The sequence below is a fragment of the Bacillus sp. FG16 genome (genome assembly GCF_057809515.1).
Genome location: NZ_JBMDKC010000004.1, coordinates 57,672 through 104,353, shown reverse-complemented (window position 1 = coordinate 104,353; position 46,682 = coordinate 57,672). Strand labels below are relative to the sequence as shown.

The window sequence follows — 46,682 nt, the reverse complement described above, 5'->3', positions numbered from 1 at the left end:
AAATCAAAATGATTCCAGAATGTTGGGAACCCCTAAAGGGTTTCCCAACACTCTGAGAAGCCTAAAAAGGCTTCTCTTTTTTATTTTTTTATAATTGCTTTTTCGTTTTGTAAAAATAGTTCATCAAATTGCTTTGCAAGCTCAAAATCTAGTTTCGTTAAACCTTTTGCATTCCAAGATGACAAAGTAATAATAACTGCTTTATACTGGATAAGGATAAATGGATGGTGATTATGTTCTTCTGATAGTTTGGCGGCTACAGAGACAAATTCGACTCCTTTTAAGTAGTCGGAAAACATATATTTTCGTTCAATCCATTTCTCATCTTTTACCATCCATTTATCTACCTTCAATAATTCCTCGTGAACTTCTTCTTCAGTTAATCGTAGCATCATTTTTCACAGCCTTTACTGGAAGTAACGCAAGACCATTGTTAATAAGGCGTGTTACAGCTTCGTCAGTTGTGAAAGTAGAAAGTTGATGTAGTAATGCTGCCGATGTTTCATGCCCTTTGTTATGCTCTAAAAGTAACTCTAATACTTCAAGGCGCAGCAACCATTCTTTCGCATAAAATTTATTTAATACTTCTTGAATTGCTACTAATTGATCGATATGCGCGTCGTGTAAAATCCCCTCATTTCGAATATCTCGAACTGTTTGATACATACGTTCAAGTTCATTCAGTACAAGTGGAGCAGGAATTTCTTGAACTTCTTCATCCATTGGGAAAAATGCTGCGGCATCTGCGGCACCTGGGAATACTGAAGTGATTTGTGAGCCAACAGCCATATCAAATGCGCCCCATGAAGCATCAAATAAAACGCGGGCGTTATAAGTAACTGTGCAATCGATAAAGGAAATAAGAGCAATTTTCTTATCGTTTTTTACAATATCTGTTACTGTTCCTTTTACATGAATACCACTTGCAAAAGTAAGCGCAGCGATATTTCCAATTGTAATTCCTAATGATTGTAGTTGTTCGTCTGTACAATTTTCTAATGCAATATTTTCAGTGAGTAATCCAATCGGTGTTCCAAATCCGTCACTGTGTACAGAAGTAGAATGATTCGCTAGCTGTTTATTATGAAGCGCTAATGCCGTTGGCGAATTTGTGCGCATGTAAATTAATTCACCTGTATCGTTTTCAATTGTCTCGCTAAATGTACCTGTAATTTGTAATCCACTATTTAGCTCAGCAGTTGCATAGTTCTCAGAGCGAATTGCTTTTTCTAAACCTTCTTTTCCACCTGTTTTAAAGGCCATTGTTTTAGAAAATGTTTCAAGCGCATCTGTTAATTCTTCAAAGGATTCACAAACAAATAGTTGTGGTTGCATTTTTGTTACGTCATAAGTTGTCCCTGTACATGCTTCGATAGAAAATGGAACCTTTTCTACAGCGTCTGTTAAGCAATGTTTGCTTTCGCCAACAGAAGAAAGGAGACCAGCACCATATATCTTTGGATCATCTATATTTCCGATCAATCCATATTCTACTGTCCACCAGAAAAGACGTGAAATTTGTTCAGCTTCTGATAAACCAGAAACTAAGTTTTGTTTTTCAATTACAGCATTTTCAGCAGCCTTAACTTCATCAGGAGTAGAAGTAGGGCTTTCTTTTACTATCGTTAATGTACGAACAGCTTCAAATGCATCATGTTCTTCTTTTGTAGAGAAAGCTTTTGCACCAATTTGCCCAAAACGTTTCACATATTTTGCATATGTAGAATCAAGTAAAATCGGTGCGTGTCCTGCGGCTTCGTGTACGATATCTGGAGCTGGTGTGTACTCGATATTTTCTACTTTCCGAATATCTGTTGCAATCGGTAGTAATCCATGTCCTTGAAAATCGAAGAATGCTACGCCGGGAATAAGTCCGTCAATCGTTACAGCGCCCCAGCCACTTGGAGCCAAACACTCATTCATTTCTTCTACTTTTGGAATTGCATCTATATTAATACCAGATGATTGTAGTCCGTTCACATAGGCTGGATGAGCAACGTCTTTTAAGAAACTATGATTTTGTCTCATAATATAACGCCACACAGCGTGATTCACCGGTGTGTATTGATCATAATGTTGTGTGGATACGAATGGTTTTAAATGCGATGGAATTTCTGTTTTCTTTGTCATTAAGACATCCTCCTTTTTTTCAATAAAATTGAATATCGATTTCGTATAGCTTGTATCACCTCCTTTCATTTTTGTAAGCGCTTATAAAATTTTATCATAAGATTCGGAATTATTTAACATCTGTTTCTGTGAGAAATAGAAAAAGCCCCTATCGGAAAATCCGATAGGGGCGAAAGAATCGCGGTACCACCCTATTTGTAAGTGAAAATATACTTACATCTCAATTAATGATAACGGAAAAATTCCGTCTTTTCCTTCATGCATAAAAGCACTACGAAAAAGAAGCTCCAGAATTGTAATTCATACTTATATATGTGCTAATTTCCACCGACCATTAGCTCTCTGTAACAGGGATATAAGATACTACTGCGATTCTTTCAACGCGTATATATGAAATTGTATAAGGGGATGGACGCAAAAAAGTCCCTATCGGAAAATCCGATAGGGACGATAAAAATCGCGGTACCACCCTATTTGTAAACAAGTAATTGTTTACCACTCACTTTACGATAACGGAAAGATCCGTCTTTCTCTTCATGCATAAAAAGCATTACGGGAAAGAAGCTCCAGAATTGTAATTCACGCTTGTATATGTACTGATTCGCACCAACCATCAGTTCTCTGAGACAGTGATATAAGTCGCTACTAGTATTCCTTCAAAGCCGATATATAATTCGTTCAACTAAACTATGTTTTGTATTATAAAACTATATTAAAAAAATTGTCAACAAAAATTTTTTATCCCGTGTTAATGAGCAGTAAAATTCTTACCTAAAAATTCGGTGGGAGTAAAGAAGTGAGATGGAGACTAACTGCCCGTAACCCCCGATTGGTGAAGGCTAATAATCAGTGGGGATGAACAAAATCTCCACTGATTAAAGTTTCACTTTATTTCACTTCTAAATTAACATTTAAATTAGAGGTATTGCCAGCTGCATCAGTTGCTACAATGTGAATAGTATTTTTTCCTTCTTGTAATTGAGTACGATCGAAATAAATGTCATAGCTTTTCTCCCAAGGGTTCAGGAATGCCTGGTCCCATACACCATTTCCGTTAATTTCATATTGCATTCTCACTGGAATCCCAGGTGCTATCCAACCAGATTCTGACATCCAATCCAGTAGAATATCATCAACTTTTCCTCTAATTACGAGATTTTCTTGGTCAACTTCGTATGTTAACTTAGGTGCAGTTCGATCAAGAAATACAGCAGCTGTTTGTTTTGTTTCTCCGCCAGAATTAGAAGCAACTGCTTCGATTTGATATAGCCCGTCAGCTAAAGGAGTGCCATCTGCTTTTGTACCATTCCATTTGAAAGGTTTGTATCCAGGAGTTGCATTTTTAGCTTGATGGATAATCCCTTGATACGTTACACGTTCTTTCGAAACTAAATTTGCATGCAATGTTACATCATCCACAGGCGCAACTAAATAGTAGTTGATGAGATTATCATCTAGTACGTGGTCGCCATTTGGGCTAAAAGTAGAATTAATAATTTCAAGTCCATCGATACGTTTATAATCTTTAGGATCGATACTAAATGTGAATGGAATTCGAATTTCTTCTTTTGCCCCTTGTTCTTTTACATATACATTTCCAGTATACACACCTTGTGGTAGTGAGCTATCCACAGTGATAGTAAATGGTTTTTCGGTACTACTATTCGGTTGTATGCTAATCGATGAAGGGACAGAAGCTCTTACTTTTGTTTTTGTGTTTGCATCTAGTAATTCCACACGAGTTGAAAAACTTTTCTTTTTACTAGAAAGGTTTTGTAATGTAACATTTTGCGTCAGTTTTACTTTTCCGCTATTTGGCTTAATAAGACCAAAGCTGACATTGTTAGGTTTTACTAATACATTTGTTTGAGCTGCTTTCGGAATGTTAATTAAACCAGATCCTTGTGCCATAACAGGGTATGTATTTTCATTGACATCATGTAATGTTTTTGCATTGTTAGCAAGAGCCGCTTTCAATTGTTCTGTCGTCCAATCAGGATGCATTTGACGCAAGAGGGCAACCGCTCCAGCTACTTGCGGAGCAGCCATACTTGTTCCGTTATGCGATTCATAGCCGCCTCGCGGTACTGTACTAGTAATTTGTACTCCAGGTGCAACAACATCAGGCTTTATTAGCCAACTTCCTTGTGATGGTCCTCTTGAACTAAAGTTACCGATAAGTTCTGTTTGCTTTGGTTGTCCAATTTTTATATTTTTCTTTCGTTTTGCAATTAAAGTTTTTAATTCTTCCCCATTTGTATTTGATAATTGCATTACTGGGACAGCAAGATTTTCACGTGAAAAATATTCCGGCATCATATTAATTTCTTTTTCGCTAGAGATTAATAATACACCAAGTGCCCCAGCTTGCTTCGCTTGTTCTGCTTTTACTAATGTACTAGAAGTACCTTGTAAAATAAGTACGAATTTCCCTTTCACATCTTGTTTTGCATAATCACTTGGATTGCCATAACCAACGTATACAAGAGGGGAATCATTCCCTATTGGGAAATCGGATTTTGATAACGGTAATCCTTGATATGTTTTGCTGGAACCAGCTACTTGGAATGTTGGAAACGGGATAGAAACCGTAGATGCTCCAACAGAAATGACACTACTTGCGTTACCGGGAGCATCAACAGACCAAGGTTTTGGTCCGTCATTTCCATTTGAAACGACAGCAGTAACACCAAGTTTCGCTGCTCGTTCTAACGTTAATGTTACAGGCTGATCAGGTACATTTAAATCCTGCCCAAGGGAGAGGTTTAACACATCCGCACCATCTTGAATGGCTCGCTCAATCCCTTGGATAATATCATCTGTTGTACCAGTTCCACCGTCATTCATTACACGATAGGCTAGAATAGAAGCGTTTGGAGCAACGCCTTTAATTTTTCCGTTACCCGCAATAATTCCAGCTACATGAGTACCATGTACGTTACCATCCATTGGATCGTTATCTTCATCAACCGTGTCATAACCACCGATATAATTTGCCTTTAAGTCAGGGTGTGTATAGTCTACGCCAGAGTCGATAATGGCTACTTTCATGCCTTTTCCATCAAGCGGTTTGCCAGATGGATCTTTTAAATTCCACGCTTCAGGTGCACCAATTGTCGGTCCACCGATATTTGGTGCTTCTTCGTTAGTAGTACTTTTTGATGTTTCATGCAATTTATATGTTAAGTTCGGATAGACTGCTTTTACTTCAGGTAAAGAGGCAAGAGAGGTAATTTGATCTCCAGGAACTGAAATAGAGAATCCGGAAAATAACGTATTATACACTTCTTTAATTTTTGCACCAGGTGCTTTTTCTTTTATTTTCTTAGTCGTATCTTCTTGTGCTTTTTTTAGCTCAGCATGATAAGACTGCGCATTACTATTTTGTAAATCTGGAGCATGCTGAATATTACTTTGAGCAGCGAGAGGTGCATGTTGCAATTCTACAATTACTGATATTTCTTTTGTTGTTTTCGTTTCAATATTTTGAGCAATTTTATGTTCTCCCCACTGTTCAATCGTTGTTTTTAATTGTGGACTAAATTGCTTCTCCTTTTGTAGTGATTCAGCATGAGCGCTTAAAGCTCCAAAACTAGAAAAGACAAGCGCCATGCTTAATAGTGTAGATGTAGTTTTTTTCATTGATACTCCCCCTAATAAAAAGTGCTAATATTCAGAAATAAAATCTTGCATTTTAGTTGGAAATTATAAATATAAATGTTGGCTAAACTATACTTTCGACATAATTCATACCAATCCTCTATGGATTGAAAATTTCTTGGGGAATTTTTTCTGATTATGTCGAATCGATATTTTTCACATATTGTAGGGAGAAAGTGAGGAATGCTATGAGGGAAATGGAGTGATGGTATGAAGAGGCTAATAGTAAGTGGTAGTGTAGTGTTGTTTATGTTTTTATGTTCTATCACTATCACGAGCGCAGAAAATAATAATGTGAAAGTTGCTTTTATTCGTCATCATAATCTTTGGATAAAAGTTGATGGAAAAGAAATACAAATTACAAAAGGAGAGTACATAACAGGGCCGAAGTGGTCATATGATGGAGAGTGGCTGGCATATGTAAAAGGAAAGAAACAAAGTATGCTTGAGTTATATCGGCTGAAAGACGGAAAGAAAGTTACGCCGTTTCACTCAGAAGCATCGAATTATCAATGGTCACCAACAGAAAATATAATTGCATTTATATTTACAGGTACATTAAATACATTTGATGTAGAAAAAAAGAATGCAGATTTTGAAAATGTATCGGCTGGTGTAGGGGATTATGCATGGTACCCCGATGGAAAGAACTTTCTTGTATCCTCAGAAGCGCACTTACTTCCAACAGGATGGACAGGGGCTCAGCTATATGAAGTGCAAAAAGATGCACATATGAATCCTCACAAAATGAAGCATTTGTATGCATTGCCAAATGAACATGATGATTTTCTAGCGCTAGTAGCAAGTGGCTTTAAGTGGTCACCAGATCAAAAGTGGATTTCATTTTTAGCGGTACCGACAGCTTCATGGTCAGCTGATAGTAATACGCTTTGCTTAGTTCGAGCAGACGGCAGTCGGTTTGAAATAGTAGATCAAATGCTATTAAATACAGAATGGTTCAAATGGGCGCCATCCAAAAATATATTGGCTTATATTGAAGGAAGCGGGAGAGTTGCATTAGAGAATAAACATTTAAAAATAAAAGAACTGCCAGCACTCCAGCAGCAAACATTTACGCCGAAAGGATATGTGGATTGGGATTTTACATGGAAGAACGATAATGTAATTATCGTTTCACGAGCAAAAGAGGGAGGGTTTGAAACTCTGCCAGAAAAAAGGCCATTCCCATCTTTATATGAGATAAATAGCACAAGCGATAAACAATATCAAATTACAAAGTCATCTAATAAGCAAGGCGATTATCATCCAATTTTCATGAAGAAGAGCAATCAATTAATATGGATACGTTCAGATCGTAAGAAAGCTGATATATGGATAGCTCATAGTGATGGAAAACATGAAAAGAAGTGGATTGAAAATGTAGATGTACCAGAGTGGTATTATGAGAAATGGAATTGGGAAAATGTTATCTCGGTGAAATAACAGTAAAAAACTGCCTAAAATATCGTTTTAGGCAGTTTTTTACTGTTATTTATGTGTTTTATTTGGCTTTTTTTTCGCTGGATTTCCGTTCCCTTGGCGCTTTCTATTTTGTTCATCTTTTGCTTGTTTTTCATGTAAAGTATCTAAAAAGTCATTTGAGTTACTCATTTTTATATCTCTCCTTTTTTCATTGTGTCCTAGTTACTATAACCATTTAGGAGGATAATCATGAGATGAAAATTAAGCGCTTAGCTTTCGTCGGTAGTATACGTAAAATAGTCCATACGTAATGAATAACATAAGTAAAACTTGTACCTCTACATTTTTTTTTAAAATAGTTGCGACAGGGTCTGGTAAGTAAGGTGATGTATTGCTCGTTCCTACACCTAACCATTTGTTTAAGAGGTTAATGATACAAAACATGAAAACACCAGACCAGCTTGCAATAATGGCCTTCTGTTTAATTTTTGTTTCACGTTCATCATCTGTAATCCAGGGATTAGTAGTTTTATCACTACTAAAGAAGCCGTTTATATATCCCCATATAATCATTCCAATTAAGATGATTATCCATTTCATATTTGTGATTCCCCTCTCCCTTGTAAAAAGTATTTTACATAAATGATTGTAATGTTTTCCAATTGCGTATGTCAAATATTTTTTACATATAGGTTTTTCATATAGCAGGAATAAAGTATGAGATAGGGAAGAAATATGTAAGAGGATTTCATAATGAGAGGAGGAAGGGGATGAAAATTGTCTTTGTTCGGCACGGGGAAGGGGAACATACAAGGGATTTGCCATCAAGTTTACAAGTGCTTCATCCGCCATTGACGGATGAAGGAAGGAATCAGGCTAATTTAATTCAATGCGATGTACCATTGCAGGAAACGGACATATTAATTGTTAGTCCTACACTTAGAACTTTACAAACGGCGACAATATGGAGTGCGAAAGTAGCTTGTCAAAAAATCGTCCATCCATATGTATCTCCGCGTATTTTTCCTTATCGAGAAGAAGCGAGAACATTACCGTGCGATTATATAGTAGAGCAGGGAATGATAACAAAGTTATTTCCGCATTTTTCGATAGAGAAAAGCTCAAATAATCAGTTATGGAAGGAAGGTATAAACACTATTTCAGAGAATAGTTTTCAGCAAATAGTAGATGAATTTCTTCTTTGGTGTTATGAACTGGGTGCGGAAAGAATTTGCATTGTATCTCACGATGGAACAATTACAGCATATAGGCAATATTTACAGAAAGTCGTTTTAACTAGATCAGATTTTTTGAAAGAAACAGGTATATATGAAATGGATTTATCCCATAAAAGTCTGATTGATAAGGGCTGATTATAGGATGGAGGTTGTTTGTTGAATATTGCATTAGTAGTTGGTTTTAATTCGGATTTAGAGGCGCAATCAATACGAGCATCTCTTGAGTATTTTGGTGCAAGAGTTGTGACATATTGGATTGGTAGACCGAAAGATTTTGTGGAAGTTCTTTCTGGAAAGAACTTATTTAACGATATTAGTTATATTATTTTTTGCTTTCATGGTGAAGAAGGGAAGTTTGTCATGGAAGAGTTAAGCGAAGAAGTATATGAACAAGATGAACCGAGAGGGTATTTTGGTACAGCAGAAATTTATAAATATGCAAAATTGCATAATACACATATTGTAAATAGCGGGTGCACATTAGGGGAGCAAAATCTTGCAAAATCTTTTTTACATAGTGGTGCGAAATCATATATTGGATCGATTGATTATGTAGATGGAAATGCAGCACTTATGTTTACTATACGCTTATTTTATGGGGTTATTAACCATGGGAAAACGTTAGAAGAAGCGTTTCAAGAAGCGAGTTTAATTGATGAGGAGACACATACATTTCGATTCTATAATTAGTGTGAAACACGTTTATTCTATATTCGAATAAACGTGTTTCACATTTAACTCACAATTTTTTTACATTTTTTTCAATGAAAATGATTATCACCTGTGGTATGATATGTTCAAGTTTTTACAGGTAATAAAAGTTACTATATAAACGTTAGTTTTTAATGTTTCATACACATGTCATGAATTATTCATAAATAACGTTTGAAAAATAAGTAACTAATGTTATTATATTAACTGTAACTAACTTAATTACAACTTTAGGAGGAAGATATGGTTATTCAATTTTTAAGAGAAAACAAAGCAGTTTCTTTTGTATTAGCAGTAATTCGAGTATATCTTGGTTACACATGGTTAATGGCTGGAATCGGTAAACTACAAGGAAAAGGATTCGATGCAACAGGTTATTTGCAAGGCGCAATTGAAAAATCTAAAGGCGCACAACCGGCTGTTCAATCTTGGTGGGCATCATTCTTACAAGAATTTGCAATTCCAAATGTAGATTTGTTTAATACACTTGTAACATGGGGAGAAATTTTAGTCGGAATTGGTTTAATTGTAGGCTGTTTAACAAAAACAGCGGTCTTTTTTGGTCTTGTAATGAACTTTTCCTATATGTTTAGTGGGTCAATTGGTGTGAACCCTGAGATGGTTATCTTATCTATGTTTGTTCTTGTTGCCGGTATGAACGCTGGGAAATTTGGAATGGATGGCTTCGTTATCCCGAAAGTATTAGGATCAAAAACGCCAAAACGCCAAAACGCCAAAAGCAAGCTGCTTAATATATGAAAACGGGTATCTCAAAATGAGATACCCGTTTATGTTATTTTTCAACTTTAATCGGATTGTTCTTAAAGAAGTCTTGTACATACCCGACAAATTCTCGTGGTTCTTGGCGAAATGGTGCATGATATCCTTTTTCAATAATATGTAAAGTGCTATTTTTTAAGAATTGATGATACGTTTCTCCTTCTTTCCAAGAAACGCTACTATCATTTCTGCCCCATATAATTAAAGTTGGCTGTTTCATTTCATTTGCATTAATTTTAAGACGTCTAGGCCATAGTTTCATTTTGTTATAATGCTCTTCATCGTTACGTTTGAATTTCACTTTGCTCTCATCATAATCAGTAATAGAAGAAACGGCATTTAAATCAGTCGGCAATTGTGGTTTTGGTGAGCCTTGTTTATTAACAAATGTATGAGGGCCACCTGTAGCATCAGTTAAAATAAGGTGAGTAACTGCTTCAGGATATAAATATGTTAAATTTAGAGAAATTTCTCCCCCCATGGAATGCCCCAGTATTGCGAATGAATCATACCCTAGTTTTTTCATTAATTTATAATACAAATTTGCATGAGTTGGAAAAGAATAATAAAAATCCATTGGCTTAGATGAGCGCCCGAATCCTAAAGCATCTACAGAAATAATTGTATGATCTTTTGCTAAATCGGAGTAAATCTTTTGAAAACCATCTGATGATCCTCCAAAGCCATGAATCATAAGTAAAGGTGGTTTTTCATTACCAATCTTTTTAAAGTAAATGGTTTGACCATCTATTTCTACCATTTTTTCCTCGGTAGCTAGTTTCGCTGTAATTGTATTTTTAACTTGCTTTACTTGTTCTACTGGCTTTTCTGCTGCACTACATCCTACTAATAGTGTAAGAGTAAGACAACCTACCATAACATAGCTAAATCGCTTCAATTAGGTGTCTCCTTTCTAACATAACGCTGTATCTATCATAGCAAATAGCATATTACGATTTCCAGGAAGTTGGCTACCATTTTTTATCATAAGAGGTGAAAGGAGCGTTTCTTGGAAATTTTCTGTTTGAAGAAATTTACGAAATGTAAATTGTGAGTGTGGGACATCAATTCGTACTATACCATTCCAACATTCACATATCTTTTTTAATAATTGAATAGCATCTTCTTCTTGCTTGGCGATAAGTGGATTGATACATAATATATTGCCCTTTTGTATGCATAATGAAAAAGCTTCTATACGGTTATTTCTTTCAATTTTAAAAGAGTGTATGGCCCTTGGTAATAGCAAAGAGTAAAGTAGAGAACGATTCACACCAGTTGCAATTTGATCGAGAGAAGTAAGAGATATAAGGTCTTCTTCTCGTACTTGTTGCAAGTGAGAAGGGTACGTCTTAATAGTTTGCTTTTCAAAACGATGAATCGTTGTTGCTGTTTGAAATCCACATGATATGTATAGAGGTTCGCCAGCTTTTGTCGCAATAAGTGCAATTGGTTGTTTTGGATGAATTTGTTCCAAGCAATGATTTAGCAACATGCGCCCTATTCCTCGTCCTTGAAAATTAGGGTGAACGATTAACATACCAATGGAAGCGAAGTTACTCGTAAAGGGAAATACTCCTCCAGTCGCAATGAGTTTGTTTTCATGAATATAACCTACAAGTGTGCCGATAGAAAGATACATTTCGAATTGTTTTTTCATAAAAATTTCATCGTGTAACCATCCAACAGATTTGCAAAGATTAAGTAATTCAAAAATAAAAGACTCATTTAGCTTTACTATTTTCATAAAGGCTCACCGCATTTCTATTTAATTTCATAAAAATAGAGTCAAAATGTAAAAAAAGAGATTTACGTTAAATGAAATCCAACTTGTTTATATTTAAATTGTAAAGGGCGGGATGGTTGATACGAAAAGACAAAGTTATACAAATTATAACTGATATTTACATAAGTTAACAAAAAATTTACATACAGCTAATTTTCTCTTAATAGTCTTCCATTAAATTTGATAGTGGGAAATGAATAACCTAATTAGGGGGACAAGACAGTGAAAAAGTTTGTGAAAAAAGCATGGCCATTTGCAGTTGTGGCATCATTAGCAGTTACTTCGGTAGCAACATGGAATTTTACTCGTTCTAGTGAGGTTAATGCAGATGAGAACGGAAGCAATGCAAAGATTAAAAATGTTATCGTATTAATTGGGGATGGTATGGGCCCTTCATATATGACGGCTCACCGTTATATGAAAGATAATCCAAAAACCTTTGAAATGGAATCTACAGAATTTGATAAGCATCTTGTAGGAACACAAAAAACATATCCAGAAGATGAACATGAAAATATTACAGACTCTGCATCGGCAGCAACAGCTATGTCAGCAGGGATTAAAACATATAATGCTGCAATTGCAGTTGATAATGATAAAGCGGAAGTGAAAACAGTTCTTGAGCAAGCGAAAGAAAAAGGGAAATCAACGGGACTCGTTGCAACTTCTGAAATTACACATGCAACACCAGCTGCTTTCGGTGCGCATGACATTAGCCGTAAAAATATGGACGCAATTGCCAATGATTATTTTGATGAGAAAATTAAAGGGAAGCATAAAGTAGATGTTATGCTTGGCGGCGGCGTAAAGAACTTTGTTAGAAAAGATCGTAATCTTACAGAAGAGTTTAAGAAATCTGGTTATAGCTATGTAACGGATCGAGATCAATTGTTAAATGATAAAAATGATCAAATTCTTGGTTTATTTGCACCAGGTGGATTAGATAAAATGATTGACCGTAATGAGAAAACACCTTCATTAGAAGAAATGACTAATGCAGCAATTGAGCGTTTGAACAAAAATAAAAATGGTTTCTTCTTAATGGTGGAAGGAAGTCAAATCGACTGGGCTGGACATGATAATGATATTGTTGGTGCAATGAGTGAAATGGAAGACTTCGAAAAAGCTTTCAAAGCAGCGATTGAGTTTGCGAAAAAAGATAAAAATACGTTAGTTGTTGCAACGGCAGACCACGCTACAGGTGGATTATCTTTAGGTGCAAATGGTGAGTATAACTTTAAAGTAGATCCAATTAAAGCTGCAAAACGCACACCAGACTTTATGGCAAATGAGATTGCAAAAGGTGCAAATGTAGAAGAAACATTGAAAAAGTATATTGATTTACAATTAACTCCAGAAGAAATTCAAGCTGTAAATGATATAGCTCCGTCAAAAGATGTAACAAAGATTGATAATGCAATTGAAGATATTTTCAATAAGCGCTCGGTTACAGGCTGGACAACTGGTGGACATACGGGGGAAGATGTGAATGTGTATGCATTTGGTCCAGGTAAATACTTATTCTCAGGCGTTCAAGAGAATACAAATATAGCGAAACGTGTCTTTGATATTGTTGGCGGCGGCGATCCGAATAAAGGAAGACGTTAATTAAGAGTGAAAGTGAGGCAAATGCCTCACTTTTCTTTTTAGGAGTTGGAAATATGAAAAAATTATTTAGGAAATTAAGATTCCTTCTAGTATTTGTAGTATTACTAGTTGGATGTCAACAAGAAGAGAATAATGTAGAACAAAAATCTACTACTAAAAAAACTGAGGAAAAGGCACAAATAACAAAAGCAGAAGAGCAATCTATTCAAGATGTTATTAATACATTTGTGCGAACGACGAATGAAAAAAATCTTGCAGAACATATGGAGTTATTTTCAAAGAAGATGCCTAGTGCTGAAGACTTAAAAACACAAAAAGAAGCCGCATTTCAAAAGGGAAATAAGAAGATTGAATTGGAACATATAGATATGAAAGCTAGTAAAGTAGGGTATGTTATTGTTGAAACGAAAGAAAAGGAAGTAGACGATAGTGTCACTCTTCAAAAGAAAGTACAGTATGCTCTTGGGAAAGAAGATGAGAAATGGAAGATTGAAGAGGTTCGCACGATAGAGAAAAAATGACGTGAAACTTTAATAAGTGTGGGAGTCGTACTTCCCAAAAATGGTATAAAAAAAGGTTCTCATTGGCGAGAACCTTTTTTTATAGTGGTAGCATAATTTGATTTGAGCATGCCTCAATATCATCAATATCTTGACGAATTGTGGCCATTTTGTTATCAAGATCTTCAGCTTTCATTGCTGCATCATGTAGTTCATCTTTTAAATACTCCGGTATTTTCCCTTCATATTTATAATAAAGTTTGTGCTCTAAACTTGCCCAAAAGTCCATCGCCAGTGTACGTAACTGAATTTCTGCAAATACATCTTTTGTACCAGAATTTAGTGATAAAGGGTATTTAATAATCATGTGTAAACTTTTATAGCCGTTTCCCTTTGGGTTAGCGATATAATCTTTTACTTCTATGACTTCCATATCTTCGCGTTTTTGAATGACTTCTTTCAAATGATAGATATCTTCTACGAAGCAACATGTAATACGAATACCAATAATATCTTGTAAATGTGTTTGAGCGTTTTCAACTGTTGGTAACAAGCTTTTGCGCTCTAGTTTTTTAATAATACTTTCAGGTTGTTTTAGTCTTGTTTTTATATGTTCAAACGGGTTGTAATCCTCTAGAAATTGAGCTTCCCGGTTCATAATTTCAAATTTAGTTTTTAACTCTTCTAAAGCAAATGTATATGGTAATACAAAAGCTTTCCAGTAGTTAACTGTTGATTGATTATATTCCATTTATATACACACCTTTTCCTATTTACAAGTGAGGTTGTTATTATACTAAATACCAAATCATATAAGCACAAGCAGCAAATGATGAGATCATAAAGCGATATTTAGTTTTCATACTTTCAACTCCTTTCGAGTAAGATTCTATATAAATAAACTTGATTGTTAATAAGTTCACTATGTACAGTTTCTATAGTAATAGATTCGTGTGAATTTCGTATGAACTAATTGTTTCAGCTTTTTGTCTTTTTTGCTGTTAATCATAATTATTATTCGGATTTAAAGTGTTTTCATTTGATTTATCTATTTGTATAAATTAATGTATATTTAAATTTATAGTTATTAAGGAGGATATATGGTGAACTTTGAAGAATTAGCAATTGCTAGACGTTCTGCAATGAAATTTATACAAGGTATAGAAATCCCTAATGAGGATTTTAAAAAAATATTTGAGTTAACTAAGCTTTCTCCATCTTGCTATAATTTGCAGCACACACATTATGTTGTAATTCGTGATCAAGAGCGAAAAGAAAGATTAAAAGAATTAGCTTTTGGTCAATATAAAGTATCGAGTGCATCAGCGGTAGTGCTCGTTTGTGGTGATAAAAAAGCATACCAAAATGTTGAAAATATTTACTTCGGTATGAAAGTTTTAAAGATGATTGATGAATGCGAATATGAAGATACAATTAGGCAAACGAAAGGGTTATATGAAGGAAAAGGAGAGCGTTTCATGGAGGATGAAGCGATTAGAAATGCTTCGTTAAGCGCGATGACTTTTATGTACGCAGCTAAATATTATGGCTATGATACATGTCCAATGATTGGTTTCGATGAAAAAGCAGTACAAAGTGAATTAAATATGCCCGAGCATATAGTACCTGTTTTAATGATTACGATAGGAAAAAGTGATAAGACTCAAACTCGCCCACGAGGGTATCGAAAGCCGATTAGTGAGTTTGTTACATACGAATCGTTTTAATAAAATTTATTTAACTATAAAAACAAGGGGATTCTAAATGGAATCTTCTTGTTTTGCAATTGACAAATAGAATGAAGTTTTATAATATATAAATCGTAATCATTACGTTTTAGTTTGCGATCTTTGAAAGAAAGGAGAATTACCTATGCGTGTAAATATTACATTAGCTTGTACGGAGTGCGGTGATCGTAATTATATTTCTAAAAAAAATAAACGAAACAATCCAGAACGCATCGAACTAAAAAAATATTGTCCACGATTAAAGCGAGTAACGTTACATCGTGAGACGAAGTAGAAGACTAGAGATATCTCTAGTCTTTTTTTGTTAATAAGTTTTGGTTTTCTTTGTTATAATTACCTTAAATTGTAACAAAGGAGAGAGCATGGTGAATCAAAAATATAAAGAAAGAAAAGAGCACGTAGCTCATATTATTGAAATTCCAGATGAATATAGGCTTGTTGTAGATGATCAAGAAGGGGTTGATGACCCGTATCATCTATTATGGTGGGGACATAAAGATGATGAGGAGAAACAGATACAAATTACATTAAATAGACATACTGGTAATTTAATTGAATTTAGGATAGATGATGGAAATTCTTTTTCGAGTGATAAGGGAGCGATAGAGGAGAATAAAGCAAGAGAGGTTGCAAATACATTCTTAAAAAAATATACAAAAGAAGGGTATGAATTCTATACATATGTAACGGTTAAGGACGACAGGCGCGGTTGGAAAGAAGTAAATTATATGCAAGCGGTGAATAGCTATCCTTTTCCGAATACAGGGTGTGTTGTGCGAGTGCACCCTTCAGGTAATGTTGTGCATTTTCATTACAATGGACAAAAAGCCATAGAGAAAAAACCGTTATGGCCAAGTGAAATTGTTGGGGAGAATATCGTTTTAGAAAATTTGAAAGCTAGACAAAATATGAGACTTGTATTTGTAGATTTAACATACTCTTCATGTGAGTATGAAAACGGTGGAGAAGTAACAGGGTACCATCTTGTATATGAACCAGAGCCTAGTCATGCGTTTATTGATGCCAGTACAGGTAAAGATTTATATGGGCCAGAACACTATAAATTACCTTCTACAGTACTTGTTGATAAACCGCTAAAGAGTAGTCAAAAAAAAGATGTGTTTGATTTATTTGATTGGGACAAGGGGAAGTTTGTCAAAATAGATGAAAAAGTAGATGAGGATGAAGTCCGGATAAAATTTGTATTAAAAGAAGAATTACAAAAAGAAATAGAAGAGAAGGATTCATATTCAATGGATGAGTTTTATAAAAAACATTTTCCAATGTTGAAGCATGATGAATTCGTTGTAATTACTCTAGATAAAGAAACAAATCAATTGCTTTCTTTTTTTATGTGGAAGGATGAGAAAAAAAGGAAAACAATCTTATCAAGAGAGCAATGTTTAAGCAAAGCACTTCAATTTTTAGAGCATACTATCCCAGATGAGACAAAGTATGTTCAACTTTGGGATAATTATGAGGAGGAAGAGGGGATAGAGCGGTTTTTCTTTTCAATGTATGTAAATGACATTCATGTAGAGCGGAAATATATTATGATCAACATCAATGCAGAAAATGGTGCTGTTATGCACTACTCGGGGGAATCTAGCGACTTTATAAAAGAAGTACTTACATATGAAACAACACCAAAAGTAATAAAAGAAAAAGCGTTAGAAATATACAGAGAGGCTATCCGAGTTAAATTAGAATGGTTTTTAGATCATGATGCAGAGGAAACGAAATACAAACTACTGTACAAACAAACGACAGATGAAAAACATAAAGAACCTTTTGATTGTAGTCGGGAAATTTGTTATATTGATGCCCAAACTGAGAGAAAGATTTGGAGTAAGTAAAATAAAAAGAGTTATTTTTCAAAGAATATAAAAATAACTCTTTTTATTATTATAATTTGCCTGTTCGTTTTTCAAAAGTAAATGTGATAGGAAGATGGGAAGAAGAACTATCACTTTTAAATATTACTTTCCATTCTTTAGTATGGGATTTAATTTCAAAATTAAGAAGATTCATCGCTCTACGTTTATCTATTTCTAAAAACATATTATGAATTTCTGGTTCTTGCTGTAAATTAAGAGCCTTTAGTGTGACTGTTAATGTGAAAAAATTTTGCCCTTCATATACTATTTTTGATATTTTTGTTTTTTGTGTATTTAACAGTATATAAAAACGGTCTGATGGAGTTAATTGTACAGAGTCATCAGTAATTTCATTCTCGCTATTATAAAGTTCGACTAAGAAAGATGTACTATGGGAAGAATCTTTTTTGCTTGTAATCTGTAATTCAGTAGGAATCATCGGTATTTCATAAAAATCATTCCTTATTATGTTATTGTAATCCTTTGAAAATTTGTGGACTTCTTTTGGAAAAGAGTCTTCTTGTGTACTTAAAAAAGTTTTAAGTTGCTTTGGAGTTTTTTTACTAAAATTTAATGTTTCTTTAAAGTAATAATTGGATCCAGTTAAAAATAAAAAACTACAAATTAATAAAAAAATTCGATAGGGATTTTGAAAGTGAAAGAACAGTAGTATACATGTAATAAATCCAATTACATAGAAAATAAAGATAAGTAGTTCTAGTTTTGAATGAAAGGAGAAACCATAATTATGAAAAAATTTCATTCCAATTATAATTTGAGCTCCAAAAAACAAAGAAATTCCAAATTGAAAAAATAATAAATCAGGCCCTCTCTTAATAACAAAAGTAATGAACGAAATGAAAAGTAAAAATACCCCTAAATAAATTGTTACATTTAATAATCGATCTAATGTAAGCATGAATAGTGTCCCCTTTAATAGCATATTCATATATAAATAACAATTTTATATAATTATAATATAACAATAAAATATTTTAAATGTTGGAAGTGTTGGGTTTTATAAATAAACTGTACAGACACAAACAACCTCACGCCCACATACACATAATAAAGACCACTATTTTGGCGGAGGTGAAAGGTTTGAGTCTATTCGCCGCAATTGGATATATGGTTCGAGAAGTGTTTGTCTTTGTTTCTTATGTGAAGAACAATGCGTTCCCGCAGCCGTTATCATCAGATGATGAGAGAAAGTACTTAGAGTTAATGGAGCAAGGTGATGCTCAAGCGAGAAATCTTTTAATTGAACATAATTTACGGCTTGTAGCTCATATCGTTAAAAAATTTGAGAACACAGGAGAAGATGCAGAAGATTTAATTTCAATTGGTACGATCGGGCTTATTAAAGCGATCGAGAGCTATTCCGCAGGAAAGGGAACAAAGCTTGCGACGTATGCAGCACGCTGTATTGAAAATGAAATTTTGATGCATTTACGTGTACTAAAGAAAACGAAAAAAGATGTTTCACTTCATGATCCGATTGGGCAAGATAAAGAGGGGAATGAAATATCGCTTATTGATATATTAAAATCAGAGTCTGAAGATGTAATTGATATGATTCAGCTTAGTATGGAGTTAGAAAAAATTAAAGAGTATATCGATATTTTAGACGAAAGAGAAAAAGAAGTGATTGTGAAACGTTTTGGACTTGGGCTTGATAAAGAGAAAACACAGCGGGAAATCGCTAAGGCGCTTGGCATTTCTAGAAGCTACGTATCACGAATTGAAAAGCGTGCCTTAATGAAAATGTTCCACGAGTTTGTAAGGGCAGAGAAAGAGAAAAAAGCGAAAGAATAAAGTGTATTAGAAGCAGCCGTATTTTAAAATAGGCTGCTTTTTTTTTGTAAATAAGAAAAGAAAACGCGTTATGCTAAGAAGAAATACATGTTCACTGTTGAAAATGGCGGATTCTATCTGTAATATTAGAAGGTGCTAAATAATTTAAGAATAATACCATACTTAGTTTTCTGCATGTATAATAAGGCTGCTTTATATGATATGTGGGAATAAGAACCAATTTTACATATGATATAGAAAGAAAAGAAGGGAAAACTAAAGTTATAGACTGATTAGGAGGTTTCGCAATTTGCGACGTACATTATATCGACTTATGATAGAACTTACAAATGGTCGCTTTACTTCTTATATATTACGTAAATTTGCACAATCTCGTTTGAGCTCTATCATTATTCCATCGTATGCGAAAGTTTTTCAAATTAATCAAGATGAGATGGAAAAGGGCTTGAAGGAATATAGAACATTGCATGATTTATTTACGCGTAAGCTAAAAGAAGGAATGCGTAGTATTGATACAGATGCATCGAGTATCGTTAGTCCTGTTGATGGTGTTTTTGCAGATCATGGTCCTATTGAGGACACAAAGACATTTGATATTAAAGGTAAGCGTTATTCAATTGTGGATATGCTAGGTAATGAAGAACGTGCAACGCGATATGCAGGCGGTACATATATGGTAATTTATTTGAGTCCAAGTCATTATCATCGCATTCATAGTCCGCTTTCTGGTTCTGTGACTGAAAGATTTGTACTCGGTAGAAAATCATATCCGGTAAATGCAGCTGGTATGGAATACGGGAAAGAACCGTTGTCAAAAAATTATCGTTCTGTTACAGAAGTAAGCAGTGATGGCGAGCATATGGCTCTTGTAAAAGTAGGTGCTATGTTTGTTAATAGTATTGAGCTTTTGCATGAAAGAGATACTGTTCAAAAAGGTGAAGAAATGGCATACTTTACATTTGGTTCAACAGTTGTGTTATTGTTTGAAAAAGATATGATAGAAGTAGTGCAGGAATTGAAGAGTGGACAAGAGCTTCGTCTGGGTGAAAAAATTGCTACTCGATTAACTCACAAATAAAGAAAAGTTTTTATAACCGTAAGTAAGAGTTATGGGCAAAGATACTTAATGATGAAATCCCCTAGATGGGAGTACTTGTTTATTCGAGAGCCATCGTAGGATGGCTCTTTTTACAGGTCATCCAATCATTTATCCCGTAACTGTTTGATTGGTACGGGATGATTAAAGTTTCGCTTTATATGTAATCAAGAAGATTTGACAAGCTTGTCCTCTAATGAGCGTCTAATAATTTCTTGTTTTATAAGTAAAATGAAGTCGGGATTTAATTTTAGTTCTTTTGCTTTATAATAAGACTCAGTGAGTAACTCAGTAGATAACTGTTCCATATGTTTTGTTTTCAAGGTGAGTCACCTCCTAATAATATAAGGATTGATTCGTTGATGCATTTAATGTACCAAAAAAATATGACAGTCACAAACGAGTGGTTATCCACATACCTAGGTGGATAAGGTGTGTATAGAATGTTAGTAAATTCCAAATTAACTGAAAAATTAATGTGGAAAATGTGTACAATTTTATCCACAGGTTATATATCGAAAAATGTTGTCGAAAAATTTTATGAAAAATCCTCAAAGAGGTGAAAGAAATTGAAGCTATTTTTACCGAATGAATATGTGAAAAATATATATCATGTTCAACCAGAAGATTTGAAAAAACGTGGAATTAAAGGCGTTATTACTGATTTAGATAACACTTTAATTGAATGGGATCGTCCAAATGCAACGCCGCAACTTGAAGAATGGTTCTTAAAAATGAAAGAGCAAGGCATCCAAGTAACGGTCGTTTCAAATAATAATGAGCAACGTGTAAAAGATTTTGCTGATCCATTAGGTATTCCATTTATTCATAGTGCACGTAAACCATTTGTCCGAGCGTTTAAGCGTGCGATACAAGAGATGCATCTGCAGGCAGAGGAAGTTGTAGTAATTGGAGATCAGTTACTGACTGACGTGCTTGGTGGAAATCGAGTAGGACTTCATACAATTTTAGTTGTACCGGTAGCACAAACGGACGGATTAGTGACGCGCTTTAATCGGAAAATTGAACGAAGAATCATGAAAAATATGAAGAAAAAAGGTTTAATTAACTGGGAGGAATAAAGTTTGACTGAAACAATTAAATGTATTGGTTGCGGTGTAGAAATTCAAACAGAAAATAAAAACGAAGTGGGGTATGCTCCTACCTCATCTTTAGAGAAAGAACAAATCATTTGTCAACGTTGTTTTCGCTTGAAGCATTACAATGAAATTCAAGATGTATCGTTAACAGATGATGACTTCCTACGCATTTTAAATGGAATTGGAAAATCAGATGCATTAGTAGTCAAAATTGTAGATATTTTTGATTTTAATGGTAGCTGGTTACCTGGCTTACATCGTTTCGTAGGAAATAATAAAGTATTACTTGTTGGAAATAAAGCTGATTTAATTCCAAAGTCAGTAAAACATGATAAAGTAAAGCATTGGATGCGCTATAGTGCAAAGCAGCTAGGATTAAAACCAGAAGATGTCTTTTTAATTAGTGCAGCGAAGGGACAAGGAATTGCTGAACTAGCAGATGCTATTGAGTATTATCGCGGCGGCAAAGATGTTTACGTTGTTGGATGTACGAATGTAGGGAAATCGACATTTATTAATCGTATGATTAAAGAATTTAGTGATGAGACTGAAAATGTAATTACAACATCTCATTTCCCAGGAACAACACTGGATTTAATTGATATTCCATTAGACGAAGAATCTTCTTTATATGATACGCCAGGTATTATTAACCACCACCAAATGGCTCATTATGTTGGAAAGCAGAGCTTAAAGCTTATTACACCAACAAAAGAAATTAAGCCGATGGTATTCCAATTAAATGAAGAACAAACGTTATTCTTTAGTGGATTGGCACGCTTTGATTATGTAAGTGGTGGTCGTCGTGCGTTTACTTGTCACTTCTCGAATCGCTTAACAATCCATCGTACAAAGCTTGAGAAAGCAGATGAATTATATAAAAATCATGCTGGGGATTTACTAAGCCCACCAACGCCAGAAGAATTAGCAAATATGCCTGAGTTAGTGAAATACGAATTTAATATTCGTGAACCAAAGACGGATGTTGTATTCTCTGGATTAGGATGGGTTACTGTGAACGAACCAGGAGCAAAAATTGTTGCACACGTACCAAAAGGAGTAAGTGTTTCACTACGTAAATCTTTAATTTAATATGGAGAGGGATTTATGAAACAATTATATGGTGTAATCGGAAATCCAATTGGACATTCATTATCACCCGTTATGCATAACGATGCATTTGAACACTTGAATATGGATGCCCATTATCATGCATTCCTTATTGAAGAGGAAGCGCTAGGGGAAGCAGTAAGAGGTTTAAAAGCATTAGGTATTTCAGGATTTAATGTAACAACTCCGCACAAGGTTGCTATTATGGAGTATTTGGATGAGATTGATCCATTGGCAAGGAAAATCGGTGCAGTAAATACAGTGGTTCATAAGAATGGAAGGTTGATTGGCTACAACACAGATGGAATTGGTTTTGTTCGAGCGCTGCAGTCAATTAGTAATGAACCACTTCAAGGGAAACGTATTTTGTTACTTGGTGCAGGTGGTGCTAGCCGAGCTATTTATTTTTCTCTTGCTGATGTAGGTGTAAAAGAGATTGATGTAGCCAATCGTACAGTAGATAAGGCAAAAGAACTTATTGCTGCACGTACGGCCGATGTTAATTCTGATGCTTTGTCGTTAGAAAAAGCGACAGAAGAACAAGGAAATTATGATATTATCATTCAGACGACAACAATAGGTATGCATCCACACGTCGAACATACGCCATTACAAATTTGTTCGTTAAAAAAAGGAACGATTGTATCAGATATAATTTATAATCCATTTGAAACGAAAATTTTATGTGAGGCAAAAGAGCAAGGTGCAATCATTCAAAATGGTATTGATATGTTTGTTTATCAAGGAGCACTTGCATTTGAAATGTGGACAGGACGTGTACCAAATATTGATCGAATGAAACAATTAGTTATAGAAAAGCTTGGAGGCTAACATATATGTTAACAGGAAAACAAAAAAGATTTTTACGTGCACAAGCACATCATTTAACACCAATTTTTCAAGTAGGAAAAGGCGGAGTAAATGAAAATATGGTGAAACAAATTGGAGAAGCGTTAGAAGTTCGTGAACTATTTAAAGTGAGCGTATTACAAAACTGTGAATTTGATCGTCGTGAAGTTGCAGAAGAACTTGCACAAGGTGCACGTGCTGAAATCGTTCAAGTAATTGGAAGTACAATCGTTTTATACAAAGAATCAAGAGAAAATAAGCAGATTAAGCTTCCTCGATAAAAAGATTAGCATGCGCTATTTTTATCGCTGATGCGTAATGATGTAGAGAGCGAAACCAATTGAACTTTTATTAATAGCAATTCTCTTCATTCTTAACCGAGGAGAGTTGCTGTATGTAAAAGGAAGGGGCGTTTCTTTTGAGGAAAATTGGCATCATTGGCGGTACATTTGATCCGCCTCACTATGGACATTTGCTAATTGCAAATGAAGTATATCACGCTTTGAACTTGGAAGAAGTATGGTTCTTGCCAAATCAGATTCCGCCACATAAACAAGGGCGGAATATTACAAGTGTAGAAAGTCGTTTACATATGTTAGAGCTCGCGACTGAGGCAGAAGAACACTTTTCTATTTGTTTAGAAGAGCTAAGTAGGAAGGGCCCATCTTATACGTATGACACTATGTTACAATTGACGAAGAAGTATCCGGATGTGCAGTTTCACTTTATTATTGGTGGGGATATGGTTGAGTATTTACCGAAGTGGTATAACATTGAAGCTTTACTTAATCTTGTAACGTTTGTTGGAGTTGCAAGACCTGGGTATACATTGCATACACCATATAAGATTACTACAGTGGAAATTCCGGAATTTGCAGTTTCTTCATCCTTATTACGTGAGAGATATAAGGAGAAGAAAACGTGTAAATATTTACTTCCTGAAAAAATACAGGTATATATCGAGAGGAATGGGTTGTATGAATCGTGAGAATGCACTGCATATTGTCAAACAACAAATGCATGAAAAACGTTATATACACACAATTGGTGTAATGGAGACAGCGCTTGAGCTTGCTAAGTTATACGGTGTGGACGAGAAAAAAGCAGAGATGGCAGCTATATTCCATGATTATGCGAAATGTAGAGCAATTTCAGAGATGGAAGAGATTATTAAACGTGAAGATTTGCCGAAAGATTTACTTTGCTATAATAAAGAGTTGTGGCATGCGCCTGTTGGGGCATACTTAGTAGAAAAAGAGGTAGGCATTACGGATTCTGAAATATTGCAAGCTATTACATATCATACAAGTGGTCATGAGAACATGACGATGTTAGATAAGGTGATTTATGTAGCTGATTACATTGAGCCAGGGCGAAAGTTTCCGGGTGTGGAAGAGGCTCGTAAACTCGCATATACGGATATAAATCAAGCTTTATTATTTGCCTTAAAAAGAACAATTCAATTTTTAATGGAAAAAAATCAGACGATTTATCCATTAACATTCCAAACATACAATGCAGTTATCAAGGAGGAAATGAGTAAATGAACGATAAAGATTTATTAGTATTAGCAGCAAAAGCAGCTGATGATAAAAGAGCAGAAGATATGGTTGTCCTAAATATGCAAGGTATTTCACCAATTGCAGATTATTTCATTATTTGTCACGGTAATTCAGATAAACAAGTGCAAGCAATTGCACGTGAAATTAAATCAAAAGCACATGAGTTCCAAATCGACGTACAACGTATGGAAGGTTTTGACGAAGCACGTTGGGTATTAGTTGATCTTGGAGATGTAGTTGCCCATGTATTCCATAAAGATGAGCGTAATCACTATAATTTAGAGCGTCTATGGGGCGATGTGCCACGTGAAGATATAACAGAAGAGCTAGGCCAATGAAATACGAACAATTTGCATTGTTGTACGACGAACTGATGAATGATGTCCCTTATGATAAATGGGTGGAATTCACAGAGGAAAGCTTGCAGCAGGCAGATATGAAAGAGGCAAAGATTCTTGATGTAGCATGCGGTACGGGTAATGTAACCCTTCCGCTTGTGCAAAAGGGTTACGATTTAATAGGTGTCGATCTTTCAGAAGAAATGTTAACAGTCGCTCAGCAAAAACTAGGAGGAGAGGGATACTTTATTCCTTTTTACCAACAAGACATGCGAGAGCTTGATGTTCCAGGTGAGTTTGACTGTGTCACTATCTTTTGTGATTCATTAAATTATGTATTGCAAGAAGATGGAGTGCAAGAAACATTTAGAAGAGTGTTTCACCATTTACGCCAAGATGGTTTGTTTTTATTTGATGTACATTCTCTATATAAAATACATCATGTATTTCAAAATGAAACGTATACAGTGAATGGAGAAGAAATATCTCTTATTTGGAATTGCTTCCCTGGTGAAGAATCAAATAGTGTAGAGCATGATTTAACATTCTTTGTTCAAGATCCGGAAGAAGATGTGTACCATCGGTTTGACGAATGTCACGTGCAACGTGCATATCAAGTGGAAGAGTTAACGAAATGGCTTGAAGAAGCGGGTTTTACAGTTCTTCGTGTAACAGGTGATTTTGAGCGACTTGAAGTTACAGAACAAACAGAGCGTATTTTCTTCATGGCGAAGAAAAACGGATAAAACAAATAAAACAAAAGCAACCGAGAAGGTTGCTTTTGTTTTATAAAGAAGATGTATTTTTAGTTCTAGCATAATCTGAAGATCGTATGCGTAAAGTGTGGGAATAGTAGTTGAAGTGAAAATGTATTGTAAAAAAGTAAGTATTTATAAAAAGGATTTGGAATGAAAATGACGTATTTATTATGTGTGTTTATTGAATTGCTGATCAACGCATTCTAAATCTTCATCAAATTTTTCATGTGTTCGCTCGATTAACTTATGGAACATATCTCCAACGTGTTCTTCTAAAACCCGAATGCCTTCCCCGGTAACGCCGCCTTTCACACAAACCTTTTCTTGTAAGGTAGGTAATGTGAAGATTTCTTTTTCAAGTAATTTCCCCATCCCCACGACCATTTCACTTACTAAAGTAGTAGCCTCTTCGTGTGTAATATTTGTTTTATCTACAGCAGCGTTAATGAAGCATTGTAGTAAATAACTAAAGAAAGCAGGACCGCAACTTGCTATATCAGATGAAACGCGCGTTATATCTTCTTCTATTACAAGAGGTGTAGAAATATTTTTGAATAGACGAAGTAGTTTTTGTTGCCATTCTTCAGAGCAATTATCTCCAAATGTAAATAGTGAGGCGCCAGAGAGGGCGCGATTTGTGATACTTGGAATAATACGTGCGACGTGGCACGGTACGAGAGTCTCTAATTGTGATGGAGATATTGGACTTGTAATAGAAACTAAGCACGTTTCATCAGAAAAATGTTCAGCATATTTTTTTAGGATAGGGTATATATCTATCGGCTTAACGCAAATAAAAATAAGTTGTGATTGTTCGATTACTTCCGGGATTGTTTTTGCTATATGAACAGAAGGGTATTTTTCTTTTATATGATATGCTTTGGCAGGCGTCCGATTAATGATTGTAAGGCACGAAGGTTTGACAGCACGGGTTTCTAAAAATGCATCGATTAGTATATTCCCCATGTTTCCTGTCCCTATAATTCCTATGTTCAAAGTTTCATCCCTCCTTCGTAACAGCTTTCTCCTAAACAATATGAATGATGTTATAAATTTATGATTAGAGGTGTAAAATGATGTGGGATTTTCCGAAAAAGTGGTTAGGTTTAGTAGCTATTATTGGAACTTTACTTTTTCTTGTTTTTTGGAAAACGAACCAGAGTATAGAACGAACGCCTATTACAATGAATGTGCAAGAGAAGGAGATAGAAAAAAAGGATAAACCGAAAATATCGGATACAAAGGAACAGAAAAGAACAATTATAATTGATGTGAAAGGAGCGGTTAGTAAAGAAGGTGTATATGAAATGAAGGAAGGAGATCGCGTAAAGGATGCGGTTCAAAAGGCTGGTGGTTTTTTATCAGAAGTAGATATGAAAAAAGTGAATTTAGCACAAATTGTACAAGATCAAATGCTTCTTTATATACCGAGTAAAAATGAGTCAGAACAAGGGATGTTTACTTCTTCTAAGGAAGATGGCAAGATTCGAATAAATACAGCGGCGAAAGAGCAATTGGAAAAAATTACGGGGATTGGTTCTCGAAAGGCAGAAAGTATTTTGAAATATCGAGAAGAACATGGTCCGTTTCAGAAAATAGAAGATTTATTAGAGATTGATGGGATTGGTGCGAAGTCTCTTGAAAAGATAAAAGGTCAAATTATTATTCCGTAAAAGATTGACGAAGTTTTTCTTCTTTCGCTACACTACAAGTAGACAAAAAAAGTAGGTGAAAAATATGGAACGAATTTCATGGGATCAATATTTTATGACGCAAAGCCATCTACTATCGTTACGTAGTACATGTACAAGGCTTGCGGTAGGAGCGACAATCGTTCGCGATAAAAGAATTATTGCTGGTGGATATAATGGTTCGATTAAAGGTGGCGTACATTGTATAGATGATGGTTGTTACGTAATCGATAATCATTGTGTTCGGACAATTCATGCCGAAATGAATGCTTTATTACAATGTGCCAAGTTTGGTGCGAAAACAGAGGAAGCAGAAATTTACGTTACGCATTTCCCTTGTTTACAATGTTGTAAGGCAATTATTCAAAGTGGTATTACAGCGGTTTATTATGCGCAGGATTATAAAAATCATCCATACGCCATAGAATTATTTGAACAAGCGAATGTAACAGTGAAGCACGTTCCGTTAGAATATGATATTGCTGCATTAGAGGAGCAAAAAAGTTATACGGAGTTAAAAGAATTATTTGCGTCTTTAGAAAAAGATAATTTATCAATGGAAGAATTACAGCATGTATTCACGAAAGCAAAAATGATGCTATAAGGAGTGAGTATAAGTTGCAGGAACAATGGGGGTATGTTGCAATCTCGTTTATAATAGGGATTGCAATTGCCTTTTCCTCGTCACTTTTATTGATAGTTTTTTGCCTCTTTTTAAATGTTTGCTTCTGTTTATATCGCACTTCGCGTAAAACCTTCATTTTTTGCATTGTAGCGTGCTTTAGTAGCGCTATATACACTTCCTGTGTTCAAGGGTGGAATAAGCCTCTAGGAGAGTCCTATGGGGTTACAAGAGGGGTTATACAAAATACGCCGCTTGTTAATGGGGATCGCCTATCTTTTCAATTTGAAGACCAGAATAAAAATATAGTACAGTTAAGTTATAGAATAAAATCAGCCTTGGAAAAGGAAAAGATGCAACAATTATACGCAGGGATATCATGTATATTCGAGGGTGAGAGGAAAGAACCGCAAACAGCTCGGAATTTTCATGGTTTTAATTACCGTGATTATTTATATAAGCAACATATTCATTTCACATTTGAGGCTACATATATTTCTGAATGCTATAAAACATCACTGTCGCTCATGCAATGGATTCTTCTTTTGAGGCAACAAGCAATTTCCGAAGTTACAGAAATGTTTCCGGAGCAATCAGGTGCTTTTATGAATGCGTTACTATTTGGTGATAGACAACAAATGACGTTTGAAGTAGAAGAGCAATATCAACAGTTTGGTCTTGTACACTTGTTAGCAATTTCAGGTTCGCACATTGTATTGTTAATGGGGATAGTATATTTTGTTTTGCTGAGAAGTGGTGCGACGAGGGAGGTAGCAACAATTTGCCTTATCGTCTGTATTCCTTTGTATATGGTTTTAGCAGGGGCGTCACCATCTGTTATAAGAGCTTCTATAACAGGAGTTTTGATGTTGATTGCTTTTATGTGCTCGATTCGTTTATCTAGTTTAGATGCTTTAAGTGTAACAGCTATATGTATGCTTATATATGACCCTTATCTTGTTTTTAATATTGGATTTCAGTTTTCTTTTGTAGGTAGCTTCGCTTTACTTTTGTCTGCTCCGCTATTATTAGGGAGTAGCAACGGAGTAATCCGAAATGCTATTTATATTTCTATCATTTCACAGCTCGTTAGTACTCCGATTTTGTTATATCACTTTGGTTATTTTTCTCCATATAGCATTTTCCTCAATCTCTTATACGTCCCGTTTTTATCTATCATTGTATTACCATGTAGCATTATTATTTTACTGTGTATGCCAATTGTCCCGTTTCTCGCAAAAGGATTTGCGAATGTATTATCAATAGGCTTGAGTATGTCTAATGATTTTCTAAGTTATTGTGAAAGTTTACCATTTACCCAGCTTGTTTTTGGGAAAACGCCCTTTAATCTTGTAGCTGTATATTGCGCGAGTATTGTCAGTATATTGATGGTTTGGGAAAGGAGAGCGCCGAAAAAAATGGTGTGTATAGTTGTAAGTGTATTTCTTTTTATTAGCACGTGTCATTATGTATATCCATATTTTAGAGAAAGCGGAAGTGTAACATTTATTGATGTTGGACAAGGTGATGCAATATTGATTCGCCTTCCGTATGATAAAGGGATTTATCTTATTGATACAGGTGGAACGCTTCGTGTGAATAAGGAAGAATGGCAACAAAAAAAGCATGAATTTTCTGTTGGAACTGATGTTTTAATACCCTATTTACAAAAGGAAGGTATTAAAACAATCGATAAATTAATCGTAACGCATGGAGATGCAGATCATATAGGTGCTGCGCAAGAATTATTATCATATATACCTGTAAAAGAAGTTGTATTTGGCCGAAAGGGAAAAGATGCAGTATTAGAAAAAGTAGTAAAGAAAAAGGCATTAGAAAAGGAAATGAAAATAACTGAAGTGGGGGAAGGGGAGAGTTGGAGTGTAAATGAAGCAGAATTTTTCGTTTTAGCTCCAAAAGGAAAAGAAAAAAGCGAAAATAACGCTTCAATTGTAATATGGGCAAAATTTGGAGGACTGACGTGGCTATTTACAGGCGATTTAGAAGAAGAAGGAGAGAAGTTTTTAGTATATGCGCATCCAGATTTGCGAGTGGATGTTTTAAAAGTTGCTCATCATGGGAGTAACACGTCATCTATAGAGTCTTTTTTGAACGTTATACAGCCCCGTGTAGCGATTATATCTGTTGGTAAGCAGAATAGATATGGACACCCGCATAAAGAAGTGATAGAGCGTTTTGAGAAGATGGGGAGTGCGATATGGCGCACGGACCAGCAAGGTGCTATTTCCTATGTTTTTAAAGGGGAAAATGGAACCTTTCAAAGTAAAATCACATATGATAAGACATATAATAGTTGAAAAAGAGAAGACTGCCATGAAGTGGCAGCCTTTAAGAACCGATAAATTTAATAACAGTTGCAATGATGAAAAGTGTTGCGAAAAAACCAAATGAGACGATAAATCCTACCCCTGAATCAATAGCGTCATTGCGTTTACTTTGAACGTTTTGTTCAAAATCATTCATTTAGAATCCCTCCCCAACATTCCACTTTAGTATAAAATATTGTCAGAAAAAAATCTACAATTTCCATGTGAAGAGAAAACGAGCTTTTTTGCTACTTTTAGATCATGAAGTAACGTAAGTTTTTTGTTTCCAAGCATGTTAACAGTTGGCACTTATACTCGAATTTTTATTGTGAATAATAAAGGGAAGGTGATTACCGCACACCAATAAGAAACCCGGGGCTTATTGCGTGGCGTTTAATATAAATAAAGGGACGGGTTATAAAGCCTGTTCCTTTGTACTTGTAAAACAAAAGCGAGGGCATTAGTATAAATATATATTGTCAAGTTAGGGAGTAGGAAAAAGTATGAGTGATATACATAAAAAAATTAAAAAGAAACAGTTCGCTCCGTTATATTTACTATATGGAACGGAAGCTTTTTTTATAAATGAAACGATAAAGCTTATTACGACAGAAGCACTTGAAGAGGAAGATAGAGAGTTTAATGTTGTGACATACGATTTGGAAGAAGCGTATTTAGAAGATGTGGTTGAGGATGCGCGTACGCTTCCTTTCTTTGGAGAACGAAAAGTACTGTTAATAAAATCACCGCTATTTCTGACTTCGCAAAAAGAAAAGTTAGAGCAAAATATAAAAATTTTAGAAGAATATATTGGTGAACCTTCTCCATTTTCTATTCTTGTTTTTGTTGCGCCTTACGAAAAACTTGATGAGCGAAAAAAAATTACAAAACTATTAAAGAAAACAGCAGATGTAGTAGAAGCGAATGCGATGCAAGTGCAGGATGTTCAGAAGTGGATTATTGCTCGGGCAGATGAAGTGCATGTGCACATTGATAACGCGGCTGTTAGTTTGTTGCTAGAGCTTGTGGGAAGTAATGTAACGATGTTGGCGAAGGAAATGGACAAGTTAACGTTATACGTTGGTATGGGCGGAGAGATTACGACGAAACTTGTTGCAGAGCTTGTGCCAAAATCAGTTGAGCAAAATGTATTTGCTTTGACAGAAAAAGTGGTGAAAAAAGATATTGCAGGTGCAATGCAAATTTTGGATGGATTATTTACGCAGCAGGAAGAACCGATTAAATTGCTTGCGTTATTAGTGAGTCAATTCCGTTTGTTGTATCAAGTGAAAGAGTTACAGCAACGTGGTTATGGGCAAAATCAAATTGCATCTCATATTGGTGTACATCCGTATCGTGTAAAGTTGGCGATGAATCAAACGAAATTTTTCTCTTTTGAAGAATTAAAAAAAGTGATTATAGAATTAGCGGAAGCTGATTATAGTATGAAGACGGGAAAGATGGATAAGAAACTTGTGCTCGAGTTTTTCTTAATGCGATTAAATCATATGTGATGACACAAAAAAGTTCATGTACTTAGTGCATGAACTTTTTTTGTATATAAAAAAACGATCCAAATGGATCGTTTTTTAAACGCCTTACGCGTTTACTTGTTTCGCTAAGCGAGATTTTTGACGAGATGCAGCGTTTTGGTGGATAAGACCTTTACGAGCTGCTTTGTCAAGTTTTTTAGAAGCAGTTTTGAAAGCTTCTTTAGCATTTTCAAGATCGTTATTAGTAACTAAAGCTTCTACAGTTTTAACAGCAGAACGCATGTCAGACTTGATAGAAGCGTTATGTGCACGACGCTCTTCGCTAAGTTTAGCGCGTTTGATAGCAGATTTGATGTTTGCCATACTTTTCACCTCCCTGGTGCAATCGAATGACTCGATTCTTACATAGAACAAGTGATATTCTATCAAACGGTGAAGAGAATTGCAATAGTATATCCATGAAATTTCACGTAAAGGAAAGAATGACCTTATATAACTTTGGGAAATCTAACGATATTTACTATGAATTACGGAGGAGATACGATGAAAGAACCATTGGATTTAAGTAAATATAGCGTTAGAACTGACCTTGCTGTAGAAGCTCATCAAATGTTGCAAGAAAGCCAAGGAGAACAAAAAGGGATACAGGGAGTAATTGTAAAAGAGAGGGAAGAAGAAGGTACTATAATTACAAAAGTAACAATTGATGAAGCTGCCTCTGAAGCGATGGGTAAAAAACCTGGAAATTATTTAACGCTTGAAGTACAAGGTATACGTCAGCAAGATACAGAACTTCAACAAAAGGTGGAGCGTATTTTTGCAAAAGAATTTTCTTATTTCTTAGAAGAGGTTGGTGTTACAAAAGAAGCGAGCTGTTTAATTGTAGGCCTTGGGAATTGGAATGTAACACCGGATGCTCTTGGGCCAATAGTTGTAGAAAATGTATTAGTAACGAGACATTTGTTTCAATTGCAGCCTGAAAGTGTAGAAGAAGGATTTAGGCCTGTTAGTGCAATTCGACCGGGGGTAATGGGAATTACCGGGATCGAAACGAGCGATGTTATTTATGGGATTATTGAGAAGACAAATCCAGACTTTGTAATTGCGATTGACGCATTAGCTGCCCGTTCTATCGAACGAGTAAATAGCACGATACAAATTTCTGATACTGGAATCCATCCAGGATCGGGGGTTGGGAATAAACGTAAGGAACTAAGTAAAGAGACATTAGGTATCCCTGTTATTGCAATTGGTGTTCCGACTGTGGTCGATGCCGTTTCGATTACGAGTGATACGATTGATTTTATTTTGAAACATTTTGGTCGAGAGATGAAAGAAGGAAACAAACCTTCACGATCTTTGTTACCAGCGGGATTTTCATTTGGAGAAAAGAAAAAATTAACAGAAGAAGATATGCCAGATGAAAAGAGCCGAAATATGTTTTTAGGTGCTGTTGGTACGTTGGAAGAAGAAGAAAAAAGAAGGCTGATTTATGAAGTGCTATCGCCTCTTGGTCATAATTTAATGGTGACCCCAAAAGAAGTAGATACTTTTATTGAGGATATGGCGAATGTAATAGCGAGTGGTTTAAATGCAGCGCTGCATCATCAAATTGATCAAGATAATACAGGAGCGTATACACATTGAGGGAGAAAGATGATAATAGTTTGAGTCGTTTTGCGCTTTTGTGTATATGTAGTGTAGCTTTATGTTTACTTATGATGATAGCAGGAGTGTCACTTGCTAATCATGGTTTGAAAAGTATGAAAGGTTATCGGCAATTGTCGTATGAACAAATAGCTCATATGACAGGGACAGAGAGTACAGGTGTTGAATCAGAAATTTTGGGTAGTTCGTTTTCAGCTTCAGAAAAACAACAACAATTAGAACGTTTAAGAAGTTTTAATGTTGTAGAAGGAATTGGGATGGCGGTAGCAAGTGTAGCTTATGAAATGACGAAGTTCGGAACGGATATAGTTGTTGGGAAAATAAAGGGGATTTTTAGCTAAGAGTAACATGGGAGGCGGTTGTTTTACTGATTTGTAAGACAACCGTTTTAAAATTTGAAAAGGGTTTGTCTCTTATGGTTTATTCGCATAAGATATAGATAGAATGATTTGTATCGTAAGCAGCACGAGTTTTCATTGAATCTTTGTTGCTCTATTGATATAATCAGTGCTAGTGTATATTGGCGAGACTATTAGGAGTTGAGAACATAGATGAACAAAGAAGAAAGAGCAAAAAGACAGTCCAAAATTCGTAATTTCTCTATTATTGCTCATATTGACCACGGAAAATCAACGTTAGCAGACCGTATTTTAGAGAAAACAAATGCGTTAACACAACGCGAAATGAAAGCTCAGTTGCTTGACTCTATGGATTTAGAGCGTGAGCGTGGTATTACAATTAAATTAAACGCAGTACAATTAAACTATAAAGCAAAAGATGGTGAAGAGTATATTCTTCATTTAATTGATACACCAGGACACGTCGACTTTACGTACGAAGTATCTCGTAGTTTAGCGGCTTGTGAAGGCGCGATTCTTGTAGTAGATGCAGCGCAAGGTATTGAAGCGCAAACGTTAGCGAACGTATACTTAGCGCTTGATAACAACTTAGAAATTTTACCAGTTATCAATAAAATCGACTTACCAAGTGCGGATCCAGAACGTGTACGTCAAGAGGTAGAAGATGTAATTGGTTTAGATGCATCAGAAGCGGTACTTGCTTCTGCGAAAGCTGGAATTGGTATTGAAGAAATTTTAGAACAAATTGTTGAAAAAGTACCAGCTCCAGCAGGTGATTCAGAAGAGCCGTTACAATGTATGATTTTCGACTCTTTATATGATCCGTACCGTGGTGTAATTGCTTATATCCGTGTTGTAAATGGAACGGTAAAAGTTGGCGATAAAGTACGTATGATGGCAACGGGTAAAGAATTTGAAGTAACAGAAGTAGGTGTATTTACACCGAAAACTACGCAACGTGATGAGTTAACAGTAGGTGATGTAGGTTTCTTAGCAGCATCTATTAAAAACGTAGGTGATACACGTGTTGGTGATACGATTACACATGCGAAACGTCCAGCTGCAGAGGCGTTACCAGGTTACCGTAAATTAAACCCGATGGTATTCTGTGGGCTGTATCCAATTGATTCTGCTCGTTATAACGATTTACGTGATGCGTTAGAAAAATTAGAGTTAAACGATTCTGCTCTTGAGTTTGAACCAGAAACATCTCAAGCGTTAGGATTTGGTTTCCGTTGTGGATTCTTAGGACTTCTTCACATGGAAATCATTCAAGAACGTATTGAACGTGAATTTAAGATTGACTTAATTACAACAGCGCCAAGCGTTATTTATAAAGTTTATTTAACAAACGGTGAAGATGTTATTGTTGATAATCCATCTAATATGCCAGATCCACAGTCTATCGATCGTGTAGAAGAGCCGTTTGTGAAGGCTTCAATTATGGTTCCGAATGACTATGTTGGAGCTGTAATGGAAATTTGCCAAGGTAAACGTGGAACGTTTATTGATATGCAATATTTAGATGAAACGCGTGTTACATTAACATATGAAATCCCGTTATCAGAAATCGTATATGACTTCTTCGATCAATTGAAATCAAATACGAAAGGGTATGCATCATTTGACTACGAGTTAATTGGTTATAAACCATCTAAACTTGTGAAAATGGATATTCTTTTAAATAATGAACAAGTAGATGCTTTATCATTTATCGTACACCGTGATTCAGCGTATGACCGTGGTAAAGTAATTGTAGAGAAATTAAAAGAATTAATTCCGAGACAACAGTTCGAAGTGCCAATTCAGGCGACTATCGGAAATAAAGTTGTAGCCCGTTCTACAATTAAGGCGATGCGTAAAAACGTACTTGCAAAATGTTACGGCGGTGACATTTCTCGTAAGCGTAAACTTCTTGATAAGCAAAAAGAAGGTAAAAAACGTATGAAGTCTGTTGGTTCTGTAGAAGTGCCGCAAGAGGCATTCATGGCTGTACTGAAAATGGATGACAACTAATATTTGAAATAAAAAAGAAGTCGTTTGTGCGGCTTCTTTTTTCTGTATAATTACTTTTTAGACATCTGAGCAACTCTCATTTACAATAATGAGAGAGCTTTTTAGTTCATATAGAGTTAGGAGATTGTTAATGTCCGAAAATATTCGAAAAGATATTCAAGATAAAATACAAAATGGCAATTTTAATTGTGAAAAGGAATTGACGCTTTCTATTATTAGTGGAAAGTGGAAAGTTGTGATACTGTGGCATCTTGGTGTGGAAGGGCCTCATCGTTTTAGTGAATTACAACGGTTATTCCCAAGCATTTCTCATAAAGTTTTGTCGAACCAATTAAAAGAGTTAATGGAAGATGGGATTGTTGATCGAACAGTATATCCCGAAATTCCTCCTCGTGTTGAGTATTATATGACGGAACTAGGCATGTCGCTTTTACCGATCGTTGAAATGATGTATGATTGGGGAAAAATGCGAATGGAACAAATTCGTAATACGTTAGAGAAGTAGAGAATCCTCCGGAGTGCGGAGGTTTTCTTTTTAGAAAGGTAGGAGTTATATTTGGTACAAGCTGCATATATTCATATTCCGTTTTGTCAGCACATTTGTCACTATTGTGATTTTAATAAAGTGTTTATTGAACGCCAACCGGTTGATCAATATTTAGATTATTTAGAGAAGGAAATAATAAATACGGTTCAAAAAGTTCCGTTTGATAGTATGAAAACGATTTTTGTGGGCGGTGGAACTCCGACAGCGTTAAATATGGAACAGACAAAAAAATTACTCGAGATTATTAATCGTCATTTGCGTCCGTTTGCTCCAAATTGTGAATTGACATTTGAAGCGAATCCAGGAGATCTACCGAAAGAGAAGTTGAATGTACTACTAGAAGGTGGAGTGAATCGAATTAGTTTTGGTGTGCAAACGTTCCGTGATGAACTGCTTGAGAAAATCGGGCGCAAGCATACGAGGGAAGATGCATTCCTAGCGATTCGAGAAGCTCAGGAAGTAGGCTTTAAAAATATTAATGTAGATATTATTTATGCTTTGCCAGGACAAACGATAGAAGATGTGAAGGAAACATTAGACATTGCTTTTACGCTTGGTGTACAACATTTCTCGGCATATTCATTAATTGTGGAACCCAAAACAGTGTTTTATAACTTAATGAATAAAGGGAAATTGCGTCTTCCGGGTGAAGACCATGAAGCGAAAATGTATGAAATGGTAATGGATGAAATGGAGAAAAACGGTTATAACCAGTATGAAATTAGTAATTTCTCAAAAGGTGACAATAAAAGTAAACATAATCTCACATACTGGAATAATGAAGAGTATTATGGCTTTGGAGCTGGAGCTCATAGTTATGTGAATGGGGAACGTATTCAAAATGTAGGTCCGCTGAAGCAATATTTTAATAAAATTGATGAAACAGGATTTCCGTATTTAGATGTTCATAAGGTGACGGAGAAAGAAAGAATGGAAGAAGAACTGTTCTTAGGACTTCGAAAAACGAAAGGTGTTTCTAAAACGGCATTCCGCAATAAATTTAATGTGGAGATGGATCAAGTTTTCGCGAAGCAGTTACAAAGCAATCAAGAACAGGGATTACTTGAAGAGGAAAATGGACATGTGCGTTTAACGCGAAAAGGAAAATTATTAGGGAATGAAGTATTCCAATCATTTTTGATTGACTAATTAAATGTTCCATGGGCGTGAAAAAGTTTCATTATTTCGTGACGTTTCCGTTGACAATTGAATGTCAATTTTGGTAAGTTATTAATAGATTTAGCACTCGAAGACAAAGAGTGCTAACAGAGGTGATGATGAGATGCTTACGGAACGTCAGCTCTTAATTTTACAAACAATTATTGATGACTTTATTGGATCAGCGCAGCCTGTTGGGTCTAGAACGTTGGCTAAAAAAGATCAAATTACATTTAGTTCAGCTACTATTCGAAATGAAATGGCGGACTTAGAAGAATTAGGTTTTATTGAAAAAACACACAGTTCTTCTGGACGTGTTCCTTCTGAGAAAGGCTACCGATTTTATGTAGACCATCTTTTAGCGCCGCAAAACTTACCGAACGCTGAAATTGTACAAATTAAAGATTTATTTGCTGAAAGAATTTTTGAAGCGGAAAAAATTGCACAGCAATCTGCTCAAATTTTATCAGAACTTACGAATTATACGGCCATTGTCCTTGGACCGAAGTTAAGTACAAATAAACTTAAAAATGTACAAATTGTGCCGCTTGATCGTCAAACTGCAGTCGCTATTATTGTAACTGATACAGGGCATGTACAAAGTAAAACGATTACCGTTCCGGAATCTGTTGATTTATCAGATTTAGAAAAAATGGTTAATATTTTAAATGAAAAGCTATCTGGCGTACCGATGGAAGAACTTCATAATAAAATCTTTAAGGAAATTGTTACAGTTTTACGTGGGTATGTTCATAATTACGATAGTGCAATAAAAATGTTAGATGGTACATTTCAAGTTCCGTTATCGGAAAAGATATACTTTGGAGGAAAAGCAAATATGCTTTCGCAGCCAGAGTTCCATGACATTCAAAAGGTTAGATCTTTGCTTACCATGATTGATAATGAAGCCGAATTTTATGACATTTTGCGTCATAAACAAGTCGGGATTCAAGTGAAAATTGGTAGGGAAAACACTTCGACGGCTATGGAGGATTGCAGTTTAATTTCTGCAACATATTCGATCGGCGAAGAGCAACTTGGAACAATTGCTATTTTAGGTCCTACGAGAATGCAATATTCTCGTGTAATTAGTTTGTTACAGTTATTTACGAGACAATTTACTGATGGACTTAAAAAGTAAATGAGAGTAATACATTCGCTCAAGTGATGAAATTTTCATTGCTGTGTGTAATATATAATGTTTAGGTAATCATGCTATACATGATACCTAATACCTTTTAAGGAGGTGAATATTGTGGAAGAGCGTAACGAACAAGTGGTAGAAGAAGTAAAAGAAGCGCAAGTTGAAGAAGCTGTCACGCCAGAAAACAGTGAAGAAACTGTAGAAGAAAAAAGTGAGGCTGCTCTTTTACAAGAAAAAGTAGATGAGTTACAAGCGAAACTAACGGAAACGGAAGGTCGCACATTACGTCTACAAGCTGATTTTGAAAATTATAAGCGCCGTGTCCAAATGGATAAACAGGCTGCTGAAAAATATAGAGCACAAAGTCTAGTTTCAGACATTTTGCCAGCTCTTGATAATTTTGAAAGAGCGATGCAAGTGGAAGCAACTGATGAGCAAACGAAATCCTTATTACAAGGTATGGAAATGGTGCATCGTCAATTGCTAGAAGCGTTGACTAAAGAAGGTGTGGAAGTGATTGGAGCTGTTGGTAAACCGTTTGATCCTAATGAACACCAAGCTATTATGCAAGTGGAAGACAGTGAATTTGAATCAAACGCGGTTGTGGAAGAATTCCAAAAAGGTTATAAACTAAAAGATCGTGTAATTCGCCCATCAATGGTAAAAGTAAATCAATAATTTACATAAAAGTAGGAGGATTAGCCATGAGTAAAATTATCGGTATTGACTTAGGTACAACAAACTCTTGTGTAGCTGTTATGGAAGGTGGAGAACCAAAGGTTATCCCAAATCCAGAAGGCAACCGTACAACACCTTCTGTTGTAGCTTTCAAAAATGAAGAACGTCAAGTTGGGGAAGTTGCAAAGCGTCAAGCAATTACAAACCCAAATACAATCATGTCTGTTAAACGTCATATGGGTACAGATTACAAAGTAGAAGTTGAAGGTAAAGATTACACACCTCAAGAAATTTCTGCAATCATTTTACAAAACTTAAAAGCTTCTGCTGAAGCATACTTAGGTGAAACAGTAACGAAAGCTGTTATTACAGTACCTGCATACTTCAACGATGCAGAGCGTCAAGCAACGAAAGATGCTGGTCGTATCGCTGGTTTAGAAGTTGAGCGTATCATTAATGAGCCAACAGCAGCAGCACTTGCTTACGGTTTAGAAAAACAAGATGAAGAACAAAAAATCTTAGTATATGACTTAGGTGGCGGTACATTTGACGTATCTATCCTTGAGTTAGCAGACGGCACATTCGAAGTTATTTCAACTGCTGGTGACAACCGTCTTGGTGGAGATGACTTTGACCAAGTTATCATCGATCACTTAGTAGCTGAGTTCAAAAAAGAAAATAACATTGATTTAAGCCAAGATAAAATGGCGCTTCAACGCTTGAAAGATGCAGCTGAAAAAGCGAAAAAAGATCTTTCTGGTGTAACACAAACACAAATTTCATTACCATTCATTAGTGCTGGAGCTGCTGGTCCATTACACTTAGAATTAACGTTAACAAGAGCGAAATTCGAAGAACTTTCAGCAGGTCTTGTTGAAAGAACATTAGAGCCAACTCGTCGTGCATTAAAAGACGCTGGTTTTGCTCCAAGCGAATTAGATAAAGTTATTCTTGTTGGTGGATCTACTCGTATCCCAGCTGTACAAGAAGCTATTAAACGTGAAACTGGTAAAGAGCCATATAAAGGTGTAAACCCTGATGAAGTTGTAGCATTAGGTGCTGCAGTTCAAGGTGGCGTACTTACTGGTGATGTAGAAGGCGTACTATTATTAGATGTAACTCCACTTTCTTTAGGTATTGAAACTATGGGTGGTGTGTTCACGAAATTAATCGAGCGTAACACTACAATTCCAACAAGTAAGTCACAAGTATTCTCAACAGCTGCTGATAACCAACCAGCAGTAGACATTCACGTATTACAAGGTGAGCGTCCAATGTCAGCTGACAACAAAACGTTAGGTCGTTTCCAATTAACAGACCTTCCACCAGCACCACGTGGTATTCCACAAATCGAAGTAACATTCGATATTGATGCGAACGGTATTGTTAACGTACGTGCGAAAGACTTAGGAACAAGCAAAGAGCAAGCTATTACAATCCAATCTTCTTCAGGTCTTTCTGATGAAGAAGTAGATCGTATGGTACAAGAAGCAGAAGCAAATGCTGACGCTGACCAAAAACGTAAGGAAGAAGTTGAACTTCGTAACGAAGCTGACCAACTTGTATTCCAAACAGACAAAGTTGTAAAAGATTTAGAAGGTAAAGTAGATGCAGCTGAAGTTGCAAAAGCAACAGAAGCGAAAGAAGCATTACAAGCTGCAATTGAGAAAAACGAGCTTGAGGAAATTCGTGCGAAAAAAGACGCTTTACAAGAAATCGTACAACAATTAAGTGTTAAATTATACGAGCAAGCTCAAGCAGCTGCTGGTCAAGCAGAAGGTGCGCAAGGTGCACAAGACGCTGGCGTGAAGAAAGATAATGTAGTTGACGCTGAGTTTGAAGAAGTAAAAGAAGACAAGTAATTCAACTGCAAAGATAATAAGTAAGATGACAAAAAGTCAAAGTCAAGCGTGCCTTGACTTTGGCTTTTTTCACGAATGAGGAGAAATGTGTGAGGTTCTTAAGTTTTTTGCTTTGCATACTGTAAGTGAGGAAACTTTGTTGCAAAGCACTTTCTTTCGGTGTTAAAATTACGTTTATGTGAAAGATTCGGGGGTTGCAAATTTATGAGTAAACGAGACTATTATGAGGTCCTTGGACTTAGCAAGGGCGCTTCAACAGATGAAATTAAAAAAGCGTATCGTCGTTTGGCTAAAAAATACCATCCAGACGTAAGCAAAGAAGAAAATGCGCTTGAAAAGTTTAAAGAAGTACAAGAAGCATACGAAGTGTTAAGTGATGATCAAAAGCGTGCGCAGTACGATCAATTTGGTCATGCTGGTGCAAATCAAGGCTTCGGTGGATTTGGCGGCGGAGGAGACTTCGGCGGTGGCTTCGGTTTTGAAGATATATTTAGTTCTTTCTTTGGCGGTGGTGGCGGCAGACGTCGTGATCCGAATGCTCCGCGCCAAGGTGCTGACTTACAATATCAAGTCACTTTAGATTTTGAAGAAGCTATTTTTGGTAAAGAATTAAACGTGGAAATTCCAGTAGAAGATCCATGTGATACTTGTAAAGGTAGCGGTGCAAAACCAGGAACTTCAAAAGAAACATGTAAACATTGTTCAGGATCAGGTCAAGTGAGTGTAGAACAAAATACACCGTTTGGTCGTATTGTGAACCGTCAAGCTTGTGGTCATTGTTCAGGTACTGGGCAAATGATTAAAGAAAAATGTACGACATGTCACGGTTCTGGTAAAGTTCGTAAACGCAAAAAAATCAATGTTAAAATTCCAGCAGGTATCGATAATGGTCAACAAATTCGTGTATCTGGAAAAGGTGAAGCTGGCGTAAATGGTGGACCAGCAGGAGATTTATATGTAGTCGTTCATGTAAGAAGTCATGAATTCTTTGAGCGTGAAGGAGATCACATTATTTGCGAAATGCCATTAACATTTGCACAAATGGCACTTGGTGCTGAAGTGGAAGTTCCTACTGTTCATGGTAAAGTGAAGCTGAAAATCCCAGCAGGAACACAAACTGGAACAGAATTCCGCTTAAAAGGAAAAGGTGCTCCGAACGTACGTGGATACGGTCAAGGAGATCAATATGTAGTCGTTCGCGTTGTTGTACCGACGAAATTGACTTCACATCAAAAAGATTTATTACGTGAATTTGCAGGGCAAGAAGAGCAGGATGATAGTTTGTTTGGAAAGCTTAAACGTGCTTTCAAAGGGGAATAATGGAAATAAAAAATGGAGTTGGTAAATTGTGAAATGGTCAGAAGTTAGTATTCATACAACAGAAGAAGCAGTAGAAGCTGTCTCTCATATTTTACACGAGGCTGGTGCTAGTGGAGTTGCTATTGAGGACCCAGCGGAGTTAACGAAAGAGCGCGAGCAACAATATGGTGAAATTTATGCATTGAATCCAGATGAATATCCGGCGGAAGGTGTATTAATAAAAGCATATTTTCCGCAAACGGATTCTTTACATGAAACGATTGCAGGTGTAAAATCATCTATTGATGTGCTTCCATCTTACGACATTGAAATTGGTACTGGAAATATTACCGTTAACGAAGTCAATGAAGAAGATTGGGCTACTGCTTGGAAAAAATATTACCATCCAGTACAAATTTCTGATACATTCACAATCGTACCGACGTGGGAAGAATATACACCATCTTCTCCTGATGAAAAAATCATTGAATTAGACCCAGGTATGGCGTTTGGTACAGGAACTCATCCAACAACAACGATGTGTATTCGTGCTTTAGAAAAAACAGTACAGCCAGGTGACGCTATCATTGATGTAGGAACAGGTTCTGGTGTGCTTAGTATTGCAGCGGCAAAATTAGGTGCGTCTTCTGTTCAAGCATATGATTTAGATCCGGTTGCAGTTGAAAGTGCAGAAATGAATGTGCGTTTAAATAAAACAGATGATATCGTGTCTGTTGGGCGAAATAGTCTTTTAGAAGGTATTGAAGGTCCTGTTGATTTAATCGTAGCTAACTTATTAGCAGAAATTATTCTTTTATTCCCTGAAGATGCAGCGAGAGTTGTGAAGTCAGGTGGACTATTTATTACATCGGGCATTATTGCTGCGAAGGAAAAAGTAATTTCTGAGGCGTTAGAACAAGCTGGATTTACAATTGAAGAAGTGTTACGAATGGAAGATTGGGTAGCAATTATTGCACGAAATGCGTAATATAGATTTTAGTCTATAATGAAAAGGGGAGTCTCTCACTATAAGGTGAGGGACTTGCCGTTTGTTATATGAAAAATGATAATGTTTCGTTCTTTTCGTAAGTGTTGACTTACGAAAGGAACGAAACTCTACTAAGGTGATTATATGCAACGTTATTTTGTAGAAGAAAAACATGTAAGTGAAGCAAAAATTCGCATTGTAGGTGATGATGTACATCACATTGCGAGAGTAATGCGTATGACAGCTGGCGATCAAATGTATTGCTGTGTAAACGGAAAAACAGCAGTGTGTTCAATTGATGAAATTACCAGTGAATTTATTAATACGGCTATTGTAGAATGGGTAGAGGCGTCAAGTGAACTTCCTGTTTTCGTGACGATTGCAAGTGGACTGCCAAAAGGAGACAAGCTAGAGTTGATTTTTCAAAAAGGAACTGAGCTTGGGGCAGCTGCATTCTTACCATTTCAAGCATCTCGCTCTATCGTAAAATGGGATGCGAAAAAAGCTGATAAAAAAGTTGAGCGTTTAAGAAAAATTGTGAAAGAAGCTGCGGAACAATCACATAGAAGTGAAATTCCAGAAGTACATGCTCCGGCATCATTTAAGCAATTGCTTTCAATGAGTGGTGAGTATGATGTTTGTCTTGTTGCTTACGAAGAGGAAGCAAAACAAGGCGAGAAATCTAATTTTGCGAAAGCTTTAACGACAATGAAACCAGGTCAAAAACTATTGATTGTATTTGGCCCAGAAGGCGGTTTAGCTGAGGAAGAGATTACAGCGCTTCGTGAACATAAATTTGTACCATGTAGTTTAGGACCAAGAATTTTAAGAACAGAAACGGCGCCGTTATACGCGTTAAGTGCTGCTTCGTATCATTTTGAATTGATGGGGTGATGATCAATGTCAACTGTTGCGTTCCATACGTTAGGTTGTAAAGTAAACCACTATGAAACAGAAGCCATTTGGCAATTGTTTAAACAAGGTGGTTATGAAAGAACAGAATATGAAAAGAAAGCTGATGTATATGTTATTAACACATGTACAGTAACGAATACTGGGGACAAAAAAAGCCGTCAAGTAATCAGACGTGCTGTGCGTCAAAATCCAGATGCAGTTATTTGTGTAACGGGATGTTATGCACAAACATCTCCAGCTGAAATTATGGCGATTCCAGGTGTAGATATCGTAGTTGGTACACAGGATCGTGAAAAGATGTTAGGTTACATCGAAGAATTCCGTAAAGAGCGTCAACCAATTAATGCTGTCCGCAATATTATGAAAACACGTGTGTACGAAGAACTTGATGTACCTTATTTCACGGATCGTACACGTGCGTCTTTAAAAATACAAGAGGGTTGCAATAACTTCTGTACATTCTGTATCATTCCTTGGGCGCGTGGTTTAATGCGTTCTCGTGATGGAAAGGAAGTTATTAAACAAGCACAACAATTAGTGGATGCAGGCTATAAAGAAATCATATTAACGGGTATTCATACAGGTGGATACGGCGAAGATATAAAAGATTATAACTTGGCTGGATTACTTCGTGATATGGAAGCGGAAGTAGGCGGATTAAAACGCCTTCGTATTTCTTCTATTGAAGCGAGTCAAATTTCAGATGAAGTAATTGAAGTGTTAGATAAATCTGAAGTAGTTGTACGTCACTTGCATATCCCGTTGCAATCTGGATCTAATACTGTATTAAAACGTATGCGTCGTAAATATACGATGGAATTCTTCCAAGAGCGTTTAGATCGTTTGAAAGAAGCGTTACCAGGCCTTGCAATTACATCTGACGTAATCGTTGGTTTCCCAGGTGAAACAGAAGAAGAATTCATGGAAACATACAATTTTATTAAAGAGAACCGCTTCTCTGAGTTACACGTGTTCCCTTATTCAAAACGTACAGGAACACCTGCAGCGCGCATGGAAGATCAAGTTCCTGAAGATGTGAAGAACGATCGTGTTCATCGTTTAATTGAGTTATCTAATCAATTAGCGAAAGAATATGCATCAGCGTTTGAAGGTGAAGTACTTGAAATTATTCCGGAAGAGCAATTTAAAGAGGGCGACCGTGAAGGGTTATATGTAGGTTATACAGATAACTACTTGAAAATTGTATTTGAAGGATCAGAAGAATTAATTGGTAAGCTAGTGAAAGTGAAAATTACGAAAGCTGGTTATCCATATAACGAAGCGCAATTTGTTCGTGTTCTTGAAGATGATGTGAAAAAAGAATCAGCAAGCGCATAAAAAGAGCGTGCAACCGGAAACGGTTTGCATGCTTTCTTTATTTTTGAAGAGGTTAAGTACTAGAAGGTGGGGAGGCGTTTCGTGCATCCCTGTATGAAAAAAGATGAAATGATAAAAATATAGTTATCTTCATGAAAGAAGGATACTAGCTATTTGCATAACTTTTGAAAAGGAAATGCTTCTATTCTTCTTTTATTCTGCCAAATAGTTGACCTGAAGTGATAAAATGTATTATAATCGTAAAAGACATGCTGAAGAAGTGTTTCTTTTTGCATGCTGAAGTTAGTATGTAAGTGTGATGTTTCGGAGGGAGGGAAAGAGAATGTCAAAAACAGTCGTTCGTAAAAACGAGTCTTTGGAGGATGCACTTCGCCGTTTTAAAAGATCGGTTTCTAAAACTGGTACACTTGCTGAAGCAAGAAAGCGCGAGTTTTATGAAAAACCAAGTGTAAAACGTAAGAAGAAATCTGAAGCGGCAAGAAAGCGTAA

The 46,682-nt window shown here is 35.9% G+C and carries 49 protein-coding genes and 2 other annotated features (1 of these 51 only partly in view); of the genes, 36 read left to right on the top strand and 13 right to left on the bottom strand.

Features of this window, described 5'->3' with window-relative positions:
• Positions 1-80: 80 nt before the first annotated feature.
• From ACODS7_RS03235 to ACODS7_RS03225, 3 genes are all read right to left on the bottom strand, one after another.
• Positions 81-395: a 4a-hydroxytetrahydrobiopterin dehydratase gene (locus ACODS7_RS03235; protein ID WP_029443339.1), complete on the bottom strand. Its 315-nt coding sequence runs from the start codon at positions 393-395 to the stop codon at positions 81-83.
• The gene (locus tag ACODS7_RS03230) at positions 376-2,130 is read right to left on the bottom strand and encodes an aromatic amino acid hydroxylase (protein ID WP_243168188.1); all 1,755 of its coding nucleotides are present in this window, start codon (positions 2,128-2,130) and stop codon (positions 376-378) included. The genes ACODS7_RS03235 and ACODS7_RS03230 overlap by 20 nt, the downstream gene beginning before the upstream one ends.
• A gap of 162 nt (positions 2,131-2,292) precedes the next feature.
• Positions 2,293-2,520, bottom strand: a binding site (T-box leader).
• 50 nt (positions 2,521-2,570) lie between these two features.
• Positions 2,571-2,799, bottom strand: a binding site (T-box leader).
• Between the two features lie 219 nt (positions 2,800-3,018).
• A complete protein-coding gene (locus tag ACODS7_RS03225; RefSeq protein ID WP_098138155.1) occupies positions 3,019-5,772 on the bottom strand; it encodes a S8 family peptidase in 2,754 nt (917 codons plus the stop codon).
• Positions 5,773-6,000: 228 nt separating this feature from the next.
• Here ACODS7_RS03225 and ACODS7_RS03220 point away from each other — a divergent pair, with 228 nt between their 5' ends.
• Entirely contained in the window at positions 6,001-7,233 is a 1,233-nt protein-coding gene (locus ACODS7_RS03220) for a TolB family protein (RefSeq protein ID WP_098138153.1), read from the top strand.
• 45 nt (positions 7,234-7,278) lie between these two features.
• On the opposite strand, the gene ACODS7_RS03215 is transcribed toward ACODS7_RS03220, so the two are convergent.
• Entirely contained in the window at positions 7,279-7,401 is a 123-nt protein-coding gene (locus ACODS7_RS03215; protein ID WP_000071861.1) for a DUF4023 domain-containing protein, read from the bottom strand.
• Between the two features lie 72 nt (positions 7,402-7,473).
• Positions 7,474-7,812 carry a phosphoglycerate mutase gene (locus ACODS7_RS03210; protein WP_243168189.1) on the bottom strand — a complete coding sequence of 113 codons (339 nt, stop codon included), beginning with the start codon at positions 7,810-7,812 and terminating at the stop codon, positions 7,474-7,476.
• 170 nt (positions 7,813-7,982) lie between these two features.
• Here ACODS7_RS03210 and ACODS7_RS03205 point away from each other — a divergent pair, with 170 nt between their 5' ends.
• The 3 genes from ACODS7_RS03205 (at position 7,983) to ACODS7_RS03195 (ending at position 9,920) form a co-directional block, all read left to right on the top strand.
• On the top strand, positions 7,983-8,585 hold the full coding sequence (locus ACODS7_RS03205) for a histidine phosphatase family protein (protein ID WP_016080234.1): 603 nt from the start codon (positions 7,983-7,985) through the stop codon (positions 8,583-8,585).
• An 18-nt stretch (positions 8,586-8,603) separates the two neighbouring features.
• Positions 8,604-9,140, top strand: a complete 537-nt coding sequence (locus tag ACODS7_RS03200) for a delta-aminolevulinic acid dehydratase (protein WP_043936220.1) — start codon at positions 8,604-8,606, stop codon at positions 9,138-9,140.
• A gap of 264 nt (positions 9,141-9,404) precedes the next feature.
• On the top strand, positions 9,405-9,920 hold the full coding sequence (locus ACODS7_RS03195; RefSeq protein ID WP_243168190.1) for a DoxX family protein: 516 nt from the start codon (positions 9,405-9,407) through the stop codon (positions 9,918-9,920).
• A 34-nt stretch (positions 9,921-9,954) separates the two neighbouring features.
• On the opposite strand, the gene ACODS7_RS03190 is transcribed toward ACODS7_RS03195, so the two are convergent.
• Positions 9,955-10,839: an alpha/beta fold hydrolase gene (locus tag ACODS7_RS03190; protein ID WP_016080237.1), complete on the bottom strand. Its 885-nt coding sequence runs from the start codon at positions 10,837-10,839 to the stop codon at positions 9,955-9,957.
• A 15-nt stretch (positions 10,840-10,854) separates the two neighbouring features.
• The gene (locus ACODS7_RS03185; protein ID WP_016080238.1) at positions 10,855-11,688 is read right to left on the bottom strand and encodes a GNAT family N-acetyltransferase; all 834 of its coding nucleotides are present in this window, start codon (positions 11,686-11,688) and stop codon (positions 10,855-10,857) included.
• 261 nt (positions 11,689-11,949) lie between these two features.
• Between ACODS7_RS03185 and ACODS7_RS03180 the strand changes: the two genes are divergently transcribed.
• On the top strand, positions 11,950-13,335 hold the full coding sequence (locus ACODS7_RS03180; RefSeq protein WP_000714912.1) for an alkaline phosphatase: 1,386 nt from the start codon (positions 11,950-11,952) through the stop codon (positions 13,333-13,335).
• A gap of 53 nt (positions 13,336-13,388) precedes the next feature.
• A complete protein-coding gene (locus tag ACODS7_RS03175; protein ID WP_043936226.1) occupies positions 13,389-13,856 on the top strand; it encodes a hypothetical protein in 468 nt (155 codons plus the stop codon).
• Positions 13,857-13,935: 79 nt separating this feature from the next.
• Here the strand turns inward: ACODS7_RS03175 and ACODS7_RS03170 are convergent, their stop codons facing one another.
• Complete coding sequence (locus ACODS7_RS03170) at positions 13,936-14,586, bottom strand: GTP pyrophosphokinase (RefSeq protein ID WP_016080240.1); 651 nt, start codon at positions 14,584-14,586, stop codon at positions 13,936-13,938.
• Between the two features lie 349 nt (positions 14,587-14,935).
• On the opposite strand from ACODS7_RS03170, the gene ACODS7_RS03165 reads away from it, so the two are divergent.
• The 3 genes from ACODS7_RS03165 to ACODS7_RS03155 all read left to right on the top strand — a co-directional run bounded on the left by ACODS7_RS03165 (position 14,936) and on the right by ACODS7_RS03155 (position 17,439).
• Positions 14,936-15,562 (top strand): nitroreductase family protein, encoded by a 627-nt coding sequence (locus tag ACODS7_RS03165; protein WP_043936231.1) that lies wholly within the window; start codon positions 14,936-14,938, stop codon positions 15,560-15,562.
• A 145-nt stretch (positions 15,563-15,707) separates the two neighbouring features.
• Positions 15,708-15,857 carry a 50S ribosomal protein L33 gene (rpmG, locus tag ACODS7_RS03160; RefSeq protein ID WP_001265617.1) on the top strand — a complete coding sequence of 50 codons (150 nt, stop codon included), beginning with the start codon at positions 15,708-15,710 and terminating at the stop codon, positions 15,855-15,857.
• An 88-nt stretch (positions 15,858-15,945) separates the two neighbouring features.
• Positions 15,946-17,439, top strand: a complete 1,494-nt coding sequence (locus ACODS7_RS03155) for a YcdB/YcdC domain-containing protein (protein ID WP_224981260.1) — start codon at positions 15,946-15,948, stop codon at positions 17,437-17,439.
• Positions 17,440-17,488: 49 nt separating this feature from the next.
• Here the strand turns inward: ACODS7_RS03155 and ACODS7_RS03150 are convergent, their stop codons facing one another.
• Positions 17,489-18,409 carry a hypothetical protein gene (locus tag ACODS7_RS03150; protein WP_082044871.1) on the bottom strand — a complete coding sequence of 307 codons (921 nt, stop codon included), beginning with the start codon at positions 18,407-18,409 and terminating at the stop codon, positions 17,489-17,491.
• 152 nt (positions 18,410-18,561) lie between these two features.
• Between ACODS7_RS03150 and sigK the strand changes: the two genes are divergently transcribed.
• Positions 18,562-19,275, top strand: a complete 714-nt coding sequence (sigK, locus tag ACODS7_RS03145; RefSeq protein WP_000051382.1) for an RNA polymerase sporulation sigma factor SigK — start codon at positions 18,562-18,564, stop codon at positions 19,273-19,275.
• A 289-nt stretch (positions 19,276-19,564) separates the two neighbouring features.
• On the top strand, positions 19,565-20,353 hold the full coding sequence (locus ACODS7_RS03140) for a phosphatidylserine decarboxylase (protein WP_016080245.1): 789 nt from the start codon (positions 19,565-19,567) through the stop codon (positions 20,351-20,353).
• A gap of 185 nt (positions 20,354-20,538) precedes the next feature.
• Here ACODS7_RS03140 and ACODS7_RS03135 read toward each other — a convergent pair whose 3' ends face one another.
• On the bottom strand, positions 20,539-20,694 hold the full coding sequence (locus ACODS7_RS03135; protein WP_000850094.1) for a sporulation histidine kinase inhibitor Sda: 156 nt from the start codon (positions 20,692-20,694) through the stop codon (positions 20,539-20,541).
• A 246-nt stretch (positions 20,695-20,940) separates the two neighbouring features.
• On the opposite strand from ACODS7_RS03135, the gene ACODS7_RS03130 reads away from it, so the two are divergent.
• The 8 genes from ACODS7_RS03130 (at position 20,941) to ACODS7_RS03095 (ending at position 26,076) form a co-directional block, all read left to right on the top strand.
• Positions 20,941-21,453: a YqeG family HAD IIIA-type phosphatase gene (locus tag ACODS7_RS03130; RefSeq protein ID WP_224981262.1), complete on the top strand. Its 513-nt coding sequence runs from the start codon at positions 20,941-20,943 to the stop codon at positions 21,451-21,453.
• 3 nt (positions 21,454-21,456) lie between these two features.
• Positions 21,457-22,563: a ribosome biogenesis GTPase YqeH gene (gene yqeH, locus ACODS7_RS03125; RefSeq protein ID WP_029443328.1), complete on the top strand. Its 1,107-nt coding sequence runs from the start codon at positions 21,457-21,459 to the stop codon at positions 22,561-22,563.
• 15 nt (positions 22,564-22,578) lie between these two features.
• Positions 22,579-23,412, top strand: a complete 834-nt coding sequence (gene aroE, locus ACODS7_RS03120) for a shikimate dehydrogenase (protein ID WP_029443327.1) — start codon at positions 22,579-22,581, stop codon at positions 23,410-23,412.
• A 5-nt stretch (positions 23,413-23,417) separates the two neighbouring features.
• Positions 23,418-23,711: a ribosome assembly RNA-binding protein YhbY gene (gene yhbY, locus ACODS7_RS03115; RefSeq protein ID WP_000955228.1), complete on the top strand. Its 294-nt coding sequence runs from the start codon at positions 23,418-23,420 to the stop codon at positions 23,709-23,711.
• 137 nt (positions 23,712-23,848) lie between these two features.
• Positions 23,849-24,418 carry a nicotinate-nucleotide adenylyltransferase gene (nadD, locus tag ACODS7_RS03110; protein WP_243168191.1) on the top strand — a complete coding sequence of 190 codons (570 nt, stop codon included), beginning with the start codon at positions 23,849-23,851 and terminating at the stop codon, positions 24,416-24,418.
• Positions 24,408-24,977, top strand: coding sequence for a bis(5'-nucleosyl)-tetraphosphatase (symmetrical) YqeK (gene yqeK / locus ACODS7_RS03105; protein ID WP_029443326.1), 570 nt, complete (start codon positions 24,408-24,410; stop codon positions 24,975-24,977). Before nadD ends, yqeK begins: the two co-directional genes overlap by 11 nt.
• Positions 24,974-25,330: a ribosome silencing factor gene (gene rsfS / locus ACODS7_RS03100; RefSeq protein ID WP_000998173.1), complete on the top strand. Its 357-nt coding sequence runs from the start codon at positions 24,974-24,976 to the stop codon at positions 25,328-25,330. The genes yqeK and rsfS overlap by 4 nt, the downstream gene beginning before the upstream one ends.
• Positions 25,327-26,076 (top strand): class I SAM-dependent methyltransferase, encoded by a 750-nt coding sequence (locus ACODS7_RS03095; RefSeq protein ID WP_000873069.1) that lies wholly within the window; start codon positions 25,327-25,329, stop codon positions 26,074-26,076. Before rsfS ends, ACODS7_RS03095 begins: the two co-directional genes overlap by 4 nt.
• A 180-nt stretch (positions 26,077-26,256) precedes the next feature.
• On the opposite strand, the gene comER is transcribed toward ACODS7_RS03095, so the two are convergent.
• Positions 26,257-27,084, bottom strand: a complete 828-nt coding sequence (comER, locus tag ACODS7_RS03090; protein ID WP_001020554.1) for a late competence protein ComER — start codon at positions 27,082-27,084, stop codon at positions 26,257-26,259.
• A gap of 77 nt (positions 27,085-27,161) precedes the next feature.
• Here comER and ACODS7_RS03085 point away from each other — a divergent pair, with 77 nt between their 5' ends.
• The 3 genes from ACODS7_RS03085 (at position 27,162) to ACODS7_RS03075 (ending at position 30,719) form a co-directional block, all read left to right on the top strand.
• A complete protein-coding gene (locus ACODS7_RS03085; RefSeq protein ID WP_050844534.1) occupies positions 27,162-27,761 on the top strand; it encodes a helix-hairpin-helix domain-containing protein in 600 nt (199 codons plus the stop codon).
• A gap of 64 nt (positions 27,762-27,825) precedes the next feature.
• Positions 27,826-28,383: a ComE operon protein 2 gene (locus ACODS7_RS03080; RefSeq protein WP_029443324.1), complete on the top strand. Its 558-nt coding sequence runs from the start codon at positions 27,826-27,828 to the stop codon at positions 28,381-28,383.
• A 14-nt stretch (positions 28,384-28,397) separates the two neighbouring features.
• Complete coding sequence (locus ACODS7_RS03075) at positions 28,398-30,719, top strand: DNA internalization-related competence protein ComEC/Rec2 (protein ID WP_243168192.1); 2,322 nt, start codon at positions 28,398-28,400, stop codon at positions 30,717-30,719.
• A 31-nt stretch (positions 30,720-30,750) separates the two neighbouring features.
• On the opposite strand, the gene ACODS7_RS03070 is transcribed toward ACODS7_RS03075, so the two are convergent.
• A complete protein-coding gene (locus ACODS7_RS03070; RefSeq protein ID WP_000997609.1) occupies positions 30,751-30,885 on the bottom strand; it encodes a YqzM family protein in 135 nt (44 codons plus the stop codon).
• Positions 30,886-31,231: 346 nt separating this feature from the next.
• Between ACODS7_RS03070 and holA the strand changes: the two genes are divergently transcribed.
• Positions 31,232-32,242, top strand: a complete 1,011-nt coding sequence (gene holA / locus ACODS7_RS03065) for a DNA polymerase III subunit delta (RefSeq protein WP_016080251.1) — start codon at positions 31,232-31,234, stop codon at positions 32,240-32,242.
• 84 nt (positions 32,243-32,326) lie between these two features.
• Here holA and rpsT read toward each other — a convergent pair whose 3' ends face one another.
• Positions 32,327-32,584, bottom strand: coding sequence for a 30S ribosomal protein S20 (rpsT, locus tag ACODS7_RS03060; RefSeq protein WP_001274012.1), 258 nt, complete (start codon positions 32,582-32,584; stop codon positions 32,327-32,329).
• 180 nt (positions 32,585-32,764) lie between these two features.
• Here rpsT and gpr point away from each other — a divergent pair, with 180 nt between their 5' ends.
• From gpr to rpsU, 13 genes are all read left to right on the top strand, one after another.
• Positions 32,765-33,868, top strand: coding sequence for a GPR endopeptidase (gpr, locus tag ACODS7_RS03055; protein ID WP_029443322.1), 1,104 nt, complete (start codon positions 32,765-32,767; stop codon positions 33,866-33,868).
• Positions 33,865-34,230 (top strand): YqxA family protein, encoded by a 366-nt coding sequence (locus tag ACODS7_RS03050; RefSeq protein ID WP_001207095.1) that lies wholly within the window; start codon positions 33,865-33,867, stop codon positions 34,228-34,230. Before gpr ends, ACODS7_RS03050 begins: the two co-directional genes overlap by 4 nt.
• 210 nt (positions 34,231-34,440) lie before the next feature.
• Positions 34,441-36,264 (top strand): elongation factor 4, encoded by a 1,824-nt coding sequence (gene lepA, locus ACODS7_RS03045; protein ID WP_001030948.1) that lies wholly within the window; start codon positions 34,441-34,443, stop codon positions 36,262-36,264.
• Between the two features lie 130 nt (positions 36,265-36,394).
• On the top strand, positions 36,395-36,769 hold the full coding sequence (locus tag ACODS7_RS03040) for a winged helix-turn-helix transcriptional regulator (RefSeq protein WP_001293539.1): 375 nt from the start codon (positions 36,395-36,397) through the stop codon (positions 36,767-36,769).
• A 51-nt stretch (positions 36,770-36,820) separates the two neighbouring features.
• Positions 36,821-37,960: a radical SAM family heme chaperone HemW gene (hemW, locus tag ACODS7_RS03035; protein WP_029443320.1), complete on the top strand. Its 1,140-nt coding sequence runs from the start codon at positions 36,821-36,823 to the stop codon at positions 37,958-37,960.
• 133 nt (positions 37,961-38,093) lie between these two features.
• The gene (gene hrcA / locus ACODS7_RS03030) at positions 38,094-39,110 is read left to right on the top strand and encodes a heat-inducible transcriptional repressor HrcA (protein ID WP_016080253.1); all 1,017 of its coding nucleotides are present in this window, start codon (positions 38,094-38,096) and stop codon (positions 39,108-39,110) included.
• Between the two features lie 114 nt (positions 39,111-39,224).
• A complete protein-coding gene (grpE, locus tag ACODS7_RS03025; protein ID WP_243168193.1) occupies positions 39,225-39,791 on the top strand; it encodes a nucleotide exchange factor GrpE in 567 nt (188 codons plus the stop codon).
• 26 nt (positions 39,792-39,817) lie between these two features.
• Positions 39,818-41,653 (top strand): chaperone protein DnaK, encoded by a 1,836-nt coding sequence (gene dnaK, locus ACODS7_RS03020; RefSeq protein WP_016080254.1) that lies wholly within the window; start codon positions 39,818-39,820, stop codon positions 41,651-41,653.
• 204 nt (positions 41,654-41,857) lie between these two features.
• On the top strand, positions 41,858-42,973 hold the full coding sequence (gene dnaJ, locus ACODS7_RS03015) for a molecular chaperone DnaJ (RefSeq protein ID WP_016080255.1): 1,116 nt from the start codon (positions 41,858-41,860) through the stop codon (positions 42,971-42,973).
• Between the two features lie 28 nt (positions 42,974-43,001).
• Positions 43,002-43,940 (top strand): 50S ribosomal protein L11 methyltransferase, encoded by a 939-nt coding sequence (gene prmA, locus ACODS7_RS03010; protein ID WP_043936245.1) that lies wholly within the window; start codon positions 43,002-43,004, stop codon positions 43,938-43,940.
• Positions 43,941-44,084: 144 nt separating this feature from the next.
• Complete coding sequence (locus ACODS7_RS03005) at positions 44,085-44,834, top strand: 16S rRNA (uracil(1498)-N(3))-methyltransferase (protein WP_048563814.1); 750 nt, start codon at positions 44,085-44,087, stop codon at positions 44,832-44,834.
• 6 nt (positions 44,835-44,840) lie between these two features.
• Complete coding sequence (gene mtaB, locus ACODS7_RS03000; RefSeq protein ID WP_243168194.1) at positions 44,841-46,193, top strand: tRNA (N(6)-L-threonylcarbamoyladenosine(37)-C(2))-methylthiotransferase MtaB; 1,353 nt, start codon at positions 44,841-44,843, stop codon at positions 46,191-46,193.
• Between the two features lie 322 nt (positions 46,194-46,515).
• Positions 46,516-46,682 carry the 5' portion of a 30S ribosomal protein S21 gene (gene rpsU / locus ACODS7_RS02995; RefSeq protein ID WP_000048061.1) on the top strand. 7 nt of this gene lie beyond the right edge of the window, so only the first 167 of its 174 coding nucleotides appear in the window; its start codon is at positions 46,516-46,518; its stop codon lies beyond the right edge, outside the window.

Excerpts from the sequence above, each read along its gene's own strand:
- ACODS7_RS03195 (WP_243168190.1), top strand. The coding sequence starts at position 9,405 with ATGGTTATTCAATTTTTAAGAGAAAACAAAGCAGTTTCTTTTGTATTA.
- ACODS7_RS03205 (WP_016080234.1), top strand. The coding sequence starts at position 7,983 with ATGAAAATTGTCTTTGTTCGGCACGGGGAAGGGGAACATACAAGGGAT.
- ACODS7_RS03170 (WP_016080240.1), bottom strand. The coding sequence starts at position 14,586 with ATGGAATATAATCAATCAACAGTTAACTACTGGAAAGCTTTTGTATTA.
- ACODS7_RS03070 (WP_000997609.1), bottom strand. The coding sequence starts at position 30,885 with ATGAATGATTTTGAACAAAACGTTCAAAGTAAACGCAATGACGCTATT.
- aroE (WP_029443327.1), top strand. The coding sequence starts at position 22,579 with ATGAAACAATTATATGGTGTAATCGGAAATCCAATTGGACATTCATTA.
- dnaK (WP_016080254.1), top strand. The coding sequence starts at position 39,818 with ATGAGTAAAATTATCGGTATTGACTTAGGTACAACAAACTCTTGTGTA.
- rsfS (WP_000998173.1), top strand. The coding sequence starts at position 24,974 with ATGAACGATAAAGATTTATTAGTATTAGCAGCAAAAGCAGCTGATGAT.
- ACODS7_RS03185 (WP_016080238.1), bottom strand. The coding sequence starts at position 11,688 with ATGAAAATAGTAAAGCTAAATGAGTCTTTTATTTTTGAATTACTTAAT.
- ACODS7_RS03155 (WP_224981260.1), top strand. The coding sequence starts at position 15,946 with ATGGTGAATCAAAAATATAAAGAAAGAAAAGAGCACGTAGCTCATATT.
- hrcA (WP_016080253.1), top strand. The coding sequence starts at position 38,094 with ATGCTTACGGAACGTCAGCTCTTAATTTTACAAACAATTATTGATGAC.
- ACODS7_RS03165 (WP_043936231.1), top strand. The coding sequence starts at position 14,936 with ATGGTGAACTTTGAAGAATTAGCAATTGCTAGACGTTCTGCAATGAAA.
- ACODS7_RS03080 (WP_029443324.1), top strand. The coding sequence starts at position 27,826 with ATGGAACGAATTTCATGGGATCAATATTTTATGACGCAAAGCCATCTA.
- ACODS7_RS03085 (WP_050844534.1), top strand. The coding sequence starts at position 27,162 with ATGATGTGGGATTTTCCGAAAAAGTGGTTAGGTTTAGTAGCTATTATT.
- mtaB (WP_243168194.1), top strand. The coding sequence starts at position 44,841 with ATGTCAACTGTTGCGTTCCATACGTTAGGTTGTAAAGTAAACCACTAT.
- ACODS7_RS03215 (WP_000071861.1), bottom strand. The coding sequence starts at position 7,401 with ATGAGTAACTCAAATGACTTTTTAGATACTTTACATGAAAAACAAGCA.
- lepA (WP_001030948.1), top strand. The coding sequence starts at position 34,441 with ATGAACAAAGAAGAAAGAGCAAAAAGACAGTCCAAAATTCGTAATTTC.
- ACODS7_RS03225 (WP_098138155.1), bottom strand. The coding sequence starts at position 5,772 with ATGAAAAAAACTACATCTACACTATTAAGCATGGCGCTTGTCTTTTCT.
- holA (WP_016080251.1), top strand. The coding sequence starts at position 31,232 with ATGAGTGATATACATAAAAAAATTAAAAAGAAACAGTTCGCTCCGTTA.
- ACODS7_RS03235 (WP_029443339.1), bottom strand. The coding sequence starts at position 395 with ATGATGCTACGATTAACTGAAGAAGAAGTTCACGAGGAATTATTGAAG.
- ACODS7_RS03220 (WP_098138153.1), top strand. The coding sequence starts at position 6,001 with ATGAAGAGGCTAATAGTAAGTGGTAGTGTAGTGTTGTTTATGTTTTTA.
- gpr (WP_029443322.1), top strand. The coding sequence starts at position 32,765 with ATGAAAGAACCATTGGATTTAAGTAAATATAGCGTTAGAACTGACCTT.
- ACODS7_RS03040 (WP_001293539.1), top strand. The coding sequence starts at position 36,395 with ATGTCCGAAAATATTCGAAAAGATATTCAAGATAAAATACAAAATGGC.
- ACODS7_RS03095 (WP_000873069.1), top strand. The coding sequence starts at position 25,327 with ATGAAATACGAACAATTTGCATTGTTGTACGACGAACTGATGAATGAT.
- ACODS7_RS03210 (WP_243168189.1), bottom strand. The coding sequence starts at position 7,812 with ATGAAATGGATAATCATCTTAATTGGAATGATTATATGGGGATATATA.
- ACODS7_RS03230 (WP_243168188.1), bottom strand. The coding sequence starts at position 2,130 with ATGACAAAGAAAACAGAAATTCCATCGCATTTAAAACCATTCGTATCC.
- yqeK (WP_029443326.1), top strand. The coding sequence starts at position 24,408 with ATGAATCGTGAGAATGCACTGCATATTGTCAAACAACAAATGCATGAA.
- yhbY (WP_000955228.1), top strand. The coding sequence starts at position 23,418 with ATGTTAACAGGAAAACAAAAAAGATTTTTACGTGCACAAGCACATCAT.
- rpmG (WP_001265617.1), top strand. The coding sequence starts at position 15,708 with ATGCGTGTAAATATTACATTAGCTTGTACGGAGTGCGGTGATCGTAAT.
- dnaJ (WP_016080255.1), top strand. The coding sequence starts at position 41,858 with ATGAGTAAACGAGACTATTATGAGGTCCTTGGACTTAGCAAGGGCGCT.
- rpsT (WP_001274012.1), bottom strand. The coding sequence starts at position 32,584 with ATGGCAAACATCAAATCTGCTATCAAACGCGCTAAACTTAGCGAAGAG.
- ACODS7_RS03005 (WP_048563814.1), top strand. The coding sequence starts at position 44,085 with ATGCAACGTTATTTTGTAGAAGAAAAACATGTAAGTGAAGCAAAAATT.
- ACODS7_RS03175 (WP_043936226.1), top strand. The coding sequence starts at position 13,389 with ATGAAAAAATTATTTAGGAAATTAAGATTCCTTCTAGTATTTGTAGTA.
- ACODS7_RS03150 (WP_082044871.1), bottom strand. The coding sequence starts at position 18,409 with ATGAATATGCTATTAAAGGGGACACTATTCATGCTTACATTAGATCGA.